The 54159-nt window shown below is 62.7% G+C and carries 53 protein-coding genes, 3 tRNA genes and 1 pseudogene (1 of these 57 cut by a window edge); 39 read left to right on the top strand and 18 right to left on the bottom strand.

What is annotated here, in order from left to right; genetic code table 11:
- The first annotated feature begins 32 nt into the window (after positions 1 to 32).
- On the top strand, positions 33 to 491 hold the full coding sequence (locus tag BI343_RS00555; protein ID WP_043620557.1) for a SixA phosphatase family protein: 459 nt from the start codon (positions 33 to 35) through the stop codon (positions 489 to 491).
- Positions 492 to 555: 64 nt separating this feature from the next.
- On the opposite strand, the gene metE is transcribed toward BI343_RS00555, so the two are convergent.
- Positions 556 to 2838 carry a 5-methyltetrahydropteroyltriglutamate--homocysteine S-methyltransferase gene (metE, locus tag BI343_RS00550; RefSeq protein WP_071108227.1) on the bottom strand — a complete coding sequence of 761 codons (2283 nt, stop codon included), beginning with the start codon at positions 2836 to 2838 and terminating at the stop codon, positions 556 to 558.
- Positions 2839 to 2932: 94 nt separating this feature from the next.
- Here metE and BI343_RS00545 point away from each other — a divergent pair, with 94 nt between their 5' ends.
- Both BI343_RS00545 and BI343_RS00540 read left to right on the top strand, forming a co-directional pair.
- Complete coding sequence (locus BI343_RS00545) at positions 2933 to 3862, top strand: LysR family transcriptional regulator (protein WP_071108226.1); 930 nt, start codon at positions 2933 to 2935, stop codon at positions 3860 to 3862.
- A gap of 61 nt (positions 3863 to 3923) precedes the next feature.
- A complete protein-coding gene (locus BI343_RS00540; RefSeq protein WP_071108225.1) occupies positions 3924 to 4424 on the top strand; it encodes a VOC family protein in 501 nt (166 codons plus the stop codon).
- Between the two features lie 3 nt (positions 4425 to 4427).
- Here the strand turns inward: BI343_RS00540 and BI343_RS00535 are convergent, their stop codons facing one another.
- From BI343_RS00535 to BI343_RS19495, 6 genes are all read right to left on the bottom strand, one after another.
- Positions 4428 to 5180 carry a substrate-binding periplasmic protein gene (locus BI343_RS00535; RefSeq protein WP_071108224.1) on the bottom strand — a complete coding sequence of 251 codons (753 nt, stop codon included), beginning with the start codon at positions 5178 to 5180 and terminating at the stop codon, positions 4428 to 4430.
- An 88-nt stretch (positions 5181 to 5268) separates the two neighbouring features.
- On the bottom strand, positions 5269 to 6681 hold the full coding sequence (gene ntrC, locus BI343_RS00530) for a nitrogen regulation protein NR(I) (RefSeq protein WP_071108223.1): 1413 nt from the start codon (positions 6679 to 6681) through the stop codon (positions 5269 to 5271).
- Between the two features lie 34 nt (positions 6682 to 6715).
- Positions 6716 to 7777 carry a nitrogen regulation protein NR(II) gene (gene glnL / locus BI343_RS00525; RefSeq protein WP_071108222.1) on the bottom strand — a complete coding sequence of 354 codons (1062 nt, stop codon included), beginning with the start codon at positions 7775 to 7777 and terminating at the stop codon, positions 6716 to 6718.
- Between the two features lie 151 nt (positions 7778 to 7928).
- The gene (locus BI343_RS00520; RefSeq protein ID WP_043620536.1) at positions 7929 to 8390 is read right to left on the bottom strand and encodes a DUF4124 domain-containing protein; all 462 of its coding nucleotides are present in this window, start codon (positions 8388 to 8390) and stop codon (positions 7929 to 7931) included.
- A gap of 127 nt (positions 8391 to 8517) precedes the next feature.
- A complete protein-coding gene (gene glnA, locus BI343_RS00515) occupies positions 8518 to 9936 on the bottom strand; it encodes a type I glutamate--ammonia ligase (protein ID WP_043620533.1) in 1419 nt (472 codons plus the stop codon).
- Positions 9937 to 10021: 85 nt separating this feature from the next.
- The gene (locus tag BI343_RS19495) at positions 10022 to 10318 is read right to left on the bottom strand and encodes a hypothetical protein (RefSeq protein WP_139165597.1); all 297 of its coding nucleotides are present in this window, start codon (positions 10316 to 10318) and stop codon (positions 10022 to 10024) included.
- Between BI343_RS19495 and BI343_RS00510 the strand changes: the two genes are divergently transcribed.
- The 6 genes from BI343_RS00510 (at position 10308) to BI343_RS00485 (ending at position 15679) form a co-directional block, all read left to right on the top strand.
- Positions 10308 to 10760 (top strand): rhodanese-like domain-containing protein, encoded by a 453-nt coding sequence (locus tag BI343_RS00510; protein ID WP_071108221.1) that lies wholly within the window; start codon positions 10308 to 10310, stop codon positions 10758 to 10760. The genes BI343_RS19495 and BI343_RS00510 overlap by 11 nt on opposite strands.
- 101 nt (positions 10761 to 10861) lie before the next feature.
- Positions 10862 to 11683: a shikimate dehydrogenase gene (gene aroE, locus BI343_RS00505; protein WP_043620526.1), complete on the top strand. Its 822-nt coding sequence runs from the start codon at positions 10862 to 10864 to the stop codon at positions 11681 to 11683.
- Positions 11684 to 11685: 2 nt separating this feature from the next.
- The gene (gene mtgA / locus BI343_RS00500) at positions 11686 to 12372 is read left to right on the top strand and encodes a monofunctional biosynthetic peptidoglycan transglycosylase (protein ID WP_043620522.1); all 687 of its coding nucleotides are present in this window, start codon (positions 11686 to 11688) and stop codon (positions 12370 to 12372) included.
- A 295-nt stretch (positions 12373 to 12667) separates the two neighbouring features.
- Positions 12668 to 14104, top strand: coding sequence for a magnesium transporter (gene mgtE / locus BI343_RS00495; protein ID WP_071108220.1), 1437 nt, complete (start codon positions 12668 to 12670; stop codon positions 14102 to 14104).
- A gap of 6 nt (positions 14105 to 14110) precedes the next feature.
- Complete coding sequence (gene prmC, locus BI343_RS00490; protein ID WP_071108250.1) at positions 14111 to 14929, top strand: peptide chain release factor N(5)-glutamine methyltransferase; 819 nt, start codon at positions 14111 to 14113, stop codon at positions 14927 to 14929.
- 12 nt (positions 14930 to 14941) lie between these two features.
- Entirely contained in the window at positions 14942 to 15679 is a 738-nt protein-coding gene (locus tag BI343_RS00485) for a phosphatase PAP2 family protein (RefSeq protein WP_244886545.1), read from the top strand.
- Positions 15680 to 15746: 67 nt separating this feature from the next.
- On the opposite strand, the gene BI343_RS00480 is transcribed toward BI343_RS00485, so the two are convergent.
- The gene (locus BI343_RS00480; RefSeq protein WP_071108218.1) at positions 15747 to 16226 is read right to left on the bottom strand and encodes an FKBP-type peptidyl-prolyl cis-trans isomerase; all 480 of its coding nucleotides are present in this window, start codon (positions 16224 to 16226) and stop codon (positions 15747 to 15749) included.
- A gap of 139 nt (positions 16227 to 16365) precedes the next feature.
- Between BI343_RS00480 and BI343_RS00475 the strand changes: the two genes are divergently transcribed.
- Positions 16366 to 17499 carry a ribosomal protein uL16 3-hydroxylase gene (locus BI343_RS00475; protein ID WP_071108217.1) on the top strand — a complete coding sequence of 378 codons (1134 nt, stop codon included), beginning with the start codon at positions 16366 to 16368 and terminating at the stop codon, positions 17497 to 17499.
- A gap of 740 nt (positions 17500 to 18239) precedes the next feature.
- Here BI343_RS00475 and bamC read toward each other — a convergent pair.
- Complete coding sequence (gene bamC, locus BI343_RS00470; protein ID WP_071108249.1) at positions 18240 to 19355, bottom strand: outer membrane protein assembly factor BamC; 1116 nt, start codon at positions 19353 to 19355, stop codon at positions 18240 to 18242.
- 26 nt (positions 19356 to 19381) lie between these two features.
- Positions 19382 to 20257 (bottom strand): 4-hydroxy-tetrahydrodipicolinate synthase, encoded by an 876-nt coding sequence (gene dapA / locus BI343_RS00465; protein WP_071108216.1) that lies wholly within the window; start codon positions 20255 to 20257, stop codon positions 19382 to 19384.
- A 173-nt stretch (positions 20258 to 20430) separates the two neighbouring features.
- Here dapA and BI343_RS00460 point away from each other — a divergent pair, with 173 nt between their 5' ends.
- Positions 20431 to 22062 carry an ABC-F family ATPase gene (locus BI343_RS00460; RefSeq protein WP_043620506.1) on the top strand — a complete coding sequence of 544 codons (1632 nt, stop codon included), beginning with the start codon at positions 20431 to 20433 and terminating at the stop codon, positions 22060 to 22062.
- A gap of 215 nt (positions 22063 to 22277) precedes the next feature.
- Entirely contained in the window at positions 22278 to 23018 is a 741-nt protein-coding gene (gene fabG / locus BI343_RS00455) for a 3-oxoacyl-ACP reductase FabG (protein WP_071108215.1), read from the top strand.
- A 410-nt stretch (positions 23019 to 23428) separates the two neighbouring features.
- Here fabG and cysB read toward each other — a convergent pair whose 3' ends face one another.
- On the bottom strand, positions 23429 to 24373 hold the full coding sequence (gene cysB, locus BI343_RS00450; RefSeq protein WP_071108214.1) for an HTH-type transcriptional regulator CysB: 945 nt from the start codon (positions 24371 to 24373) through the stop codon (positions 23429 to 23431).
- 112 nt (positions 24374 to 24485) lie between these two features.
- Here cysB and BI343_RS00445 point away from each other — a divergent pair, with 112 nt between their 5' ends.
- From BI343_RS00445 to ispH, 8 genes are all read left to right on the top strand, one after another.
- Positions 24486 to 25190, top strand: coding sequence for a phosphoadenylyl-sulfate reductase (locus BI343_RS00445; RefSeq protein ID WP_071108213.1), 705 nt, complete (start codon positions 24486 to 24488; stop codon positions 25188 to 25190).
- 42 nt (positions 25191 to 25232) lie between these two features.
- On the top strand, positions 25233 to 26891 hold the full coding sequence (locus BI343_RS00440) for a nitrite/sulfite reductase (protein WP_071108212.1): 1659 nt from the start codon (positions 25233 to 25235) through the stop codon (positions 26889 to 26891).
- Entirely contained in the window at positions 26875 to 27384 is a 510-nt protein-coding gene (locus BI343_RS00435) for a DUF934 domain-containing protein (RefSeq protein ID WP_043625180.1), read from the top strand. The genes BI343_RS00440 and BI343_RS00435 overlap by 17 nt, the downstream gene beginning before the upstream one ends.
- 239 nt (positions 27385 to 27623) lie before the next feature.
- Entirely contained in the window at positions 27624 to 28310 is a 687-nt protein-coding gene (locus tag BI343_RS00430) for an OmpA family protein (protein WP_043625183.1), read from the top strand.
- A gap of 133 nt (positions 28311 to 28443) precedes the next feature.
- On the top strand, positions 28444 to 29379 hold the full coding sequence (locus tag BI343_RS00425) for a bifunctional riboflavin kinase/FAD synthetase (protein ID WP_071108211.1): 936 nt from the start codon (positions 28444 to 28446) through the stop codon (positions 29377 to 29379).
- Positions 29376 to 32153 carry an isoleucine--tRNA ligase gene (gene ileS, locus BI343_RS00420; protein ID WP_071108210.1) on the top strand — a complete coding sequence of 926 codons (2778 nt, stop codon included), beginning with the start codon at positions 29376 to 29378 and terminating at the stop codon, positions 32151 to 32153. Before BI343_RS00425 ends, ileS begins: the two co-directional genes overlap by 4 nt.
- A gap of 72 nt (positions 32154 to 32225) precedes the next feature.
- On the top strand, positions 32226 to 32708 hold the full coding sequence (gene lspA / locus BI343_RS00415; RefSeq protein WP_233163848.1) for a signal peptidase II: 483 nt from the start codon (positions 32226 to 32228) through the stop codon (positions 32706 to 32708).
- Between the two features lie 92 nt (positions 32709 to 32800).
- Positions 32801 to 33733 (top strand): 4-hydroxy-3-methylbut-2-enyl diphosphate reductase, encoded by a 933-nt coding sequence (gene ispH, locus BI343_RS00410; RefSeq protein WP_071108208.1) that lies wholly within the window; start codon positions 32801 to 32803, stop codon positions 33731 to 33733.
- Between the two features lie 463 nt (positions 33734 to 34196).
- Here the strand turns inward: ispH and xseA are convergent, their stop codons facing one another.
- Positions 34197 to 35498: an exodeoxyribonuclease VII large subunit gene (xseA, locus tag BI343_RS00405; protein WP_071108207.1), complete on the bottom strand. Its 1302-nt coding sequence runs from the start codon at positions 35496 to 35498 to the stop codon at positions 34197 to 34199.
- A 478-nt stretch (positions 35499 to 35976) separates the two neighbouring features.
- Here xseA and BI343_RS00400 point away from each other — a divergent pair, with 478 nt between their 5' ends.
- Positions 35977 to 36486, top strand: a complete 510-nt coding sequence (locus BI343_RS00400; RefSeq protein ID WP_211269357.1) for an O-acetyl-ADP-ribose deacetylase — start codon at positions 35977 to 35979, stop codon at positions 36484 to 36486.
- Here BI343_RS00400 and BI343_RS00395 read toward each other — a convergent pair.
- Positions 36479 to 37351 (bottom strand): ion transporter, encoded by an 873-nt coding sequence (locus tag BI343_RS00395; protein ID WP_071108206.1) that lies wholly within the window; start codon positions 37349 to 37351, stop codon positions 36479 to 36481. The genes BI343_RS00400 and BI343_RS00395 overlap by 8 nt on opposite strands.
- Before the next feature lie 166 nt (positions 37352 to 37517).
- On the opposite strand from BI343_RS00395, the gene cysK reads away from it, so the two are divergent.
- The 6 genes from cysK to BI343_RS00365 all read left to right on the top strand — a co-directional run bounded on the left by cysK (position 37518) and on the right by BI343_RS00365 (position 41353).
- On the top strand, positions 37518 to 38450 hold the full coding sequence (gene cysK / locus BI343_RS00390) for a cysteine synthase A (protein WP_071108205.1): 933 nt from the start codon (positions 37518 to 37520) through the stop codon (positions 38448 to 38450).
- Between the two features lie 120 nt (positions 38451 to 38570).
- Positions 38571 to 39035 carry a hypothetical protein gene (locus BI343_RS00385; RefSeq protein WP_071108247.1) on the top strand — a complete coding sequence of 155 codons (465 nt, stop codon included), beginning with the start codon at positions 38571 to 38573 and terminating at the stop codon, positions 39033 to 39035.
- Entirely contained in the window at positions 39036 to 39443 is a 408-nt protein-coding gene (locus BI343_RS00380) for a YchJ family protein (RefSeq protein WP_071108204.1), read from the top strand. It begins immediately after the preceding gene.
- 95 nt (positions 39444 to 39538) lie between these two features.
- The gene (locus BI343_RS00375; protein ID WP_071108203.1) at positions 39539 to 40570 is read left to right on the top strand and encodes a histone deacetylase family protein; all 1032 of its coding nucleotides are present in this window, start codon (positions 39539 to 39541) and stop codon (positions 40568 to 40570) included.
- 86 nt (positions 40571 to 40656) lie between these two features.
- A complete protein-coding gene (locus tag BI343_RS00370; protein ID WP_071108202.1) occupies positions 40657 to 40956 on the top strand; it encodes a hypothetical protein in 300 nt (99 codons plus the stop codon).
- A 118-nt stretch (positions 40957 to 41074) separates the two neighbouring features.
- Positions 41075 to 41353 carry a hypothetical protein gene (locus tag BI343_RS00365; protein ID WP_233196416.1) on the top strand — a complete coding sequence of 93 codons (279 nt, stop codon included), beginning with the start codon at positions 41075 to 41077 and terminating at the stop codon, positions 41351 to 41353.
- A gap of 65 nt (positions 41354 to 41418) precedes the next feature.
- Here the strand turns inward: BI343_RS00365 and BI343_RS00360 are convergent, their stop codons facing one another.
- Both BI343_RS00360 and dcd read right to left on the bottom strand, forming a co-directional pair.
- The gene (locus BI343_RS00360) at positions 41419 to 41895 is read right to left on the bottom strand and encodes a glutathione peroxidase (RefSeq protein WP_071108200.1); all 477 of its coding nucleotides are present in this window, start codon (positions 41893 to 41895) and stop codon (positions 41419 to 41421) included.
- A 277-nt stretch (positions 41896 to 42172) separates the two neighbouring features.
- Complete coding sequence (dcd, locus tag BI343_RS00355) at positions 42173 to 42745, bottom strand: dCTP deaminase (protein ID WP_071108199.1); 573 nt, start codon at positions 42743 to 42745, stop codon at positions 42173 to 42175.
- Between the two features lie 215 nt (positions 42746 to 42960).
- On the opposite strand from dcd, the pseudogene BI343_RS20210 reads away from it, so the two are divergent.
- The 4 genes and pseudogenes from BI343_RS20210 to BI343_RS00335 all read left to right on the top strand — a co-directional run bounded on the left by BI343_RS20210 (position 42961) and on the right by BI343_RS00335 (position 46615).
- Positions 42961 to 43190: pseudogene (locus BI343_RS20210) on the top strand (FeoA family protein).
- Complete coding sequence (gene feoB / locus BI343_RS00345; protein ID WP_071108197.1) at positions 43187 to 44956, top strand: ferrous iron transport protein B; 1770 nt, start codon at positions 43187 to 43189, stop codon at positions 44954 to 44956. Before BI343_RS20210 ends, feoB begins: the two are co-directional and overlap by 4 nt.
- Positions 44957 to 45003: 47 nt before the next feature.
- Entirely contained in the window at positions 45004 to 45471 is a 468-nt protein-coding gene (bfr, locus tag BI343_RS00340) for a bacterioferritin (RefSeq protein WP_071108196.1), read from the top strand.
- A gap of 193 nt (positions 45472 to 45664) precedes the next feature.
- The gene (locus tag BI343_RS00335; RefSeq protein ID WP_083340717.1) at positions 45665 to 46615 is read left to right on the top strand and encodes a dihydroorotate oxidase; all 951 of its coding nucleotides are present in this window, start codon (positions 45665 to 45667) and stop codon (positions 46613 to 46615) included.
- Here BI343_RS00335 and BI343_RS00330 read toward each other — a convergent pair.
- A complete protein-coding gene (locus BI343_RS00330; RefSeq protein WP_071108195.1) occupies positions 46612 to 47391 on the bottom strand; it encodes a DODA-type extradiol aromatic ring-opening family dioxygenase in 780 nt (259 codons plus the stop codon). The two genes, BI343_RS00335 and BI343_RS00330, sit on opposite strands and share 4 nt — an antisense overlap.
- Before the next feature lie 365 nt (positions 47392 to 47756).
- Entirely contained in the window at positions 47757 to 48740 is a 984-nt protein-coding gene (locus BI343_RS00325; protein WP_043625231.1) for a recombination-associated protein RdgC, read from the bottom strand.
- A gap of 96 nt (positions 48741 to 48836) precedes the next feature.
- Here BI343_RS00325 and BI343_RS00320 point away from each other — a divergent pair.
- The 3 genes from BI343_RS00320 (at position 48837) to BI343_RS00310 (ending at position 49208) form a co-directional block, all read left to right on the top strand.
- Positions 48837 to 48913 (top strand) — tRNA-Pro (locus BI343_RS00320).
- An 80-nt stretch (positions 48914 to 48993) separates the two neighbouring features.
- Positions 48994 to 49070: transfer RNA gene (locus tag BI343_RS00315), tRNA-Pro, on the top strand.
- Positions 49071 to 49132: 62 nt separating this feature from the next.
- A tRNA-Thr gene (locus BI343_RS00310) sits at positions 49133 to 49208 on the top strand.
- Positions 49209 to 49564: 356 nt separating this feature from the next.
- Here the strand turns inward: BI343_RS00310 and BI343_RS19490 are convergent.
- Positions 49565 to 50404 carry an SPOR domain-containing protein gene (locus BI343_RS19490; RefSeq protein WP_071108194.1) on the bottom strand — a complete coding sequence of 280 codons (840 nt, stop codon included), beginning with the start codon at positions 50402 to 50404 and terminating at the stop codon, positions 49565 to 49567.
- Positions 50405 to 50536: 132 nt separating this feature from the next.
- Here BI343_RS19490 and ndk point away from each other — a divergent pair, with 132 nt between their 5' ends.
- The 5 genes from ndk to ispG all read left to right on the top strand — a co-directional run.
- Complete coding sequence (ndk, locus tag BI343_RS00295) at positions 50537 to 50962, top strand: nucleoside-diphosphate kinase (RefSeq protein ID WP_071108193.1); 426 nt, start codon at positions 50537 to 50539, stop codon at positions 50960 to 50962.
- 70 nt (positions 50963 to 51032) lie between these two features.
- Positions 51033 to 52127 carry a dual-specificity RNA methyltransferase RlmN gene (rlmN, locus tag BI343_RS00290; RefSeq protein ID WP_071108192.1) on the top strand — a complete coding sequence of 365 codons (1095 nt, stop codon included), beginning with the start codon at positions 51033 to 51035 and terminating at the stop codon, positions 52125 to 52127.
- A gap of 32 nt (positions 52128 to 52159) precedes the next feature.
- Positions 52160 to 52867 (top strand): type IV pilus biogenesis/stability protein PilW, encoded by a 708-nt coding sequence (pilW, locus tag BI343_RS00285; protein ID WP_083340725.1) that lies wholly within the window; start codon positions 52160 to 52162, stop codon positions 52865 to 52867.
- Positions 52868 to 52869: 2 nt separating this feature from the next.
- Positions 52870 to 53850 carry a helix-turn-helix domain-containing protein gene (locus BI343_RS00280; RefSeq protein WP_071108190.1) on the top strand — a complete coding sequence of 327 codons (981 nt, stop codon included), beginning with the start codon at positions 52870 to 52872 and terminating at the stop codon, positions 53848 to 53850.
- 13 nt (positions 53851 to 53863) lie between these two features.
- A protein-coding gene (gene ispG / locus BI343_RS00275; protein WP_071108189.1) for a flavodoxin-dependent (E)-4-hydroxy-3-methylbut-2-enyl-diphosphate synthase crosses the window boundary here: on the top strand, positions 53864 to 54159 show its beginning. 988 nt of this gene lie beyond the right edge of the window; only the first 296 of its 1284 coding nucleotides appear in the window; it begins with the start codon at positions 53864 to 53866; the stop codon falls past the right edge of the window.

Genomic DNA, 54159 nt, shown 5'->3' with positions numbered 1-54159 from the left:
TGGCCAGTTAGGCGGATAACAAGGAGAATGATATGGATTTGATTTTATGGCGCCACGCCGAGGCCGAGGAAGGCGTTGACGATTTGGCGCGCGCGCTGACCCGGCGCGGGCAACAGCAGGCCAGCCGCATGGCGTCCTGGCTGCGCAACCGTTTGCCGGAGCATTACGTGTTGCTGGCTTCGGAAGCGGTGCGTTCGCAGCAGACGGCGGCCTATCTGGCCAAGAGCTATACCGTGTTGCCGGAGCTGAATCCGGGCGCGGAGGTGGACGATGTGCTGCGCGCGGTAGGTTGGCCGGAGGCCGGCGGCACCGTGGTGGTGGCGGGGCATCAGCCTTACATCGGCTGGCTGGCGGCCAGGCTGTTGGCGGAGCAGCAGCAGATGTGGAGCGTCAAGAAGGGCTCGGTGTGGTGGTTGAATCACCGCGAGCGCCATGGCATCGAACAGGTCAGGCTGAAGCTGATGCTGACGCCGGGGATGCTTGACCCGTGAACCCCGAACCCGCCCCTTATCCCAGTCCGACGCCCCGCCTTGCCGGGGCGTCTTCATTTTCGGCTCAAGCGCTTTGCGCCAGTTGCTCGCGCAGCTCTCGTCCCACCTTCACCATCGCGCTCAAGGCGGCCTCCGCCTCCGGCCAGCCGCGCGTCTTCAGGCCGCAATCGGGATTGATCCAAAGCCGTTCGGCCGGGATGACCCGCAGCGCCTGCTGGAGCCGCGCGCGGATTTCGTCCGCGCCGGGCACGCGCGGACTGTGGATGTCGTAGACGCCGGGGCCGATGGCATTGCGGTAAGGGAAGCGGCCCAAGTCGGCCAGCAGCGCCATGTCCGAGCGGGCGGTTTCGACTGTCAGCACATCCGCGTCCAGGTCGGCGATGGCCGGCAGGATGTCGCCGAATGTCGAGTAGCACATATGCGTGTGGATCTGCGTCGCGTCGTCCACGCCACGGCAGGACAGGCGGAATGCCTCGCCGGCCCAAGCCAGATAGCCGTCGCGCTCGGCGCGTTTCAGCGGCAGGCCTTCGCGCAGGGCCGGCTCGTCGATCTGGATCACGCGGATGCCTGCGGCTTCCAGGTCGCGCACCTCGTCGTTCAGCGCCAGCGCGATCTGGCGGCAGACTTCGCTGCGCGGCAAGTCGTCGCGCACAAAACTCCATTGCAGCAGGGTGATCGGACCGGTCAGCATGCCTTTTACCGGCTTGGCCGTCAGGCTTTGCGCATAGCGCGCCCAGTCCACGGTCATCGGTCCTGGCCGGCTGACGTCGCCGCAGAGGATGGGAGGCTTCACGCAGCGGCTGCCGTAGCTCTGCACCCAGCCGCCGGCGGTGAAGGCGAAGCCGGCCAGCTGTTCGCCGAAGTATTCCACCATATCGTTGCGCTCGGCCTCGCCGTGCACCAGCACGTCCAGCCCCAGCGCTTCCTGGCGGCGGATCGCCAGCTCGATTTCCTTCTCCATCGCTTGCCGGTAGTCGTCGGCGGACAGCTCGCCCTGCTTGAACGCGGCGCGGCTGGCGCGGATGGCCTGCGTCTGCGGAAAGGAGCCTATGGTGGTGGCGGGCAGCGGCGGCAGCTTGAGCCAGGCCTGTTGCCGCGCCGCGCGCACCGGGTAGGGACTGGCGCGGCGATAGCCGCCGGCCGGCAGCGCGGCCAGCCGCTGGGCGACGGCGGAATGATGGATGCGCGGACTGCCGCGTCGCTGCGCCCGGGCGAAGTCGCTGCCGGCCAGCTCATCGGCGATGGCGGCGCGCCCCTGTTCCAGGCCGCGTTTCATCGTTTTCAGCTCGTTCAGCTTTTGCACGGAGAAGGCCAGCCAGTTTTTCAGTTCGGAGTCCAATGCGGTTTCCGCCGCGGCGTCGAAAGGGCAGTGCAGCAGCGAGCAGCTGGGGCCCAGCCACAGCCGCTCGCCCAGGCGCTCGGCCAGCGGCGCCAATTGGTCCAGCCGCGGGGAAAGATCGGCGCGCCAGATATTGCGGCCATCGATGACGCCTGCGGACAACACCTTGTCGGCCGGGTAGTCGTCGATGAAGGCGTCGATCTGTTCCGGCGCGCGCGCCAGGTCAAGATGAAGGCCGGCCACCGGCAGCGTCTTCAACAGCGCCGCATGTTCGGCCACGCTGCCGAAGTAGCTGGCCAGCAGCAGTTTGGGGGCGTCTTGGCTCAGTTGCTCGTAGGCCGGCCGCAGCGCGTCCAGCCAGGCAGGCTCCAAATCCAGCGCCAGAATCGGTTCGTCGATCTGCGCCCAGGCGGCGCCCGCAGCGCGCAAGGATGACAGCAGTTGGCGGTAGGCGGCGACCAGGCCGGGCAGCAGCGACAGCTTGTCGAAGGGCTCGCCCTTGGCCTTGCCCAGCCACAACAGGCTCAAGGGTCCCAACAGCACCGGCTTGGCGGCCACCCCCAGCGCCCGGGCTTCGCGCAGCTGGGACAGCAGGCGGTCGGGCTGGGCGCGGAATGCCGTATCCGCCTGCCATTCCGGCACCAGATAGTGGTAGTTGGTATCGAACCATTTGTTCATTTCCAAGGGGGGCTGGCCCTGAGCGCCGCGCGCGAGCTGGAAGTACTGCGCCGTGGTCAGCGCGGCGGGATCGAAGCCGAAGCGCGGCGGCGCGGCGCCGACCAGCAGCTGGGCATCCAGCACATGGTCGTACAGGGAGAAGTCGCCTACCGGGCTGAGCGCGACGCCGGCGCCCTTTTGCAGCAGCCAGTGTTTTTGCCGCAGCTCTTTCGCGCCTTGCAGCAGGCCGGTTTCGTCAATTTCGCCTTGCCAGTGCTTTTCCAACAGCGTTTTTAGTTCGCGTTTGGCGCCAATGCGGGGAAAACCGAGGAGATGGGTGGTGATGCGCATGCTGTTGCTTCCTGCTATCTGGATCAATCCAGCATCCGTCATTGTGTTGTATGATTCAAACTCATTATTTTGCAGTTCAACATGAATGTAATCGATGATGAGCGTGCTGGAGCTAAGGCATCTGAAAAGCCTGACGGCGCTGGCTGAAAGCGGCAGCGTGTCGCAGGCGGCGCAACGGCTGTATTTGACGCAGTCGGCCCTGTCGCACCAGTTGAAGCAGCTGGAGGCGGCCTACGGTTTGACGTTGTTCGAACGCAAAACCCAGCCCCTGCGCTTTACGCCGGCCGGCGAGCGGCTATTGCTGCTGGCGCGCGAGCTGCTGGCCAAGGTGGCGGCGGCAGAGCGCGATCTGGCGCGCATCCGCCAGGGAGAGGCCGGCGAAGTCAGGGTGGCGGTGGAATGCCACACTTGCTTCGACTGGCTGATGCCGGCGATGGACCAGTTTCGCCAGCATTGGCCGGCGGTGGAGCTGGACATTGTGTCCGGCTTTCATGCCGATCCCGTCGGCCTGCTGCTCAGCGACCGCGCCGATCTCGCCATCGTGTCGGAGGCGGAGCCGCAGACGGGCATCTCTCATCTGCCGCTGTTTTCCTATGAGATGGTGGGCATCGCCGCGCGCGAGCACCCATTGGCGGCGAAAGCGGTGTGGCAGGCGGAGGACTTCGTTGGCGAGACGCTGATTCATTACCCGGTGGCGGACGAGATGCTGGATCTGCTGCGCAAAGTGCTGGCGCCGGCCGGCGTCAATCCGGCTCGGCGCACCGCCGAGCTGACCATCGCCATCATTCAGCTGGTGGCCAGCCGCCGCGGCGTGGCGGCGCTGCCGTACTGGGCGGTGCAGCCGTATCTGGAGCGCGGCTACGTGGTGGCGCGCCGGGTGGGCGAGCATGGCCTTTACAGCCAGCTGTACGCGGCGTTGCGCGAGGCGGACGCCGAGCGGGCATACATGCAGGACTTTGTGCAGACGGTGCGCGATTCCAGCTTCGCTACCTTGCCCGGCCTGTCGCTATTGCATGACAAATAATTGGCTGGCGCGGCGGCGGTTTTCCCTTTAGGCTGACGCGTTTGCTTGCGGAGACATCAAGATGGGCATCAAACGATTGAACCACGCCGTGCTTTACGTCAGCGATGTGGCCGACAGCGCGGCGTTTTATCGCGATGTGCTGGGCTTTCGCCCCAAGGGCGACGCCGCTTCCAGCCGCGCGGTGTTCGCGCAGGCCGCGCATTCAGACAATGATCACGATCTGGCGCTGTTCAGCGTCAATTTGGGCCAGCAGCGTTCCGGCCCGTTCAGCCCGCGCGGCGAGACGCCGGATCCGCGTCAGCCCAGGGCCGGCCTGTACCACCTGGCCTGGGAGGTGGACACCATTCAGGAATTGAAGCGCATACGCGACCATTTGGCCGAGATCGGTCAGCTGGGCATGGAAGAGGACCATGGCGTGCACAAGAGCGTGTATGGCCATGATCCGGACGGCTTGCTGTTCGAGGTGTGCTGGTTTGTGCCGGAGGATGCGCCGCAGCGGGGCGATGTGGCCCCGACCGATGGCCGGCTGGATTGGGAGCGTGAGTTGGCGCGCTTTGGCTGAGGCTCAGCGCGCGCCTTCCGGCAGGTAGCGCGGGCGCAGCTGCGGCATCTGCCGCCATAGGCATTCCACTTGCCGGGCATGTTCGCGGGCGTAGCCGCGGCTGAATACCCAGTAATACGGTTTGCTGCGCAGCGGCGGCGACATGCGGTGTATCTTCAATTCCGGATGGTGGCGCAGGTAGAGGTCGCCTGCCAGTTGGTGCAGCACGTAGGCGTCGGTGCGGCCCGCCTGCAGCTTGGCGAAATTGTCTTCTATGCCCACGCTTTCCTCGACGTCGATGCCGCGCGCCATCAGTTCGCGGCCTATCGACCAACCCTGGTTGACCCCTACGGTTCCGTTGATGCCGTAGAGCCCGCTGCCGTCCCAATGCAGCGGACTGCCGTTGCGGACGTAGAAGGCATAGCTCAGGGTGGTCATCCGTCGTTCTGGATCGGGTTGGCCGCCGCGCAGCGGAAACGCGATCAGTCGGCTGCGCTCATCGGTGAAGGACAACAGCAGCGCGCCATCCAGCCGGCCCAATTGCAGGTTCTGCACAATGCGTTCCCCAGGCTGACGGCTGATGCGGCCCTGCAGGCCGCAGTTTCGCAACGCGGCCTGCGCCAGTTCGATGGCGCGGCCCCGCAGGGGATTGGCCGGCGACGGGTCTTCAATGACGTAGGGACTGGTCAGGGCCGAGCTGACCGCCAGCTGCAAGGGCGCGGCGGCGCGCAGCGTGAGCGGGCACAGCGCAGCCAGCGCGAGGTACGAGCGCAACATCGATTAAATCGGGCTAGAGGACTGGCTCGATTCTATCAGTATTTATTGAAAATAATGCGGTTGTAATTGCTTGTTTGATTAATAGTTATCAACCGGCATCGTGGACTTCCAGACCGAGTTCCTGGATTTTGCGCGTCAGCGTGTTGCGGCCCCAGCCCAGCAGCTGCGCCGCCTCCACCTTGCGGCCGCCGGTATGGGCAAGGCCGGCGCGGATGCAGGCGGTTTCGAAACGGCGGGTCAGTTCGTCGACGATGCCGCTCTCTCCGGCCTGCAGGCGCTGTCGGATCTCGTCCGTCAATTGCGCTTCCCATGCCGCGGCATCGCGCGCGGCCAGCGCCGGGGTGGCCGGCTCGCGCAGCTCCGGCGGCAGGTCGGCGATTTCCACGGTCTGGCCCGGCGCCATCACGCATATCCACTGGCACAGGTTTTCCAGCTCGCGCACGTTGCCGGTGAAGGCGCTGCGCTGGATCAGCGCCATCGCAGCCTCGGACAGGCGCTTGGGTTCGACGCCCAGTTGCGAGGCGCTCTTGGCCAGGAAGTGGCGGGCCAGGAGCGGGATGTCCTCGCGCCGTTCGCGCAGCGGCGGCAGGCGCAGCCGGATCACGTTGAGGCGGTGGTACAGGTCTTCGCGGAACAGCCCGTCGCGCACCCGTTGCTCGAGGTTCTGGTGGGTGGCGGCGATGACCCGCACATTGGCCTTGATCGGCGTATGGCCGCCGACGCGGTAGAAATGGCCGTCGGACAGCACGCGCAGCAGGCGGGTCTGCAGCTCGGTGGGCATGTCGCCGATTTCGTCCAGAAACAGCGTGCCGCCTTCGGCTTCCTCGAAACGGCCGCGCCGCGTGGCCAGCGCGCCGGTGAACGCGCCTTTCTCGTGGCCGAACAGTTCCGACTCCAGCAAATCCTTGGGGATGGCGGCGGTGTTCAGCGCGATGAAAGGCTTGGCGGCGCGCACTGAATGCCGGTGCAGCGCCTCCGCCACCCGTTCCTTGCCGGTGCCGGATTCGCCGGTGATCAGCACCGTGACGTGCGATTGCGCCAGACGGCCGATGGCGCGGAATACATCCTGCATGGCCGGCGCCTGGCCCAAGAGCACCGGCAGCGCCTCCGGGCTGTCCGCGTCGCCGCTCTGGGCCTGGCTTTCCGCCAGCGCGCGCTCGATCAGCAGCACGGCCTGGTCGATGTCGAACGGTTTGGGCAGGTATTCGAAGGCGCCGCCCTGGAACGCCGACACCGCGGAGTCCAGGTCGGAGTGGGCGGTCATGATGATCACCGGCAGCTGCGGATGCTCCGCCTTGACCTTGGCCAGGAATTTCAGGCCGTCGGTGCCGGGCATGCGGATATCGGAAATGATGGCCCGCGGCGTGGCGTCGTACAGCGCGTTCAGCGCGTCGTCGGCGCTGGCGTAACTGTCAAAGCCGATGCCGGCGCGGGTCAGCGCCTTTTCCAGCACCCAGCGTATCGCTTTGTCGTCGTCGATGATCCAGACCGGTTGGGCCATGGGGTTTCTCCTCGTATTCTTGTCGGTATCGTTGTCAGCCGGCGGCGTCGGCGCCGAACGGCAGCATCACGGTGAAGCAGGTCTGGCCGGGGCGGGAGTCGAACTCTATGCTGCCGCCGTGCTGGTGGACGAAGGCCTGGGCAAGCGTCAGCCCCAGGCCGGTGCCTTCTGCGCGGCCGGTGACCAGCGGATAGAAGATGTGATCGCGGATGTCCTCGGGAATGCCGGGGCCATCGTCGACGATCTGCAATTTCAGCGCCAGCTGGTGGCGTTTGCGCGCCAGCGTGATCTGCCGCGCCACCCGCGTGCGCAGCTCGATGCGGCCCTGGCCGCGCATGGCCTGTACCGCGTTGTTGACGATGTTCAGCACCACCTGGATCAGCTGTTCCTTGTCGGCGGACAGCAGCGGCAGGCTGGTGTCGTAGTCGCGCGCCACCGCCAGGCCTTGCGGATGCTGGGCCAGCGCGATGCTGCGCACCCGTTCCAGCACCTCGTGGATATTGACCTGGCTGCGGCTGTGGCTGCGGTGCGGCGCCAGCAGGCGGTCCACCAGCGTTTGCAAGCGCAGCGCTTCCTCGGTGATGACCTCGGTGTATTCCTTCAGCTCCGGCCGGTCGGCCAGTTCGTGTTCCAGCAATTGCGCCGCGCCGCGGATGCCGCCCAGCGGGTTTTTGATCTCGTGAGCCAGATTGCGGATCAGCTCGCGGTTGGCCTGATGCTGCAGCAGCAGCCTTTCCTCGTTGGCGATTTTCAGCTGCTGGTCCAGCGGACGCAGCTCGATCAGCGCCAGCAGGCCGTCGCCGTCTATCGGCGTGATCGACAGCGTGACATGCAGGATGGCCTCATTGTGCTGCGGCCGCAGTTCCAGGTCGTGCTCGATATAGCTGGCGCCCTGGCGCAGCGCGGTATGCAGCGCCTGGCGCAGCGCCGGGCTGGGATGAAACAAGCCGGTCAGGCCGTGGCGCAGCAGTTCGCGGCTGCCCAGCGCCAGCAGGTTCTCGCAGGCGGGATTGACGAAGCGCAGCGCGCCGGCGGCGTCGCAGATCAGCACCGGCGTGTCTAGCAGTTCCAGTCCGGCGAAGCTGGGTGTCGGCATGAGGTTTCGCTTTTCAGGAGTGAAGGTGCGCGGAATGAAGCCGCGTCCTTGATCAGCAATAAGCGCGCCAGCTTGGAGGCGTCGAAACGCGGCCCTTGCGGCGCGGGCGCGGCATTTTGAGGCTCAGAATGCACCATGTTGGTGCGAATGGCTAGGGCAGCCCCAGTTCCTTCTTCAGCGCGGCGACATTCTTCTCGCGGTCGGTGACTTCGTTTTGCAGCTTCTGCACTCGGTCCAGGTATTTCTGGTAGTTGCGGGTTTCGTCGCCGTTGCGCACGGCCTTGCCGTCGGCCAGGGCTTTCTTGGCCGCATCCAGCGCCTTGACCTCGTTGGCCAGCTCCTGTTCCAGAATCTTCTTGCGCCCGCTGTCGCGCTGCTTCTGGGTATCGGCATCGACATTCGGATAGCCGCCGGATGCCGGCGCTTTGTCGGCATTGCCGCCGCTGGGCTTGCGGCCGTGGTAGGTGGATAGCGGGTTCAGCGTGATCGGTTGGGCGCCGCGCAGCGGCACATTGGTGTAGGTGACGTTGCCGTTGGCGTCGACGTATTTGTAGATGGTGGCGGCCTGGGCGCAGCCGCAGGCCAGCAGCAGGCTTAAAGCGAATATTTTCATCGTCTGAGACTGGTATGGGTGCCCCTGCATGATAAGCAAATCGCGCCCGGTCGTCATCGGTTTGCGCGCGGCGCCATGAAAAACGGCAGCCTGTCGGCTGCCGTTGTTGAGCGAATCGTCGCGTATTTTAAAGCGAGTAGTACATTGCGAATTCCACCGGGTGGGTGGTCATGCGGGTCAGGTTCACTTCCTGCATCTTCAGCTCGATGTAGGCATCGATCCATTCGTTGGAGAACACGCCGCCGCGGGTCAGGAACTCGCGGTCCTTGTCCAATGCGGCCAGGGCTTCATCCAGCGAGGCGCACACGGTCGGGATCAGCTTGTCTTCTTCCGGCGGCAGGTCGTACAGGTTCTTGTCCGCGGCGTCGCCCGGGTGGATCTTGTTCTGGATGCCGTCCAGGCCGGCCATCAGCAGGGCGGAGAAGCACAGGTAGGGGTTGGCCAGCGGATCCGGGAAACGGGTTTCGATGCGGCGCGCCTTCGGGCTGGCTACGTGCGGGATGCGCACGGAGGCGGAGCGGTTCTTGGCGGAGTAAGCCAGCTTCACCGGCGCTTCGTAGTGCGGCACCAGGCGCTTGTAGGAGTTGGTGCCCGGGTTGGTGATGGCGTTCAGCGCCTTGGCGTGCTTGATGATGCCGCCGATGTAGTACAGGGCGGTATCGGACAGGCCGGCGTAGCCTTCGCCCGCGAACAGGTTCTGGCCGTCTTTCCAGATGGACTGGTGCACGTGCATGCCGGAGCCGTTGTCGCCGACGATGGGCTTGGGCATGAAGGTGGCGGTCTTGCCGTAGCTGTGGGCCACGTTGTGCACCACGTACTTCAGGATCTGGGTCCAGTCGGCGCGCTGGGTCAGCGTGCTGAACTTGGTGCCGATTTCGTTCTGGCCGGCGGTGGCCACTTCGTGGTGGTGCACTTCCACCGGGATGCCCAGTTCTTCCAGCAGCAATACCATGGCGGAGCGGATGTCTTGCGAGGAATCGACCGGCGGCACCGGGAAGTAGCCGCCCTTGATGCCCGGACGGTGGCCCATATTGCCGCCTTCGAACTCTTCCGCCGAAGCCCAGGCCGCTTCTTCGGCCTTGATCTTGACGAAGCAGCCGGACATGTCGGCGCCCCAGGTGATGCTGTCGAAGATGAAGAATTCCGGTTCCGGGCCGAAGTAGGCGGTGTCGCCGATGCCGGAGGCCTTCAGGTAGGCTTCGGCGCGCTTGGCGATGGAGCGCGGGTCGCGGTCATAGCCCTTGCCGTCGGCCGGGTCGATCACGTCGCAGTGCATGAATACGGTCGGCTCGTCGAAGAACGGGTCGATGCGGGCGGTAGCCGGGTCGGCCATCAGCAGCATGTCGGAGGCCTGGATGCCTTTCCAGCCGGCGATGGAGGAGCCGTCGAAGGCGTGGCCGCGCTCGAACCAGGCGTCGGCGTCTTCCAGCAGCACATGGGCCGGGATGGAGACGTGCTGCTCCTTGCCGCGGGTGTCGGTGAAGCGCAGATCGACAAATTTGACGTCGTTTTCTTGGATCAGTTTGACTACGTCGGCTACTGCCATGGTTTATCTCCTGAAAGGCAACGTGCACCCAAGGGCAAGTGCGTGAAAATTGGTACGCCCGGCATTAAGCAGGAAGCGTGCCAGCTTAAAAATCGCTGCTGCTGCATTGTGTCATAGGCGAATGGCCTTCGCCAGCGATCCGGAATGGACAAATTTGACCCATGCTGGTGCCGTAAATTTTTGTAATGCACCAAGTTGGTGCCATTTGCCAGTCATGTTGTTCGGGCAGATAATCGCCAATATGAGAGGCGCTGGCAAAAAACTGCATAGAGCTTGAATCAAGGCGCGTCGATGTGGAAAAAGGCGCAAACAGGCTCTGGTGTTCTGTCAGCGACGCTACCCCATGCATGTTGCAAACGGAGGGATACATCATGAGTCGCATGAACCAGATACTGCAGGCCGCCCACGAGCGGGCGGAGCAGATGGGCCTGCCCTATAGCGGCGCCGTTTTGCCGGACGAAGCCTATGAGCTGATGCAGTCGCTGCCCAAAGCGGTGCTGCTGGACGTGCGCAGCCATGCCGAATGGCAGTTCGTCGGCACGGTGCCGCAGTCGGTCAAGATCGAGTGGCGCAGCTTTCCCGGCATGGCGCCGAACCCCAATTTCCTCGCCCAGCTGACGCATCAGGTGGACCCGGAATCGGTGCTGCTGGTGCTGTGCCGCTCCGGCGCCCGCTCTGACGAGGTGGCGAGGCTGGCTGCGGCCAATGGCTACAGCGAGGTGTACAACGTGCTGGAAGGTTTTGAAGGGGAGAAGGATGAAATGGGCCACCGCAACTCGGTGGGCGGCTGGCGGCAGCGTGGTCTGCCGTGGGAGCAGAATTGAGCGAATGGTTTGGGCGGGTTGAAGTTTATGTCATTAAACGGCAAAGTGTGGCCTGAATCCGCTGCCGCGCGCAGCGCCAACTTAATATTGGAAAGCCGACCATGACCGATCGTTACGCCGTTATCGGCAACCCGATTTCCCATAGCCAGTCGCCGTTCATCCACCAGGAATTCGCCCAGGCTACTGGCCAGGATATCTCCTATGAGAAGCTGTTTGCCGATCTGGGACGATTCAAGGACGTTGTAGACGAGTTTGTCGCCCATGGCGGCAAGGGCCTCAACATCACCCTGCCGTTCAAGAGCGACGCCTACCGCTACGCCCAGGAGCTGACCGAGCGCGCGCGCGCGGCCGAGGCGGTGAACACGCTGACGTTCCGCGACGGCAAGGTCTACGGCGACAACACCGACGGCGTGGGGCTGGTGCGCGACATTGTGGAAAACCTCGATTACCCGATCCAGGGCCAGCGCGTGCTGATTCTGGGCGCCGGCGGCGCGGTGCGGGGCGTGCTGGAACCGATTCTGGAGCAAAAGCCGGCCAGCTTGACCATCGCCAACCGCACCGTGATCAAGGCCGAAGCGCTGGCGCATCACTTCGCCCGTTATGGAAAAGTGGAGGCCGTCGGCTACGACGCGCTGCAAGGCCGCAGCTTCGACATCATCATCAACGCCACGTCCACCAGCCTGAACAACGAAATGCCGCCGCTGCCGCGCGGCGTGTTCACCGCCCGCACGCTGGCCTACGACATGGTGTACAGCTCCGGCCTGACGCCGTTCCTGCAACGCGCCCAGGGCGAAAATGCCGGCATGCTGGCCGACGGCCTGGGCATGCTGGTGGAGCAGGCGGCGGAATCGTTCGCCATCTGGCGCGGGGTGCAGCCGGAAACGCGCAAGGTGACCAACATGCTCAGGGAAGTGTTGGCCTGAGCATGACGCGCTGGATTCTGAAAATTCTGGCGGCCCTGGTGGCCGCCTTTGTGCTGTATAACCTGTGGATCTTCGGCCATATCCTGTACTGGCGCAGCCATAATCCCGATGCCAGCTCCTTCATGAACGAGCAGTTGGCGAAGCTGCAACAGGATGATCCCGAAGCCGAACTGAGCCATAAATGGGTGCCGTACGAACGGATATCGCCCAATCTGAAGCGGGCGCTGATCGCGGCGGAGGACGCCAAGTTCGTCGACCACGAAGGTTTCGACTGGGACGGCATCGAGGCGGCGTTCGAGAAGAACTTGAAGAAGGGGCGGATTGTCGCCGGCGGCTCCACCATCAGCCAGCAGCTGGCCAAGAACCTGTTCCTGTCCAGCGGCAAGACGCCGTGGCGCAAGCTGGAAGAAGCGCTGATCACGGTGATGCTGGAGAAGGCCATGGACAAGCGCCGCATCTTCGAAATCTATCTGAATGTGATCGAGTGGGGCAACGGCGTGTTCGGCGCGGAGGCGGCCTCGCGTCATTATTTCCGCGCCAGCGCATCCAAGCTGTCCGCCGGCCAGGCGGCCAAACTGGCGGCCATGGTGCCGAATCCGCGCTATTACGATGATCATCGCAATGCGCCGGGCTTGGCCAAAAAGACCCGCATCATCCAGCGTAGAATGGCCTATGCCGATCTGCCGTGAGGCAGGGACGGCCCGCTCATGCGGCGGACGGCGGCCGCCGTCCGTTTTCTTTTGCCACGCGGGGCCGGTTTTGGCCATATTGCGGCGCAATGGATAGCGTAGCCGCCGGCTTGGAGCGATTTGTTGTGGCGTGTTACAATCCGCACCGTTATTTTTGTTGCCGCGCGCCCTGGCGCGGCGAAACCGCATGGACTTGCCCTGTTACCCCGCGATTCCACCCCGCTCTACCCCTAACGAATAAATCCCGTCTCAGATAGTCAGCCCGTCTGCGCCCTCTGGGCGGAAGGAGACGTGCATGACGGTTGCCTTCAAGCAACAATCCGCCGATCGTCTGCAAGAAAGCCTCGGTCTGGTGCAGCGCCTGATCGAGCGTCAACGCGAGCTGGAGTCAGCTGCCGCGCGCCAGGATGGCGAAGACGCGGCCGATGCCCTGGCGCCGCGGCATAACCTCGCTGAACTGAAGCAGAAGCTGGCGCAACTGCATCCGGCCGACATCGCCCACGTGCTGGAAGCGCTGCCGCTGGAAGATCGCCTGCTGGCCTGGGATCAGACCGACCCCGCCCGCGACGGCGCCATTTTGCTGGAAGTGTCCGACGCGGTGCGAGAGTCTCTGATCGAGGTCATGGACCCGGATCAGCTGGTGGCCGCGCTGGCGGAGCTGGACACCGACGATCTGGCCGAGCTGGCGCCGGACCTGCCGCGCCAGGTGGTGTATGAGGCGATGGCGCGGCTGGATGAAGAGGCGCGCGGCCAGCTGCAGGAAGTGTTGTCCTATGGCGAAGACCGTGTCGGCGCGCTGATGGATTTCGAGCTGGTGAAGATCCGCGCCGATGTCAGCTGCGAAGTGGTGTTGCGTTACCTGCGGCGCTTCGACGAGCTGCCGAACCAGACCGACAAGATTTTCGTCACCGACGAGGCCGGGCGGCTGAAGGGTGTGCTGGCCATCCGCAAGCTGCTGGTGTCCGATCCCGAGTCCGAGGTGGCAGACGTGATGGCTACCGAGGTGGTGAGTTTTCATCCGGACGAGCCGGCGCTGGACGCCGCCCAGGCTTTCGAGCGTTATGATCTGGTGACGGCGCCGGTGGTGGACGAGCGCGGCATGCTGCTGGGCCGCTTGACCGTGGATGCCATGGTGGACGTGATCCGCGAGGAGGGCGACAGCGAAGTGCTGAACCTGGCCGGCCTGAAGGAAGAGGAAGACCTGTTCGCGCCGGTGATAGACTCGGTGAAGAACCGCTGGTCCTGGCTGGCGATCAATCTGTGCACGGCTTTTTTCGCCTCGCGGGTGATCGGCGCCTTCGAGCATTCCATCGCCCAGCTGGTGGCCTTGGCGGCCTTGATGCCCATCGTCGCCGGCATAGGCGGAAACTCTGGCAACCAGACCATCACCATGATCGTGCGCGCGCTGGCCATGGGCCAGATGCGGACCGGGCAGGCCAGCCGCTTGTGGCGCAAAGAGATCGGCGTCAGCATCATCAACGGCATGATCTGGGGCTCCGTCATCGGCGTGATCGCCTGGCTGTTGTACGGCAGCGCGTCGCTGGGCTTGGTGATGCTGGCGGCGATGACGCTGAACCTGATGCTGGCCGCCACCATGGGCGTGTTGATTCCGACTTTGATGCAGAAACTGGGCAAAGACCCGGCGCTGGGGTCCAGCGTGCTGATCACCGCCTGCACCGATTCGGGCGGTTTCCTGATTTTTCTCGGCCTTGCCACCGTATTCCTACTGTAAATGATGCTGACTATCGAACAGGCGCTGCGCCGCCATTCCCTGCCCAGGCTGGAGAGCCGCATGCTGCTGATGCATGCCTGGCCGGAACTGACCCACGCCGCCATCATCGGCTATCCGGAGCACGAGCTGCCGCAAGACGCCGAGGCGGCATTCGACGCGCTGGCCGCGAGGCGTCTGGCCGGCGAGCCGATGGCGTATCTGCTGGGCGCGCGCGAATTCTACGGCCGCGATTTCAAAGTGAGCCCGGCGGTGCTGATTCCGCGGCCGGAAACCGAGCATCTGATCGAACTGGCGCTGGCAAAAGTGGACAAGAGCGCCCCGGCGCGGGTGGTCGACCTGGGCACCGGCAGCGGCGTCATCGCCGTGACGCTGGCGCTGGAGGCGCCCGCCTGGACGGTCGGCGCGGTGGATGTCTCGGCCGAGGCGCTGGCCGTGGCGCGCGGCAATGCCGAGGCGCTCCGCGCCGGCGTCGATTTCCGGCTGGGCAGCTGGTATGCGCCGCTGGAGTCGTCGGCTCGCTTCGATCTGATCGTCTCCAATCCGCCGTATATCGAGCGTGATGACCATCATCTGGCCGAGGGCGATCTGCGTTTCGAGCCGCGCGGAGCGCTGACCGACGAAGCCGACGGGCTGGCCTGCCTGCGCGAGATCGCCGCCGGCGCGCCGGCTCGGCTGGCAGCGGGCGGTTGGCTGATGGTGGAGCATGGCTACGACCAGGGCGCGGCGGTGCGCGGTCTGTTTGCCGCCGCCGGCCTGTCAGCGGTGGAAACCATCCGCGACCTGGCCGGTCAGGACCGTATCACCATCGGACGGAAGGCGGACTGAGCTATGTCTTGCTTGAAGCGATTCTGGCCCGCCTGCGTCCTGGCTCTGCTCGGCGCCGGCATGCTGATCTGGCCGCAAGCGAATCAGCAAGGCTTTCTTGCGCTGAATGGGATGTTGAATGCGCTGCCGGCCCCTGCGTGGCGCTTTCTCAGCATCTTTGGCGACTGGCCTACCGCGCTGGCCTTGATGCTGGCCTGGAGTTGGCGCGATCCCAAACGCTTGCCGGCGCTGATTGTCGCCGGCGTCGTCGGGATCGCCCTGTCCATCGGTTTGAAGGCGGGGTTCAATGTGCCGCGGCCGCCATTGGTATTGCCGCCCGGAACGGTGGAGTTGCTGGACCGGCTGCCCGGCAACGGCTCATTCCCGTCCGGCCACGCCCTGGCCTCGGCGGCGTTGGCTGCCTTTGTCTGCCAAGGCATGGGCAGAACGGGGCGATGGGCGTGTTATGGCGTGGCCGCGCTGGTGGCGCTGTCGCGCATCGCCATCGGCGTGCATTGGCCGCTGGACCTGCTGGCCGGGGCCTTGCTGGGCTGGGGAACGATGCGGCTGGCGTTGGCGCGGTGCTGGCCTGGCGGGTGGCCAAGGGATGTCGAGCGCACCGCCGAAATGATTCTGCTGGTGTTGTTGAGCGGCGCCCTGGCATGGTTGTTGGGCCAGCGCGCGATGTATGCCGATTACTGGCTGCGAGTGGCCATCGCGGGCGCGGTGGCGCTGCTTGGCTTCATTCGGCTGGCCCGGCGCGGGCACTGAGCGCGGCTTGCGGGCAAAACAAAGGCGGACCCGAGGGGCCGCCTGCGTCATCGCTGGCCTGAGGCTATCAGTGATGGTGGCCGTGTTCGCCGTGGGCGTGGCCGTGGCTGATTTCGTCGGCGCTGGCGGCGCGCACTTCCACAACCTTGGCGGCGAAGCGGATGTTCATGCCGGCCAGCGGGTGGTTGGCGTCGACCACGGCTTTGCCGTCGGCGATGTGGGTGACGCGGAACAGCAGCAGTTCGCCGGTTTCCGGATCATCGGCTTCGAATACCATGCCGACTTCCACGTCAGCCGGGAACACTTCCAGGTCTTCCACGCGGATCAGCTCTTCTTCCGGATCGCCGAAAGCGTCGTCGGCGGTCAGCTTGACATCAACGGCGTCGCCGACGTTTTTGCCTTCCAGCGCCTCTTCCACCAACGGGAAAATGCCATCGTAGCCGCCGTGCAGGTAGCTGATCGGCTCTTCGGTCTTGTCGAGCAGGTTGTTTTCGGCGTCGAACATCTCGTAGTGGAGCGTGACGATGGTGTTTTTGGCGATTTGCATGAGTCGATTATCCGTGAGGATGGTAAAAAAACTTGACAGCGGTGGGCACCAGGGTGTTCCTTCCTCCGCAAGATAGGGCGTCTGGGCGCCTGGCCGTATTGTAAACCATAGACGGGTGAATAAGCCCGTGAAAAAACCGATGAATACTGTAAACCTGCTGGGCGGCATGTCGCCCGAACACTTTCTGGCCGAATACTGGCACAAGAAGCCGCTGCTGATCCGCGGCGCCTTGACCGATGTCGGGCCGCACGTTGATTTTTCCGTGTTGTCGCAATTGGCGCAGCGCGACGACGCCGAATCGCGGCTGATCGAATACAAGAACGAAAAGTGGCATCTGGAGCGCGGTCCGTTCCGCGCCTCTCGTTTCCGCCGGCTGGGCGAAACCGACTGGACGCTGCTGGTGCAGGGTGTCAACCATCACCTACCGCATATCGATGACATCCTCTGGCGCTTCAATTTCATCCCCTATGCCAGGCTGGACGATCTGATGATCAGCTACGCGCCGCCCGGCGGCACGGTCGGCCCGCATTTCGACGCCTATGACGTGTTCCTGCTGCAGGTGGGCGGCAAGAAGCGCTGGCAGATATCTTCGCAGCACGACGACGACTTCATCGAAGACGCGCCTATCCGCGTGCTGAAGGATTTCCGCATGGAGCAGGAATTCGTGCTGGAGCACGGCGACATGCTGTATCTGCCGCCGCATTGCGCGCACTACGGCGTGGCGTTGGAGCCGGGCATGACGTATTCGATCGGCTTCCGCGCGCCGCCGGCGCAGGAGCTGGCGACGCAGTTCCTGGTGTATCTGCAGGACCGCATGTGCTTGGACGGCGTGTATGCCGATCCGAATCTGAAGCTGCAGGCCGAGCCGGCCCGCATCGGCGACGAGATGATAGAACAGGTGGCCGGTTTGCTGTCGAAAATACGTTGGGACAAGGACACGGTGTGCGATTTCCTCGGCCATTACCTGACGGAGCCTAAGGCGCATGTGTTCTATGACGCGCCGGAAGATGAACTCGATGAAGAAGAGTTTGCCCTGGCGGTGGCGGCGCGGGGCTTGGCGCTGGATCGCAAGAGCCAGATATTGTTCTGCGACGCCTGCGTCTATTGCAATGGCGAAAAGGTGGAGGCAGCGGATGCAGATCTGGATGCCTGGCGGCGTTTTGGCAATCTGCGTCGCCTGCCGGCGGGAAGCTATTCCGATGAAATGCTGGCCGCGCTGTTCGATGGTTATCTGTCGGGGTACTGGCATTTATCAGACGTTGTTGTAGAATGACCACAAATTCTTGGCTTGTATCGAATTGGCAACGCTCGGAACGTGAATATTTCGCGTGCAAACGCCCGTTTTTGCGTCTGTGCGGCCTAATGGCCGGCTTAGGTCGGCTATGTGGTTTTTTTAGATTTTTGCCCTCTATACAGCCATTTTTTTCGTGATACAATTTGCTCACTGATGGATTTTCAGTCGCGCGGCTTTTCGTCGAGACCGTGCGATAACTGACGTCTTGTTCAACTTATCCTCAAAGGTAAAGAAAAAATGAAACAGTCGCTCCTCGTTGCTGCCCTGCTGGCCGTAGCCCTGTCCGCTTGCGGTAAGAAAGAAGCCCCGGCTGAAGCTTCCGCTCCGGCTGCCGAAGCTTCCGCTCCGGCCGCTTCCGCTCCGGCTGCTGAGGCTTCCGCTCCGGCCGCTTCCGCTCCGGCCGCTTCCGCTCCGGCTGCTGAGGCTTCCGCTCCGGCCGCTTCCGCTGCTAAGTAATTCGCGGAAAGCAACAACAAAAAAACCGGCTTCGGCCGGTTTTTTTGCGTTCTTATGCCGGGGCGCATGTTTGTCTATCGGCTGATTTGATGCAAAAACCACAGAATCGCTGGCAAAATACAAAGCGTTACATACTGGCGATTTGCGCTTGAGAGGGCTTGCCCAATGGGCTGGTCATTCATCAAGCCGGTCAATCAGATGAGCTATGCATAAAAACAGCCCGCATTGCGCGGGCTGTTGCGTTTGTGCCGATGGCTGTTGTTTTATTGCAATTCGGTCTGCAATTTGCCCAGCGCGGCTTTGACGAATTCGTCGGACAGCGGCTTGCCTTGCTTGTCCTGGATTTGCAGCGAAGTGGCACCGTTGCTCAGCTCCTGCAGCTTGATCCGGTATTCCTGCTCGCTCGGTTTGACTGTCTTGCCATCGCTGCTCTTCCAGAAGGCCAGGCTGGACCAGAAGCCGCCGCTTTCTTCCTTGTCGGTTTCGCTCTTGGCCGGCTTCACATAGTACAGGCCTTGCGAGCGGTCGCGGTCGGTGACGACCAGTCCGACGCGGTCCAGCGCCAGGCCGACGCGGCGCCAGGCGCGGTCGAAGCCGTCGGACAGCTGCAGTTGGCCGTCGATGATCGGGTCTTGCGGTTTGACCGGCTTGGCCAGCGTCTGCTGAACCTGGGCTTTCGCCTTGTCCTCGGTCAGGCCCAGACGGATCATGAAGCGGCCGAGCAGCTCGGCCTCCAGGTTCGGATCCGCCGGGCGCGCCTGCCAGATGGTGTTGGTCTTGCTGTTGTCGGCGTAGACCTCTTCCATGCCGCGGTGCGAGAAGTACACCTCGGTGCCTTGTGGCGTGTTTTCCAGGCGGATGCGGAACTTGTCGCGCTCGCCGGTGGAGTAGACGCTGCCGAGGCCCACGGTTTCCAGCAGCTTGCGCAGGCCGTCGTTGGGAAGCTTGGCGCGGTTTTCCGCCCAGTCCGTCTCCATGATGCCCAGGCTCGGGTCTTCGGTCTTGATCACGAAGCCGTTTTCCTGCCAGAACGCTTTCAGCACCGGCCACAGTTCGGCGGCCTTCTTGTTGCCGACCAGCAGCCAGCGTTGGGTGCCGGCGCGCTCCATCTTGATGTTGTCCAGCTGGTTCACTGCGACCGGGGAAGATACGGCCGGCGCGGTGGCGTCGTCAGTGGCGGAGACCACGCCGTTCGGCAGATTGTATTTGTTCTGGACTTGCGGCGCGGTCAGGTCCGGCGGCACTTCCAGGCTGTTGCCGGTGGTTTTCGGCGCATCGGACTTGTAGTCCAGATTCTTGCTCAGGGGTTGTTGAGTGCTGCTGCACGCGGCCAACAGGCCGGTTGCCAGCAGGATCGCGACGGACGCGCTGCGTTTCATGCGGACTCCCATCAAGCAGGGGATGATCAAATGACTTCGGCTTGTTTCATGGCCGCTTCGACCACCGCTTCAGCGGAGGCGCTCAGCGGCGTCAGCGGCAGGCGAATGCCGGCGGGGATGCGTTGCATCCGCGTCAGCGCCCACTTGGCCGGAATCGGGTTCGGTTCGACAAACAGCTGTTTGTGCAGGCCTTGCAGCTTGTCGTTGATGGCGCGCGCCTTGGCGGTGTTGCCGGAGGTGGCGGCCACGCACAGCTCGCTCATCAGTTTGGGGGCGATATTGGCGGTGACCGAGATCACGCCATGGCCGCCGCACAGCATGAAGGCCATGCCGGTGGCGTCGTCGCCGGAATACAGCGCGAAACCTTCCGGCGCGCGCAGCGCCAGGTCGCAGGCGCGCCCGATGTCGCCGGTGGCATCCTTCAGGCCGACGATGTTCGGGTGCGCAGCCAGGCGCAGCGCGGTGTCGTTGCTCATGTCGGCCACGGTGCGGCCCGGCACATTATAAAGAATGACCGGCAGCGGGCTGTGGTCGGCGATAGCCTTGAAATGTTGATAGATGCCTTCCTGGGTCGGCTTGTTGTAGTACGGGACCACGGACAGCACCATGTCGGCGCCGGCTTCGGCAGACAGGCGGCCCAACTCGATAGCCTCGCTGGTGGCGTTGCCGCCGGCGCCTGCGATCACCTTGATCCGGCCTGCGGCGTATTTGACCACCGCTTTGACCACTTCGATGTGCTCTTCCACCGACAGGGTGGCCGATTCGCCAGTCGTGCCGACGGCGACGATGCCGGATGTGCCGTTTTCGATGTGGAACTCAACCAATCGTTGCAGCGCCGCAAAATCCACCTCGCCGTCGTTAGACATCGGGGTCACGAGCGCTACCAAGCTGCCGGTAAGCATAGTTCTGCCTATCTGGAATAAGGATTTACAAGGTTTACGATTGTAGCGGAATTCGTCTGGCTGGCAAAAGTTCATGGCGAACAACGGCGGCAGGCTTCGGGAATTCATGGCGCTTGTGCTAGAATCCTACGTTTTTCCGATACTTACGGCTTACGGCTGAAGGATCCTCAAGCGTGATTACCACAAGCAATATTACGATGCAGTTTGGCGTGAAACCTTTGTTCGAGAAGGTTTCCGTCAAATTCGGCGAAGGCAACCGTTACGGCCTGATCGGTGCCAACGGTTCCGGCAAATCCACTTTCATGAAGATTCTGGGTGGCGACCTGGAGCAAACCGCTGGCGAAGTCGCCATCGAGAACGGCTTGCGCCTGGGTAAGCTGCGTCAGGACCAGTTTGGCTACGAAGATCAGCGCGTGATCGACGTGGTGATGATGGGCCACACCGAGATGTGGGCGGCGATGAGCGAACGCGACGCCATCTACGCCAACCTGGAAGCCACCGAAGAAGATTACATGCACGCGGCCGAACTGGAAGCCAAGTTCGCCGAATACGACGGCTATACCGCCGAGGCGCGCGCCGGCGAGCTATTGATGGGCGTCGGCATTCCGGTGGAGCAGCACTTCGGCCCGATGAGCGAAGTGGCGCCGGGCTGGAAGCTGCGCGTGCTGCTGGCGCAGGCGCTGTTCTCCAATCCGGACATCCTGTTGCTGGACGAACCGACCAACAACCTGGACATCAACACCATCCGCTGGCTGGAGAACGTGCTCAACGAGCGCAACTCCACCATGATCATCATCTCGCACGACCGCCACTTCCTGAATTCGGTCTGCACGCACATGGCGGATCTGGACTACAACACCATCCGCATCTACCCGGGCAACTACGACGACTACATGATCGCCTCGGCCCAGGCCCGCGAACGCCAGCTGAGCTCCAACAGCAAGGCCAAGGAGCGCATTCAGGAACTGCAGGAGTTCGTGGCCCGCTTCTCCGCCAACAAGTCCAAGGCGCGCCAGGCGACTTCCCGCCTGAAGCAGGTGGACAAGCTGAAGTCCGAGATGGTGGAAGTGAAGCCGTCCAGCCGCCAGAACCCGTTCATCCGCTTCGAGATGGACGACAAGTTCAAGCTGCACCGCCAGGCGGTGGAAGTGGAAAACCTCAGCAAGGCCTACGACAACAAGGTCTTGTTCAAGGACTTGAACCTGATTCTGGAAGCCGGCGCCCGTCTGGCCATCATCGGCCCCAACGGCGCGGGCAAGACCACGCTGGTCAAGCTGCTTGCCGGCGCTTTCGATCCCAAGTTCGCCGAAGGCCTGGCCGCCGACTACGGCGCCATCAAGTGGGCGGAAAAGGCGCAAATCGGCTACTTCGCCCAGGACCATGAAGCGGAGTTCGACAGCGACGCCACGCTGACCGAGTGGATGCGCGAGTGGGGCCAGGAAGGCGACGACGAGCAAGTGATCCGCGGCACGCTGGGCCGCCTGCTGTTCGGCGGCGACGAGGTGGGCAAGCCGGTGCGCGTCTTGTCCGGCGGCGAGAAGGGCCGCATGCTGTACGGCAAGCTGATCCTGCAGAAGCCGAACGTCATGATCATGGACGAGCCGACCAACCACATGGACATGGAGTCGATCGAGTCCCTGAACATGGCGCTGGAAAAGTACAAGGGCACGCTGATTTTCGTTTCGCACGACCGTCAATTCGTGAGCTCTTTGGCCACCCACGTGCTGGAGCTGGACGGCAAGGGCGGTTACGACTACTACACCGGCAACTATGAAGATTACCTGGCCAGCAAGGGCCTGGAGTAATTTGGTTACGAGCTGTCGCGGCTCGTAACTTTACCGGCGGGAGGGTGTGCGCTATATTGCAGTGCACAAACTCCCGCCTTTTTCATGCGTCCCACTCAGGCGCGATAACAATAATCAGGGACCCGGCCAGGGAGGTCGATGCCGGAGACATCTGGTCCTCATCCGCCCTCGGGCGACCTGATGAGATCTGCAAAGCAGTGAGAGAAGGAAACAACATGCGCTTAAAAGGGAAAGTCACCATCATCACCGGCTCCGCCAGCGGCATCGGCAAGGCAACCGCGGAGAAATTCGTCAAGGAAGGCGCCATCGTCGCGGTGTGCGACCTGAACCCGGAGGCAGTCAACGCCGTGGTCGGCGAGCTGAAAGCGCTGGGCGGCGAAGCCTATGGCTACAAGGTGGATGTGACCAACAAGGGGCAGATCGCCGAGATGGTGGCGGATCTGAAAAACCGCTGCGGCCGCATCGACGTGCTGGTCAACAACGCCGGCATCGTCCAGGATGCCCAGCTGATCAAGATGAGCGAAGACCAGTTCGACAAGGTCATAGACATCAACCTGAAGGGCGTCTACAACTGTGCCCGCGCCGTGGTGGACACCATGGTAGAGCAGGGCGGCGGCGTGATTCTCAACGCTTCGTCGGTGGTGGGCGTTTACGGCAATTTCGGCCAGACCAACTACGCGGCGGCCAAGTTCGGCGTCATCGGCTTCGTCAAGACCTGGGCCAAGGAATTGGGCAAGAAGGGCATCCGCGCCAACGCGGTGTGTCCGGGCTTCGTCGCCACCCCCATCCTGAAGGCCATGCCGGAAAAAGTGCTGCAGGCGATGGAAGACAAGGTGCCGATGCGCCGCATGGCCGATCCGGCCGAGATCGCCAACGTCTACGCCTTCCTGGCGTCGGACGAGGCCAGCTACATCAACGGCGCCGCCATCGAGGTGACCGGCGGCCTGACGCTGTAAGCGCCGCGCCGGCATCATGTAGAACGCCCCGCTTGCCGGGGCGTTGTCGTTTTGGCCTGATGCGATGGCGCATGCTAGGGCTGTTGACGTTTGGTGAGCGGTCGCGCCGGGCGCCTTTCGCGCCGACTCTTCGTTGTTCCGCGCTGGCAGAGAATGACTATGCGGCGCGCGAAACGCCTCGATTCGTCGCAAAACGCATCCCGGCACGACCGCTCACCAAACGTCAACAGCCCCTAGGCATTTCAGTTGAGCCACGAAATCCAAGAAAAACACGAACCATCAAGGGGTGAGCCTGCCGGGTATTCGGTTTGACGATGTGGGCCGGCGGCTTACCGCTTTCGTGTCATTTCGCGGGGTTCGTGGCAATAAACTGTTTGCGCTTGTCGCTGCGGCCCGGCTGGCTGGAGAAGCTATTCATCCAGATCCACATCATGCGCCAGCAGCGCCGAATCCACTTCGCGGCGGTGCAGATGCGGCGCGAACAGCTCGATGAAGGTGTAGGCGAAGCCGCGCAGATAGGCGTCCTTGCGGATGCCTATCTTGGTGGTGGACGGTTCGAACAGATGACTGGCGTCTATCGCCACCAGATGGCGGTCGCGCTCCGGCTCGAAGGCCATGCTGGCGATGATGCCCAGGCCCAGCCCCAGCGAGACATAGGTCTTGATCACATCGGTGTCGATGGCGGTCAGCACCACGTTGGCGTTCAAACCCAGATCGGCGAAGGCCTTGTTGATCTTGGAGCGGCCGGCAAAGGCGAAATCGTAGGTGACGATGGGGTACTGGGCGATGTCGGCCAGCGAGATCGGGTGCTTCAGCTCCGCCAGCGGATGGCCTGACGGCACCACCACCGAGCGATTCCACTCGTAGCAGGGCAGCATGGCCAGCTCCTTGTACAAGGAGATGCCCTCGGTCGCGATGGCCAGATCGGCTTCGCCGGAGACCACCATTTCGCAGATCTGCGTCGGGCTGCCCTGTTTCAGCGACAGCCGCACCTTGGGGTAGCGGCGCACGAATTCGGCGATGGCCTGCGGCAGCGCGTAGCGCGCCTGGGTATGAGTGGTGGCGATGGTCAGCGCGCCTTCCGATTCGCGCGAGAACTCCTCGCCGACGCGCTTGAGATTCTGCGCCTCGCGCAGGATGCGTTCGGAGATGCGCAGCACTTCCTTGCCTGGTTCGGAGACCGATACCACGCGTTTGCCGTTGCGGATGAACACCTGGATGCCCAGCTCATCCTCCAGCAGGCGGATCTGTTTGGAGATGCCCGGTTGCGAAGTGTGCAGTTTCTCGGCCGCTTCCGAGACGTTCAATCCCTGCTTGGCCACTTCCACCAGATAGCGCAGTTGTTGTAGCTTCATGTTGACGGCCTGTCCTCTATAAAACCTGTAGTCATTAAATACTAACACAATATTCTTTTAGGTTTATAAGCCCTTTGGTTAGGATGAGCTCGAACCTCTCCCGGAGCGCTTGATGAGCTTGGAATCCAAACTGGCCGCCACCGCGGCGCTGCTGCAAACCATTGCCGCCGAGCATCCCGATGCCTTGCTGGCCAACAGCTACGGCGCTGAAGACATGGTGCTGACCGATCTGATCGCCCGCCTGAATCTGCCATTGCGCAGCTTCAGCCTCGATACCGGCCGCCTGCCGGCGGAAACCTATGATCTGATGCAAAAAGTAGCCGAGCGCTACCCTAGCCATCCGGTTGCGATGTATTTCCCGGATACCGCCGCCACCGAGCAATACGTCAATCTGCACGGCATCAACGGCTTTTACCAGAGCGTGGCCCTGCGCCAGTCCTGTTGCGCGGTGCGCAAGCTGGAGCCGCTCAAGCGCGCGCTGGCGGGCCGCTCCGCCTGGATCACCGGCTTGCGCCGCCAACAGTCGCCGACGCGGCAGGATCTGGCGGACAAGCAATACGACGCCGACAACAAGCTGTGGAAGTTCAGCCCCTTGCTGGAGTGGAGCGAAGCCGAGGTGTGGCAGTACTTGAAGGAAAACCAGGTGCCGTACAACGCGCTGCACGATCGCCACTATCCCTCGATAGGCTGCGCCCCCTGTACCCGCGCCATCAGCGTGGGCGAGGATGTCCGCGCCGGCCGCTGGTGGTGGGAAAACCCGGAAACCAAGGAGTGCGGGCTGCATGCGAAGGCTAGCCCGCTGCAAAGCCCCGTCTGACCCGCCGGCCGTCGCCGTCGGCATTCCCGCTGGAATCCAACCATGTATCGATACGATGAAGTAGACCATCGCCTGGTGCGCGAGCGCGTCGACCAGTTCCGCGACCAGACGCGCCGCTTCCTCGCCGGGGAGTTGTCGGAAGAGGAGTTCCGTCCGCTGCGGCTGATGAACGGCCTGTACATCCAGCGCCACGCGCCCATGCTGCGGGTGGCCATCCCGTACGGCCATTTGCGCAGCGAGCAGCTGCGCAAGCTGGCTGACATCGCCCGCCGCTACGACAAGGGCTACGGACATTTCACCACCCGTCAGAACATCCAGTTCAACTGGCCGGCGCTGGAAGCCGTGCCGGATATTCTGGAGGAGCTGGCCGCCGTCGAAATGCACGCGATCCAGACCTCCGGCAATTGCGTCCGCAACACCACCACCGATGCCTTCGCCGGCGTCTCCGCCGATCAATTGTTCGATCCGCGGCCGTATTGCGAAATCATCCGCCAGTGGAGCACGCTGCACCCGGAATTCGCCTTCCTGCCGCGCAAGTTCAAGATCGCCGTTTCCGGCAGCGTGGAGGACCGCGCCGCCACCATGGTCCACGACATCGGCCTGCACGTCAGCCGCAACGAGGCCGGCGAGGCGGGCTTCAAGATCATCGTCGGCGGCGGCTTGGGCCGCACGCCCATGGTGGGCGAGGTGATCCGCGAATTCCTGCCCAGGCAGCACCTGCTGACCTATCTGGACGCGGTGCTGCGCGTGTACAACCGCTTTGGACGCCGCGACAACAAGTACAAGGCGCGGGTCAAGATTCTGGTCAGGGCGATGACGCCGCAGGGCTTCGCCGCCAAGGTGGAGGACGAATGGCTGCATTTGAAAGATGGACCGGCCACGCTGCGCGACGAGGATGTCGCCCATTACGCCAGCTTCTTCGCCGATCCCGACTATCCGCCGCTGCCGGACAACCCGGCAGAACTGGCCGGCCCCTTGGCCGAAGACAAGGCGTTTGCCCGCTGGTATGAGCGCAACACCCGCCCTCATCGCCAGCCTGGCTACCGCTCCGTGGTGCTGTCGCTGAAGGAAACCGGCGCGCCGCCGGGCGACATCACCGCAGAACAGATGGAGGCGGCGGCCGACTGGGCAGACCGTTTCGGCTTTGGCGAGCTGCGCGTGGCGCATGAGCAGAACCTGGTGCTGCCGGATGTGGCGCAGAAAGACCTGCATGCCTTGTGGCAGGAGGCTCGCCGGCACCGAATGGCCACGCCTAACATCGGCCTGTTGACCGACATCATCAGTTGCCCGGGCGGGGATTTCTGCTCGCTGGCCAATGCACGGTCGATTCCCGTCGCCAATGCGATCCAGCAGACTTTCGACGACCTGGACTACCTGTACGATCTGGGCGACATCGCCTGTAACTTCTCCGGCTGCATGAACGCCTGCGGCCATCATCATATCGGCAACATCGGCATCCTGGGCGTCGACAAGAACGGCGAGGAGTGGTACCAGATCACGCTGGGCGGCAGCCAGGGCAGCGACACCACGATCGGCAAGGTGATAGGCCCGTCCTTCGCCCAGGCCGACGTGCCGGTGGCCTTCGGCAAGATCATGCAGGTTTATCTGGAGCGGCGGCTGGATGGCGAGCGCTTCATCGACACCCTGCGCCGCGTCGGCGTGGAACCATTCAAGGAGAGGGTCTATGCCCCGGTACATTAAGAATGGCAAGGCGCAGATCGATGCCTGGACGCTGCTGCGCGCGGACGAGTCAGGCGCGCTGCCCGCCGCGCCGGCCGACGCGGATGTGATCGTGCCGCTCGCCGCCTGGCTGGCCGATCCGGCAGGCTGGCAGGCCCGGCCGGGGCGCACAGGGGTGTGGCTGGCGCCAGATGACGAGCCGGCGCGGCTGGCGCCGTATCTGGCCAGCCTGGCCGTGATAGCCGTTGACTTTCCAGTTTTTACCGATGGACGCGGTTATAGTCTCGCCAGACTGCTGCGGGAGCGTTATGATTTCGCCGGCGAGCTGCGGGCCGTCGGCGACGTATGGCAGGATTTGATCCATCCCTTGTGGCAGGTGGGTTTTGACGCCTTCCTGATCAAGGACGGCAAGGCGCTGAATGAGAAGGATTGTTACAATACCTTCAGCGATGGCTATCAAGTGACATATCGTCAGCCGCAGCCACTGTTTCGCCGGCGCGTCACACTATCGTAATGTGTCGCGTGTGAGAGACAGGTCTTCACGATAATTAGCGAAATGTGATGCATTTGTGCAACGTTTGGCAGGCTTGCCGGCCGGCCGCGTGTTGACATGGTGTTGCTGGATTCCTATAGTGCGGGTTAACTGCATCAACACAGCATGTAGCCATCTCTGATGTTTGCAGTCAACTTGTTCGCGTGGTCTTTGCGTCAGCCCGCATTGCTACCCATTTTATAGATTAAAGAGGGAATAACATGACTAAACAGCTGAAACTGAGCGCACTGGTTGCCGCCCTGTTGGTTTCTGCTAGCGCTTTTGCTGCTAAACCGGGTTATGCCGTTGACCAGTCCACCGACTCCGTGGTCCGCAACAACTATGGCGAATGCTGGCACACCGGCACTTTCGACAAGGCCGCCAATGGTCTGGTCGAGTGCGGCGACCGCGAAGCGGCCAAGCCGGCCCCGGCTCCGGTAGCTCAGAAGCCGGCCCTGGTTCCGATGAAGGAAAAAGTGACCCTGTCCGCCAAGGTCCTGTTTGACTTCAACAAGTCCGTTCTGCGCGCTGACGCCAAGAACGAACTGGATCCGCTGGTTGCCAAGCTGAAGGCTCACGCCGGCAAGGGTTACCTGAACGGCGTGGAAGTTGACGGTTACACCGACTTCCTGGGCTCCGACAAGCTGAACAACGCTCTGTCCCAGAAGCGTGCCGACGCAGTCAAGGCCTACTTCGTGAACGAAGGCGTGCCGGCTGACAAGGTTACCTCCGTAGGCAAGGGCAAGGCCGAAGCCAAGATGACCGAAGAGTGCAAGGCCAAGTTCCCGAAATACGCGAAGAACAAGAAGCAAAATGCCGAAATCAAGGCTTGCATCGAGTCTGATCGTCGCGTTGAAGTTGTGATCGACGCCGTGAAGGAAACCATGGTTGAGCAACCGGCCAAGTAAGCCAAACGCTCCGATTGGAAAAGCCCCGCTCCATGCGGGGCTTTTTGTTTGCGCGTCAGATGGATGATGGCTGGACGCTATTGACCGCAGGCGGCTACAATCGACGGTTTCAGGACGTGTACAAAGACCGCAAATGCAGGTATTTCTGGGGGATCCGCGTCGTTTCGCCCTGCCGGGCTGCGCGTTGACCATAGGCAATTTCGATGGCGTGCACCAGGGGCACCGCCGCATGCTGGAGAAGCTGCGCCAGGAGGCGCAAGCGCGGGCATTGCCGACGGCGCTGCTGACGTTCGAGCCGCACCCGCGCGAATTCTTCAGCCGAACCAAGCCGCCGGCCCGTTTGTCCACGCTGCGGGACAAATTCGTCTTGCTGCGGGAGCTGGGTCTGGTGGACTATGTGTTTGTCTACCGTTTCAATCACAGCTTCGCCAACATGACGGCGGCGGATTTTGTCGACCAGGTGCTGGTTGAGCAATTGCAAACGCGCTATCTGCTGATCGGCGATGATTTCCAGTTTGGCGCCGGCCGCCAGGGAAATTTCCGGTTGTTGGCCGATTGCCGGCATTTCGCCACCGAGGCGATGCCGTCGGTGCTGGTACAGGGTGAGCGGGCTTCCAGCACGCTGGTGCGGGAGAAGCTCGCCGCAGGCGATCTGCCCGCGGCAAACGCGCTGCTGGGCGACATCTACCGGATTTCTGGCAAAGTCATGCATGGCAAGAAGCTGGGCCGCACCATTGGTTTCCCCACGGCCAACATCCACTTGCCGCATTTGAAGCCGGCGCTGCAGGGCGTGTTCGTGGTTGAGGCGGATACGCCGCACGGGCGGCTGGGCGGCGTGGCCAGCCTGGGTTTGAACCCGACGGTCAGCGACACGCCGGACTACAAGCTGGAAGTGCATCTGTTCGATTTCGCCGGCGACCTCTACGGCCAGCGGCTGACAGTGCGTTTCCTGAAAAAACTGCGCGACGAAGCGCGCTATGATGATCTGGCCACCCTGGTGGCGCAGATCGAGCGCGACGCGGCCAGCGCCAAGACCTATTTGACAAGTTTGCAGCGAGAGCAGGCATGAGCATTGATTATCGTAAAACCGTAAACCTGCTGGATACACCCTTCGCCATGCGCGGGGATCTGGCCAAACGCGAACCGGCCTGGGTCAAGCGCTGGCAGGAAGAGAAGCGCTACGACAAGCTGCGCAAGCTGTCCGCCGGCCGGCCCAAGTTCATCCTGCATGACGGTCCGCCGTACGCCAATGGCGACATTCACATCGGCCACGCCGTCAACAAGGTGCTGAAGGACATCATCGTCCGCTCCAAGACGCTGGCCGGCTTCGACGCCCCGTATGTGCCGGGCTGGGACTGCCACGGCCTGCCGATCGAGCTGATGGTGGAAAAGCTGCACGGCAAGGACATTCCGGCCGCCAAGTTCCGCGAGCTGTGCCGCGAATACGCCAAGGAGCAGATCGCCCGCCAGAAGAAGGACTTCATCCGTCTGGGCGTGCTGGGCGATTGGGACAATCCCTACCTGACCATGGATTTCAAGACCGAGGCCGACATTGTCCGCACTCTCGGCAAGATTTATGAAAATGGCTACCTGAGCAAGGGCGAGAAGCCGGTGCACTGGTGCATCGAGTGCGGTTCCTCGCTGGCCGAGGCCGAAGTCGAGTACGAAGACAAGGTGTCGCCGGCGATCGACGTCGGCTTCAAGGTGGTCGACGCCGACAAGGCTTCCGCCGCTTTCGGAGCCGATGCAGCCGGCGCGATGGCTGTGATCTGGACCACCACGCCGTGGACCTTGCCGGCCAACCAGGCTGTCGCCGTCGGCGCCAACCTCGATTATCAGCTGATCGACACGCCCAAGGGCAAGCTGATTCTGGGCAAGGACCTGGTCGAATCGGCGATGAAGCGCTACGGCGTCGAAGCATTCAGCGTGCTGGGCGAGGCCAAGGGCCAGGCGCTGGAGCTGATCGCGCTGCAGCATCCGTTCTATGCCCGCCAAGTGCCGGTGATTCTGGGCGACCATGTCACCACCGACGCCGGCACCGGCCTGGTGCATACCGCGCCGGCGCATGGTCTGGAAGACTTCCAGGCCGGCCTGCAGTACAAGCTGCCGGTGGATAACCCGGTGGCCGACAACGGCCGCTACAAGAGCACGACGGAAATTTTCGCCGGCATGCTGGTATGGGATGCCAATGCCCGCGTGATCGAAACGCTGGAAGCCAACGGCGCGCTGGTGCGCCAGGCCAAGCTGGAGCATAGCTATCCGCATTGCTGGCGCCACAAGACGCCGATCATCTTCCGCGCCACGCCGCAATGGTTTGTCAGCATGGACAAGGCCGGCCATGGCGGCGAGGCGCTGCGCCAGATCAGCCAGCGCGCGGTGGACGCCACCGAGTTCTTCCCGTCCTGGGGGCGCGCCCGCCTGGACGCGATGATCAAGAACAGCCCCGACTGGTGCGTGTCGCGCCAGCGCAACTGGGGCGTGCCGATGACCTTCTTCATCCACATGGAAACGGGCGAGCTGCATCCGCGCTCGGCGCAATTGCTGGAAGAAGTGGCGCTGCGCATCGAGCAGCAAGGCATCGAAGCCTGGTTCAGCCTGGACGCCAAGGAGCTGTTGGGCGACGAGGCCGAACACTACCGCAAGCTCAGCGACACCTTGGACGTCTGGTTCGATTCCGGCTCCACTCACTTCGCAGTGCTGAAGCAGCGCCCGGAGCTGGCCTGGCCGGCCGATCTGTACCTGGAAGGCTCCGACCAGCACCGCGGCTGGTTCCAATCGTCCTTGAAGACCGGTTGCGCCACCATCGGCCGCGCCCCTTACAAGCAGCTGTTGACCCATGGTTTTGTGGTGGACGGCAAGGGCATGAAGATGTCCAAGTCCAAGGGCAATGTCGTATCGCCGCAAAAGGTCAATGATAGCCTCGGCGCCGATATTCTGCGTTTGTGGGTGGCATCCACCGATTACTCCGGCGAGCTGGCGATTTCCGACGAAATCCTGAAGCGCGTCACCGAAAGCTATCGCCGTCTGCGCAACACCATCCGCTTCTTGCTGGCCAATCTGTCTGATTTCGATCCGATCGAGCACGCCGTGCCGCTGGCCAATATGGTGGAGCTGGATCAGTACGCGCTGCTGCGCGCGCGCCAGGTGCAGGAAAAAGTGGTGGGCGAGCTGTACTCCCGCTACGCCTTCCACCACGTGGTGCAGGAAGTGGTCGGCTATTGTTCCGAAGACCTGGGCGCCTTCTATCTGGACGTGATCAAGGACCGTCTGTATACCACTCAGGCCTACAGCCATGCCCGCCGCAGCGCGCAGACCGCGCTGTACCACATCACCCGCAGCCTGCTGCTGATGGTGGCGCCGATTCTGTGCTTCACCGCCGACGAGGCGTGGAACGTGCTGGTCGACAGCGAGGAAGAGTCCACGCTGTACCACATCTGGCATGAGTTCCCGGCGCAAGCCGTGGAGCGGGAGGAGGCGCTGGCCGGCAAGTGGCAAGCCATCCGCGATCTGCGCGCCGTGGTCAACAAGGAAATCGAGGAACAGCGCAGCGCCGACAAGCTGGGTTCCTCGCTGCAGGCCGAGGTGGAGATCGATGCGCCGGCCGACTTGGCCCGCCAACTGCTGAGCCTGGGCGAAGAGCTGAAGTTTGTGTTGATCGTGTCCAAGGCGACGGTGCGCGAGGCGGCCGAGCTGGCCATCCGCGTATCGCCTGCCGCGCATGAGAAGTGCGAGCGCTGCTGGCATTACCGCGCCGATGTGGGCAGCCATGCCGGCCACGGCGCCGTTTGCGGCCGCTGCGTGGACAACCTGGACGGCCAGGGCGAGCAGCGTCTGCACGCCTGATCCGTCGGTAACGGGGCCGCGCGGGCGGCCCCGTCAGTAATGGGAAACCCATAAATGGATTCTGCAATGACTATGCCTGGCGCAAGCCGCTGGTCCAAGTGGTTCGTGCTGGCGGCGCTGGTTGTTGTGCTGGACCAGATCAGCAAGCTGTATTTCAACGGCAACTTCCAGTACGGCGAAGTGCGTCAGGTGATAGCCGGCTTTTTCAGCTTCACCCTGATTTACAATCCGGGCGCGGCGTTCAGTTTTTTGCATGATGCCGGCGGTTGGCAGAAATATCTGTTCACCATCCTGGCTTTCGCGGTGTCGGGCTGGCTGGGTTGGAGCATCGTCAAGGGCCGCTTCAGCGGCGTGATGAATCTGGCGGCCGCCTTCATCATCGGCGGCGCGCTGGGCAATGTGATAGACCGCTTGGCTTATGGCCACGTGATCGACTTCATCCTGGTTCACTACTACAACCAGTGGTACTACCCGGCGTTCAATCTGGCCGATTCCTTCATCTGCGTCGGCGCGGCGCTGATGGTGCTGGACAGTTTCAAAAAGCCATCGCGTTGAGCGGGCGAGGATTGGATTCAAAGCAATGGCCCGCGGTGCGGGCCATTGGCGCATGCGCCGGGTAAAACCCTGGCTTGAATAAGGAAATACGGATGTCGAAGACCATCATGCTTGCCAACCCGCGCGGCTTCTGCGCCGGCGTGGATCGGGCCATCGCCATCGTCGAGCGCGCCATCGAACTGTATGGCGCGCCCATCTATGTGCGCCACGAAGTGGTGCACAACCGTTTTGTGGTCGATGATCTGCGCGCCAAGGGCGCCGTGTTCATCGAGGAGTTGAAGGACGTGCCGCCTGGCTGCACCTTGATTTACTCCGCCCATGGCGTGCCGCTGTCTGTGCGCGCCGAAGCTGAGGCCTTGGGCCTCTCGGTGTACGACGCCACCTGTCCGCTGGTGACCAAGGTACATATCGAGGTCAAGCGCATGCGGCAGGCGGGCATGGAGATCGTCATGATCGGCCACGCCGGGCATCCGGAAGTGGAGGGCACCATGGGCCAGGCCGATTCCGGCATGTATCTGGTGGAGAGCGAGGCTGATGTGGCCAAGCTGCAGGTGAGCAATCCAGAACAGCTGTCCTATGTCAGCCAGACGACGCTGTCGGTGGACGAGACGCGCGACATCATCGCCGCCTTGAAGGCACGCTTCCCGGCCATCCATAGCCCCAAGAAGGATGATATTTGCTACGCCACGCAGAATCGCCAGGATGCGGTGAAATTGCTGGCCGAGCAGTGCGACATGGTCGTCGTGGTGGGTTCGCCCAACAGCTCGAACTCCAACCGCCTGCGCGAAGTGGCTGCGCTGAAGGGCGTGGACGCTTACATGGTGGACAATACCGATCTGCTGGAGCCGGAGTGGTTTGTCGGCAAGAGCCGAGTCGGCGTGACTGCCGGCGCCAGCGCGCCGGAGGTGCTGGTGCAGGCGGTGATAGACCGTATCAAGTCTTTCGACATCAGCCAGGTGACAGAGCTGCCTGGCGTGGAGGAGACGACGGTGTTTGCGCTGCCGCCCGCGCTGCGGCCGGCTTGATTTATCCAGTTTGGCCGCGAAAAGGCCGCCCGATTGGGGCGGCCTTTTTGTTTATTCCAACAGAGGGGTTTTTTAGTCGAGAGAAGAAAAGAATGTATACGTTAATTTACAGATTAGCACTATTTGAATAGGATGTTGGAATAAAATCTATATCGATGCGCCGACGCCAACTGATAACTTTTTTGCCGGATGAACATCTCTATGAAATCTATTAAGGCTCTCTTGCTGTTGTCAGTCCTGCTACTGTCTGCTTGTGCTGCAACACCCTCCAGCATTAAGGAAAGCGAGGATGATCAAAGCTGGAACGCCCCAGATTATTCAGTAGGTAGTAATATTCCACATCATGCCAATAGTCGGACGGAAACTTTGTCTGACCAAGCGCAGCAAGAGCTTGCCAATCAGATCTTGCATGGCAATCCTGCTAGGGTTAACAAATAAGTTGCCTGTACTTTCATTCTGAGAGCTAGAACGGCAGCTCCGGCTGCACGCCTTGCGGGTGTTCGATCCGCGCCTCGGTGCTGCCTTCGGCCAGCCGCAGGGTGACTTTTTCATGATCTTGCAGTTCGGCCGGGTTCTTGACAGCCTGGCCGTTCTGCTTTTGCACGATGGCGTAGCCGCGCGCCAACACCGCTTCTGGATTGAACGCGGTCAGCGTGGCGGAGAGTTGCGCCAGTTGCTGGCTGCGCCGCTCCAGCAGCCTATCCCGCGCGCGTTGCAGCCGGGCTTGCTGCTGCTGCAGGCGCTGGCTTTGCGCCGCCAGATCTGGTTGATGGCGAGCCAGACGGCTGGCGGCCAGCTGCAAGCGCCAGCGGCCTTGATCGAAAACCGCGTGCGTCCGTTGCCGCAGGCTCTGCGACAGCGCGCCCAGCTTGTCGCGCTGCGCCTGCAGCTTGGATCCGGGGTGGGTCAGTCGGCGTCCCAGGAAGTCCAGCTGCTGCGTCTTGTCGGTCAACAAGCGGCCCAGCGCCCGCTCCAGCGCGCGCTTGGTCTGTTCCAGCTGAATGGCCAGATGTTCGCGGTTCGGCGATACCAGTTCCGCCGCCGCGGTCGGCGTCGGGGCGCGGCGGTCGGCGACGAAGTCGCAGATGGTGAAGTCGGTTTCATGGCCGACGCCGCTGACGGTCGGGATCGGGCAGGCGGCCACGGCGCGGGCGACGATTTCCTCGTTGAATGACCACAGGTCTTCAATGCTGCCGCCGCCGCGGCAGATGATCAGCACGTCGGCTTCGCGCCGTTCGCCCGCCGTCTGGATGGCCTTGGCGATCTGCTGCGCCGATCCTTCCCCCTGCACCTGGGCGGGATACAGGATCAGCGGAATGCCCGGCATGCGGCGGCGCAGCGTGCTGACCACGTCGCGCAGCGCGGCGGCGGCGGGCGAGGTGACGATGCCGATGGCGGCCGGATGGGACGGCAGCTCGCGTTTGCGGCTGCTGTCGAACAGGCCCTCGGTTTGCAGCCGCGCTTTCAGGCGCTCGAACGCTTCATACAGGCGGCCGAGGCCGGCGGCGCGCATTTCGCCGACATTGATCTGAAATTCGCCGCGGGCCTCGTACAGCGTCACCTGGCCGCGCAACTCCACCTGCATCCCTTCCTGCGGGCGGAACGGCAGCAGGGCCAGTTTGTGGCGGAACATCACGCAGCGCACCTGGGCGCCGCCATCTTTCAGCGAGAAATAACCGTGGCCGGATGCGGCCAGGGTCAGGTTGGAGATTTCCCCGCCTATCCATACTGGCGGGATGCCCGCTTCCAGCAGGTCGCGCGCCATCCGGTTAAGGGAGGAGACGCTGATCACATCCTGGTTGCGATCAAGAAAATTAGGTCTTGTCAAGTGATCCACAATCGCTCGCTGGAGTAAATATTCAATCCTAGCCACGGAATAAGCGTTGGCGTAGCGTTTGATATCTGACTGAATAATCAATCAAATCAATGGTTTGGTAGAATTTGTCCCCGGGTGGGCAAAAGCAGTGCAAGTCAATGTCCACGGGCCTTTACCGCAGCTATGCACCGGCTTATCAACAAAGTTATCCACAGCCGGCGGCAGAATTCCGCAAGACCGCGGCTAAGCTTGGGCGGAGCGGACTTTATCGCCGCGCGTCGGCTTGGCATGATGGATAAAGGCTGAGTAAGCGCTTGCTATTTGCGTCTGGATGGCGACTGTCGCAGACGCAACAACAGGCACGCTGAGGCAGGGCTACATGATAGCAATGGCGTGGCCATCAGGTATATCAAACTGGAGGAGGAATATGGACGCACTGCTGCGCTGCATCCAGGCCGACATCACGCAGATGGATGTGGACGCAATCGTCAACGCCGCCAATAACAGCTTGTTGGGCGGCGGCGGCGTCGATGGCGCGATACACCGCGCGGCGGGGCCGGCGTTGCTGGATGCGTGCCGCGCCTTGGGCGGTTGCCCGACCGGGGAGGCAAAGCTCACGCCGGGCTTTAATCTGAAGGCGGCTTATGTGATCCATACCGTGGGGCCGGTATGGCAGGGCGGCGGCCATGGCGAAGCGGCGTTGCTGGCCGCCTGCTACCGCAACAGCCTGGAGCTGGCGCGCTTGCATGAGGCGCGGCGCATCGCCTTTCCGGCCATCAGCTGCGGCGTGTATGGCTATCCCTTGGCGGCGGCTTGCGAGCTGGCGGTCAGAACCTTGCGGTCCTGCCTGGAGGCGCGGCCGCACGCCGTGCGCGAAGTCTGGCTGGTGGCTTTCGATGCGCGCGCGCTTGATGCCTACCGGCGGGCGCTCAACTGACCTCGCCTTTGGCGGGCCGCGGCAATTGCCCGCCGCAATGCTTGCAGTATTGCGCGTCCCAGTCGTGGCCCTCGCTGAAGCAATGCGGGCACAGCCGGGTGGCCGAGCGGTTGTCGCTGCTGACGGGGTCGGGCGCGCTGCGGGCGATTTCGGCGCTGACGATGCCGGTGGGCACCGCGATGATGCCGTAGCCGGTGATCATCACCAGGCTGGCCAGCGCCTGGCCCAGCGGCGTTTTCGGCGTGATGTCGCCAAAGCCGACGGTGGTCAGTGTGACGATGGCCCAATAGATGCTGATCGGGATGCTGGTGAAGCCGTGCTCCGGGCCTTCTATCACGTACATCAGCGTGCCGAGCACGATCACCAGCAGGATGACCGTGACCAGAAAGACGGTGATCTTGCGCCGGCTGGCCAGCAGGGCCCGCCGCAATTGCGCGGCCTCGCCCAGGTGGCGGCTGAGCTTCAGTATGCGGAACATCCGCAGCAGCCGCAGAATGCGGATGTCGGCGAGGAAGCGGCTCTCCGGAATGAACAGCCCCAGATACAGCGGCAGGATGGACAGCAGGTCTATCACGCCGAAGAAGCTTTTGACGTAGCGCAGCGGCTTGTGGACGCATATCAGCCGCAAGGTGTACTCAATCGTGAACAGGATGGTGAAAGTCCAGTCCAGCACGGTCAGCAGCGTGCCGTACTGTTGCCGGATAGAGGAGACGCTTTCCAGCATCACGCAGGCGACGGACAGCAGGATGGCGATGATCAGCGCCATATCGAAAATACGCCCGGCGCGGGTATCGGCCTCGTAGATGATGATGTAGAGCTTGCGGCGCCAGCCGGATAGCGGAATCAGATTTTCCTGGGTGGGCATGGGAATCTTGCCTGTGTTGCATTGACTATAACAAAGCCGGTTAGAGAGTATGGCCGGCATTTGGTTTGCTGGATATAAGCAAAGAATATTAGGCTGCCTGTCTGGCATTGATTATGATGCTGGGGAATATCAGGACCGATATTTATGGCTGATGAGGAATAAGACGATGCGCATTGCCAATACCATCACCGACCTGATCGGCAACACGCCGCTGGTCAAGCTCAACCGCGTCACCGAAGGCGCCGGCGCCACCGTGGTGGCCAAGCTGGAATTCTTCAATCCGGCGCATAGCGTCAAGGACCGCATCGCGGTGGCGATGCTGGACACGGCGGAGAAGGCCGGCAAGATCAAGCCGGATACCGTCATCGTCGAGCCGACCTCCGGCAATACCGGCATCGGCCTGGCCATGGTGTGCGCGGCGCGCGGCTACAAGCTGGTCATCACCATGCCGGAAACCATGAGCAAGGAACGCCGCCAGTTGCTGAAGGCCTACGGCGCCGAGCTGATCCTGACGCCGGGGCCGGAAGGCATGGGCGGCGCCATCGCCAAGGCCAAGTCGCTGGTCGACGAATACCCGGACACCTATTTCATGCCGCAGCAGTTCGAGAATCCGGCCAATCCCGAAATCCACCGCAACACCACGGCGGAAGAGGTGTGGAACGATACCGACGGCAAGGTGGACATCTTCGTGGCCGGCGTGGGCACCGGCGGCACCATTACCGGCGTGGGCGAAGTGTTGAAGGCGCGCAAGCCGGGGGTGCAGATCGTGGCGGTGGAGCCGGATGCCTCGCCGGTGCTGTCCGGCGGCACTAAGGGGCCGCACCCGATCCAGGGCATAGGCGCGGGCTTTGTGCCGGGCATCCTGAACACGCAGATCTACGATGAGATCATCCGCGTCAAGAACGAAGACGCGCTGCAGACCGCGCGCGACGTGGCCACCAAGGAAGGCATCCTGGTGGGCATCTCTTCCGGCGCGGCAGTGTGGTCGGCGCTGCAACTGGCCAAGCGCCCCGAAAACGCCGGCAAGCTGATCGTGGTGGTGATTCCGTCGTTCGGCGAGCGTTATCTGTCGACGGTGCTGTTCGAGCACCTGGCGTAAACCGTTTCGCGGTTCGCGCTGAAGCCCGGCTGCCGCCGGGCTTTTTTGTCGCAATCCGTCATCGATTGTGAAATCCGCGCCATTGACGGCGCAAGGGCCTGACGGGCTACAATGGCCGCCATGAAAAGACTGATCATCGGTTTGACGGTGCTGGGCGGCCTGAGCGCCTGCGGCAGCCTGCAACAGATCGCGGCGCCGGTGCATCCTGGCGGCGGCGCGGCCTCCGCGCCAACGGCGCGTCCCGCCTCCAGCAAGGTGGACCAGCTGCTGGATGAGGCGAATCGGCTGGCCGATCGCGTCAAGTCTGGCGAGCTGACCCGCACCGCGGCGGCCGACCAGCTTGGCGCGGCGCGCTTGCGCATTGCCGGCGCCAATGCCGTCGACAACGACAATTTCGCCGTCTATCGCCAGCTGACGGTGGAGCGCGAAGCGGGACGCATCGATTCCGATGCCTTCCGCGCCAGGCTGGAGGCCCATCTGCGCGAATGGATGCGCCGCTGGCCCAAGTACACGCCGAAACCGGCCGATCCTGCTTTCAGCAATTTCCTGCTCAAGTTGTACGGCCTGCCGCCGCTGGGTTACTGAATGAAGTCGAAGAAACACGCCCATGTCGCCTGCCCCTGCGGAGGCGGCGATCTGGCGGCCTGCTGCGGCCGCTACCATCAGCCCGACGCGCCGCCGGCACCCACCGCGCAGGCGCTGATGCGTTCCCGCTACAGCGCCTATGCGCTGGGGCTGGAAGACTATCTGCTGGCCACCTGGCATGCGTCCACCCGGCCTGAACAATTGAATCTGGCCGAAGACGCCGGCGTGGTGAAATGGATAGGGTTGGAAATCCAGCGTTGCGAGGCTGGATTGGACGGCGATGAGGCAGGGCTGGTCGAGTTTGTCGCCCGTTACAAAGTGGGCGGCAAGGCCGAGCGCCTGCATGAGGTGAGCCGCTTCGTCCGCGAGGATGGACGCTGGTATTACCTGGCCGGCCAAGTATCCTGAGCCGCGCTTGCTCTGGCGCAAATGTGCCGCGAACAAGGTTTGACCCCTGGCATGCCATGGCGGGAGCATAGAGTTTTCCATTGCCGGAAAAGTCCATGCTTACCATCTATTCCGATTCCCACCGTCTGCAGCACGGCCGTTCCGAGTTGATAGACGGCACGCTGAAGCCCTGTTTCGAAACCCCTTCCCGCGCCGACATGGTGCTGGCCGCTGTTCGGCAGCGCGATCTGGGCGATGTGCTGCATCCGCGCCGGCATGGCCTGGAGCCGATTCTGCGCGTGCACGACGAGGGCTATGTCCGTTTTCTGGAAACCGCCTGGCAGCGTTGGAGCGAGATGGGGCGCGATTACGACGCCTTGCCCAAGATGTGGCAAATCCGCCGCTTGCGCGAGGCGGTGCCGGAGCATGTGGAAGGCCAGCTCTGTTACTACTCGATGGACTGCGGCACGCCGATCACCGCCGGTACCTGGCAGGCGGCCACCGCTTCCGTCGATGTCGCGCTGACCGCGGTGGACAGGCTGATCGGCGGCGAGCGCGCGGCATTCGCGCTGACCCGGCCGCCTGGCCATCATGCCGCGCGCGACTATTGCGGCGGCTATTGCTTCTTCAATAACGCCGCCATCGCGGCCCAGGCGCTGCGCGATCACGGCATGCATAGGGTGGCTGTGCTGGATGTGGATTATCACCACGGCAACGGCACCCAGGATATCTTCTATCACCGCTCCGACGTGCTGTTTTTGTCCATCCATGGCGATCCGCGCACCGAATATCCATTCTTTCTCGGCTTTGCTGACGAGAAGGGCGATGGCGAGGGGCTGGGGTACAACTTCAATTTTCCGCTGGCGGCCGGTTCCTGCGTTAGCACCTGGTTCTTCGCGCTGGACTGCGCGCTGGAGCAGATTGCCCGCTTTGGCGCCGAGGCGCTGGTGGTGTCGCTGGGCGTCGACACCTTCGAAGGTGACCCGATTTCCCGTTTCCAGCTGGGCACGCCGGACTTCGTCACGCTGGGCGCGCGCTTGGCGGCGCTGAAACTACCGACGCTGTTCTGCCTGGAGGGCGGCTACGCGGTGGGGCCGATAGGCGACAATGTGGTGAATGTGCTGGCTGGTTTCGAGGCGCGCAGCTAGCCCGGTTTTTTACCGCCGCTTGGCCTATGTTCAAAGAGTCTTCGCCGCGGATGGGGACGCCGCGCGGGGCATGAAACGGAGAGGCTATGGGGAAGAGTATCGACGGCTTGATCGATCGCTTGGGCACGCCGCGTCCGCCTTTGGGCGGCATATCCGCCGTGTCGCAACGTCGTGTCAGCGCGGCGCTGTCTGGCGATCTGGCTTTGGAGTTGATGGCCTTGGCGGCTGTGTTTGAAAACAGCAGCGAGGCCTTGGCTGGGGAATTGTTGGGCGCCGCCATCGCGGATGCCTGGGAGGCGCTGGATGATAGCCAGATGCTGCGCGCCACCCAGGCTTGCCGCGACATCTTGAGCGGCGCGGGGGACGGAGGCCTGCGCAGGCATTAAGTCGAAGTTTGGCGGAACGGGGCGAGGGGACGACGCAGCCGTTTTGCACGGCGGAATGCCGCAAGGCCAATACGCTTTTGCATCTGGCAACGCAAGGGAGGCAATGATGGGATTGGCCTTGAAAACCCTGCTGACCGCGCTGGAGAGCCAGCGCATCGGCAATGTCGATTCAGGAGCGGAGCTGGATATGCCGACGGTGCGCGTGCTGGAGGTGCCTTTGGATCTGACGGCCTGCCGCGAGCTGCGCGTGTTGGCGCATGTGTTCAATGGCGAGCAGTCGGCTTTGGCGGCGGCGGTGCTGCGCGCCGCCTTGCTGGATATGCAGGCGCATCTGGACGATGAGCTGGATCAGCTGGCGCATTTGGCGCGCAACTCGCTGGATGATTGCCAGTCCTGATGGCGGCAGCGCAATAACAGGCCGGACAGCGATGTCCGGCCTTTTGTTTGAGCGCGGCGGAAGATTTACAGCAGCTTTTCTATGGCCGTGGCCAGTTCGGCCGGCTCGGTCTGCGGCGCATGTCTGGCGACCACGCGTCCTTCGCGGTTCACCAGAAACTTGGTGAAGTTCCACTTGATCATTTCAATGCCCAGCAAGCCCGGTTGCTGATGCTTCAGATAGCGCCACAGCGGATGGGCGTCGTTGCCGTTGACCTGGATCTTGTCGGCCATCACGAAGTCCACGCCGTAATTCTTCTGGCAAAAGTCACCGATCTCGTCAGCCGTCCCCGGCTCCTGCGCGCCGAACTGATTGCAAGGGAAGCCTATCACCGTCAGCCCCTGGTCGGCGTAGTCGGCGTGCAGCTGTTGCAGCCCGGCGTATTGCGAGGTAAAACCGCAGCGGCTGGCGGTGTTGACCAGCAACAGCACGCGGCCGCGGTAGTCGGTCAGCGATTGTTCGGCGCCATTCAGGCGGCGGAAGGAGAAGTCGTAGATGTCCATCAGGTCCCTTAGTTTGCGTGAGCAGGCAAGCATGCGTGCGGACTTAGGGCCTGGCAAGGGGAGGAGCATAAAAAGGGGGCGTAGCGGCAAGGGGGAACCGCGACGCCCCAAGAAGAAACAGCTTGCTGTGCAAAGGGTCGGCACAACCGGGATGTCAGCTAACCCTTTGTTTAGCCTAGAACAGTTGGTGGAAATTGCGAGAGGGTTTTTTGCGGCTGCCGCAAATGCAACAGGATGGCCGGGGCCATCCTGTCTGGAGAGTCGTACGAAAGTACGGTCAGGGGCGGGGCAGGGTGACGCCCACCTGGCCCTGGTATTTGCCGGCGCGGTCCTTGTACGACACGTCGCAGACTTCGTCGGATTCGAAGAACAGCACCTGCGCCACGCCCTCGTTGGCGTAGATCTTGGCCGGCAGCGGGGTAGTGTTGGAAAACTCCAGCGTGACGTAGCCTTCCCATTCCGGTTCGAACGGGGTGACGTTGACGATGATGCCGCAGCGGGCATAGGTGGATTTGCCCAGGCAGACGGTCAGCACATTGCGCGGGATGCGGAAGTATTCTACGGTGCGCGCCAGCGCGAAGCTATTGGGCGGGATGATGCAGTAGCCCTTGCCGGAGACTTCCACGAAGGAGTTGGGGTCGAAGTTTTTCGGGTCGACGATGGTGCTGTTGATGTTGGTGAACACCTTGAACTCGTCGGCGCAGCGGATATCGTAGCCGTAGCTGGAGGTGCCGAAGGAGATCAGCTTCTGGCCGTCTTCGTCCATCTTCACCTGATTGGGCAGGAACGGCTCGATCATGCCCTGTTCCGCCGCCATCCGGCGAATCCACTTGTCCGATTTGATGCTCATAGTCGTTGGCCCGTGTGTCGTTTATTGCAATGGCTGCAATTTTAACCGTTTAGCGGCGCTTCCGGCTATGGAATTGACCGGCGGCGGCGTGAGCGTGAAGCGTTTGACCTCGGTCAAGCCGACTCGGGATTGCGACAAATTGTCGCAAGAGGCAAGGAGGCGATTCGATATACTAATGCAAATTATTCCCGTTATTATCAGGACAAAAAAACATCATGTCGTCCCTGGACATCTTTCCCGCCGGCGCCCACGGCATTGTCGAGCGGCTGAATCTGGCTGAAGAAGCCTTCCGCCGCGTGGCGGCTTTCGGCCTGGTGCCGGGCTGCCGTTTCCACTTGCGCAAGGCCGCGCCCTGGGGGGGCCCTTGCTGCTGGAAGTGGGCGCCACCCGCTTCCTGTTGCGCCGCAGCCTGGCGCGCCATATCGAAGTGAGGGCGGCGGCATGAAGCGGTTTGCCCTGATCGGCCTGCCCAATACCGGCAAGTCCACCTTATTCAACCGCTTGACTGGCATGTCGCAGCGCGTGGGCAATTGGCCCGGACTGACCGTGGAGCTGATCAGTTCGCGTTTGCTGTTGGGCGGCAAGATGGTGGAGCTGATCGACTTGCCCGGCGTCAACGATCTGACCGGCTATACCGATGACGAGGCGGTGGTGCGCGACGTGCTGCTGTCAACGCCGTTTGACGGCGCGGTGCTGGTGCTGAACGCCAGCCAACTGGACCGCCAGCTGCCGCTGGCCTTGCAAGTATTGGCCAGCGGCCTGCCCTGCCTGGTGGTGTTGAATATGGCGGACGAGGCCAAGCTGCTGGGCGTGACGGTGGATGCCGACGCGCTGGCCGAGCGCCTGCAGGCGCCGGTGGCGCTGGTGTCGGCCAAGCGCATGGAAGGCTGGCCCAAACTCAACGACGCCTTGAACAAGCTGGCCGCGCAGGATGGCCCCGCGGTGCGCGCGCAATTGGAGAAGGTGCCGGAGGCGCAGCGCGCCATCGACATGGCCCGCCGCAAACTGGAAGGCTGCTGGCGCTTGCCGCCGGTGCTGCCGGTGCTGCTGACTGAGAAAGTGGACCGCTGGCTGCTGCACCCGTGGCTCGGCCTGCCGCTGTTCTTCGCCTTCATGGCCTTGCTGTTCAATCTGACCTACCAGATCGGCACGCCGTTGCAGGACGCCGTGGGCGGCGCGCTGGACTGGGTCAAGGATCACGCGCTGGCGCCGGCTGTCGCTTCGCTGCCTGCCATCCTGCAGAGCTTGGTGCTGGACGGCGTGTGGCAGGGCGTGGCCACGGTGCTGACTTTCGCCCCCATTCTGTTCGTCTTCTTCGTGCTGATGGCCATGGTGGAGGATAGCGGCTATCTGGCGCGCGCGGCCTTCCTGACCGACGCGATGATGGCCAAGCTGGGGCTGGACGGCCGCGGCTTCGTGATGCAGCTGATGGGCTTCGGCTGCAATGTGCCGGCCATCCTCGGCACGCGGGTGATGCGCGAGCGCAAGCAGCGGCTGCTGACCATGCTGGTGATCCCGTTTTCGCTGTGTTCGGCGCGGCTGCAGGTGGTGGTGTTCTTCGCCGGCATTTTGTTCAGCAAGACGCAGGCGCCGTGGGTGGTGTCCGGCCTGTACCTGATGACCTTTGTCGCCGCCATCGTCACCGCCTGGGTATTCAAGCGCCGCTACCGCGGCGACGAGGCCTTCCTGCTGGAAGTGCCGCCGTATCGCCTGCCGGGCGCGCGCCACATGCTGACGCGGGCGGTGAGCGAGGTGAGCGCGTTTTTGCGGCTGGCGTCCACTTTCATCTTGGCCGGCGTGGTGATGGTCTGGTTGCTGACGCACATCCCGGCCGGCCACGACAAGACCCTGGCCTACGCGCTGGGCGAGGCCATGTCGCCGGTGCTGGACCCGATAGGCATCCGCGCGGAGCTGGCGGTGGCGCTGCTGTTCGGCTTCATCGCCAAGGAGATTCTGCTGGGCAGTCTGGCGGTGATTTACGGCGTGTCCGAGGCCGGCTTGGGCGGGGTGCTGGTGCAGCATCTGGATTGGGTGTCGGCGATGAGCTTCCTGATTTTCACGCTGGTGTATGTGCCCTGCCTGTCCACGGTGGCGGCGATGCACCGCGAGTCCAAGAGCTGGCGCTTCGCCGCGATGTCGGTCGCCTGGTCGGTGTTGCTGGCCTGGACGCTGTCCTTTGCTTTCTATCAGAGCGTGCATCTGCTGCGCTGAGCGCCTAAAATGATGGTTTGCATCAGCCGGAAAGACAGGACAAGAACATGAAGGGCGATCCCAAGACCATAGCGCTGCTCAACGATTTGCTGGCCGAAGAGCTGTCCGCCGCCGACCAGTATTTCATCCATGCCGAGATGTACAAGGACATGGGGCTGAACAAGCTGTTCGAGCGCATCGACCACGAGCGCGAGGACGAGCTGGAACACGCGCGCACGCTGATCGCCCGCACCCTGTTCCTGCAGGGCAAGCCCAATGTGGCGCGCCGGGTGCCTATCAAAGTGGGCGAGGACGTGCCGGCCATGCTGCAGGCGGACCTGGAGGTGGAATACCGCGTGGGCGCGCTGCTGAAGCAAGTGATCGCCCACTGTGAGAGCGTGCGCGACTACGTGACCCGCGACGCGCTGATGGTGCTGCTGGAAGAAACCGAAAACGATCACGCGCACTGGCTGGAGCAGCAATTGAAGCTGATCGAGCTGATGGGCGTGGAAAACTACCAGCAGGCGCAGATGTAAGCCGTTTGCTTGTGCGGATGCGCGCCCCATGCCCGGCCATGAGCCGGGCATTGTTTTTGGAGGGGTGGTTTTGCCAGGGCGGGAGCGGCGCCAGAGGCAAGGATGCCATCCGCCGCAACCTTGACACCGCTCAGCGCGGCGCGAAGCTATTTCCTTGATACTGCGACGGTTTCAATCCAAACCGGAGCCCGCCATGCCTGACCATTCCTCCATCGACCTGTCCGTCACCTGGCTCGGCCAGACCATGCCTGGCTGCCTGTACAACGCTTCCGGCGTGTGGTGCCGCGAGGAAGACGAGCTGGAAACGGTGCGCGCCTCCGCCGCCGCGGCGGTGATCAGCAAGAGCGCCACCTTGCACGCGCGCGAGGGCAATCCCGAGCCGCGCTACTGCCGCACGGCTTTGGGCAGCATCAATTCCATGGGGCTGCCGAATCGCGGATTCGCCTATTACCTGGACTATGCGCGCCGCTACGATTACGGCTGCGGCAAACCCTTGTTTCTTTCCCTGTCCGGCATGACGCTGGATGACAATCTGACCATGCTGCGCACGCTGGCCGCGGCCGGCCTGCCGGCGATTCCGGAGATCAATCTGTCCTGCCCCAATGTGCCGGGCAAGCCGCAACTCGGTTACGACTTCGTGGCGACGACGGAGGCGCTGAACGCCTTTGACCAGGCCTGGCCCGGCCGCTATGGCGTCAAGCTGCCGCCTTACTTCGATCCGGCGCACTTCGCCGCGATGGCGGAGATTCTCAATCGCCATCCGCGGCTGGCCTACGTCACCTGCATCAATTCCATAGGCAACGGCCTGGTGGTGGATGTGGACAGCGAAGCCGTGACGATCAAGCCCAAAGACGGCCTGGGCGGCCTGGGCGGCGATTATGTGCTGCCGACGGCGCTGGCCAATGTGCGTGAGTTCTACCGCCTGTTGCCGGGCAAAGACATAGTAGGTTGCGGCGGCGTGAAGAGCGGCCGCGAGGCCTTCATGCATATCCTGGCCGGCGCGCGCGCGGTGCAGGTGGGCACCTGCCTCTATCACGAGGGACCGGCGGCCTTCGCCCGCATCGCCGCCGAGCTGGCGGAGCTGATGCGGAGCAAGGGCTATCGCCGCTTGGACGATTTCCGCGGCAAGCTGCGGACGCTCTAGTCAAAACGCCAGCACGCCATGGACAGCGACCCCGCCCGCCAGTCGTCATGCAGCTTGCTGGGCGCGGCATCGTCGCTGGCGGCGCCAAGCGCCACCAAGAGCGGCTGGAAGTGTTCGTCGCTGGGGTGGTTCTCCCGCGCATGGGGGGCTCGCCGGCGCCAGTTCACGACATCGTCGCGCCGGTTTTCCGTCAGCGCTTGATCCATCCAGCCGGCGAAGTCTGTCGCCCACGACGCCGGCGCGCTGCCTTCCGGCTGCAATTCCCACAGATTATGGGTGTAGCTGCCGCTGCCCAGCACCAGCACGTTCTCATCGCGCAGGGGACGTAGCGCCCGGCCCAGCGCGTAGTGTTCGGCCGAGCCGGCCTGATGATGCAGCGAGATCATCACCAGGGGAATGTCCGCCTGCGGGAACATCAGCATCAGCGGCGTCCAGACGCCATGGTCCAGCGGACGTTGCTGGGTGGTGGCAACTGGCAAGCCGGATGCGGAGAGCAGGCCGACAATGCGCTCGGCCAGTTCAAGGTCGGTAGCCGCTGGGTAGCGCAGCGTGCGCAACACCGCAGGAAAGCCGCCGAAGTCGTACAGCATGTCCGGGCGCGCTTGCAGATTGACGGTCAGCGCGTGCGTTTCCCAGTGGGCGGAAACGATGACGATGGCGCGCGGGCGCGGCCAGCCGCGTCCCAGCGTTTCCAGAAAGCGGCGGGTGGGGCTGTCTTCAATGGGAAGCGTCGGCGCGCCGTGCGAGATGAACAGCGCGGGTTGTCGGGTATGCATGATGTGCTGCCTGCAATAAGGTATGGCGACAGCTTACGCCGCAGCAGCGGGTAAAAAAATCCCGGTTTGCTCACTGGATTGTTTCTTGCCATTCAATAGTCTTGCCAAGATGAGCGCTTCAAGGTCTTGCGCCATCATTGCAGCCAGGCAAAGCTGGCCCACATCTCTTGCAGAATCTTGCGCCAGTCTTGTGTCATCGTTCTCTCCCGGATACTGGATGCTTGCAGTATCCGCAATCCTCATAGTCTTGTTAAATTAATTGTTTGTAGCGAATAGTTAGGGTTTGGCTATGGCCCAGCGGCCAGCGCGCCGTTCGGGCGTAAAAAAACCCGGCCAGGCCGGGCGAGTGTCGCGTGAGCGCGTGCTTAATCCCAGGGCACATCCACGGCATCGTTCTTGCTTGGCGCCGGCGAGCTGGCCTGGGGCGCAGAGGCGAGCGGCTGCGCCTGGCTGTCTTCCAGTCCGCCCAGCGCGTCCACCAGCGCTTCCACCAGTTCGCCCAGCTCTTCGCTCATCAGGATGAAGGTGGCTTCGAACAGGCTTTCGCGGTCGTCCCCGGCCTGGCTGGCTTCGTCCTGCAGCACGTCCAGGAACTGGATGCGCTTCAGCTGCAGCGTGTCGGTCAGCTGGAAGCGGATCTTTTCATTCCAGATCAGGCCCAGCTTGGTGGCCTGTTTGCCGGTGGCGATGTGCTGGCGGATCTCGTCGCTGGTCAGGTCGATGCGGCTGCAGCGCACCACCGCGCCGTTTTCGCTGCCGTCTTTCAGCTCGCAGTCGGCATCCAGCTCGAAGCCGCCCGGCGCTTCGCCTGCGGCCAACCAGTCGGTCATGGCGGTATGCGGCGCGATCTTGGTGCGCGGCAACGCGGCCGGGAAGGGCGGCAGCGCCTCGCGGAGTTTGGAGATCAGCGCCTCGGCCTTGCTGGAGGAGCCGGAGTCCACCATCAGCCAGCCGCGGGCGATATCCAGATAGGCGCTGGTGCGGCTGCTGCGCACGAAGGCGCGCGGGAGCAGGTCGTCCGTCACTTGTTCCTTCAAGGCCAGCTTTTCCTTGCGGCCGACCTTGCGCAACTCCTTGTCTTCGATCTCCTGCACCTTCATTTCGACGAAGTCGCGGATCACCGAAGCCGGCAACACCTTGTCTTCGCGCCGCATGGAAACCATCAGGCTGCCGCGTGCGGCGTAGACCGGCGCTTCCAGGTGTCCGGCGGGCGGAACCCAGCCTTCGCTGAACCAATCCAGGCCCATGCAGGGTTGAAACGGACGTTTTTCCAATGCCTGCAACAGCTTATCGGCGTCCACCAGGCTTTCGCCGCTCAAACGATAAAAAGATAGTTGCCTAAACCACATATTTGTTCCATAATGCGCGTCCTCTGAAGCCGCTGATTGTACCGCAGCAAGCGATGCAGCAGCAGTTTTTCGGACAAGCAGTTTGTAAGCGGTCGTCGGAGTGTAGCTTAGCCTGGTAGAGCGCTACGTTCGGGACGTAGAGGCCGGAGGTTCGAATCCTCTCACTCCGACCAGTTAAACAAAAATCGCTTGTCAGAAAACAGTAAACGAGGTAAAGTAGCTTCCCTCGGCGCTAGCTGAGAAAGCAGTAAATCGGAGTGTAGCTTAGCCTGGTAGAGCGCTACGTTCGGGACGTAGAGGCCGGAGGTTCGAATCCTCTCACTCCGACCAGAATTCAAAAAAGCCTTGATTTTCAAATTCAGAGAATCAGGGCTTTTTTAACAGATTGGATTGCCGGTATAGCTCAGTTGGTAGAGCAGCGCATTCGTAATGCGAAGGTCGTAGGTTCGACTCCTATTACCGGCACCATAAAGAATCAGGCTCGTCAGTTTAATTTATCTGTCGGGTCTTTTCTTTCGCTAGTGTCTGTATATTTGCTGGTTGCTGCGGGTGAGTGGTTTATTAATTGCCTCGCGCAAAAGATAATATAAAGCGCTTGCAAGGGTTAATCAGTTAAGGTATAGTTCTTTTCTCTCGAGGCGCTGTGCGGTTCGGGATAGTGTTGGCAGTTAGCTCAGTTGGTAGAGCATCGGATTTTGATTCCGAGGGTCACAGGTTCGAGCCCTGTACTGCCTGCCAGAATTCAGAAAAAGCCCTGGAGTCAATCCGGGGCTTTTTTGCGTTTGTTCTCTGGATGTGAAAAAGCCCGCGCAAGCGGGCTTTGTTTATTGTTGCCCGCTGGGGGCGAGCAGCGGCGCGTAGCCTAGTTCGCGCAATTTCTTCATGGCTTCGTCGGCCTCGGCCCGGTTTTTAAACGGGCCGACCTGGACGCGGGTGACGGTGTGCGCCGCGATGCCGTGTTTCTGCAGTTCTTTCACCAGTTTTTGAGCGTTGCCCATGCTGGCGAATAGGCCTAGCTGCACTTGGTAGCCTACTGAGCTGCCAATCGGTTCGGCTTTGGCGGGCGGGCTTGGCAGGGTTGTTGCGGCGGGCGGCGCAACTTTTGCCGCGGCGACGCTGTCCATGCTGGGCGCTGCGGCTCCTTCGCTGCGCGCAGGCGTGCCTGGTTGGCGGGCGCTGGCCGATTTGCTTGGGGGCGGCTCCCGTTCCTGGCTTGTGCCTTTGCCGGCGGGTTGCGTCTGGCTTGGCGCTGTTGCGTGGGTGCCGGCCGGGTGTCTGCTAGCCGCTTGCTGGTTGGCGACGGAGGGCGTTTTGCTCAGGTCTGGCGTGGTCGGGGTGTTGACGGCAGGCGCAACAGGCGCTCCGCCGCCGGCTTCCGCTGCTGGGGCGCTGCTTTGCGCGGTCGGCGCGCTGGCGATTTTGGGCGGCGTGATGACGCCGGCTTCCGGGCTGGATGCCGGTTTGATGATCTTGCCGGAGCTGGGCGCGGGGGCGTCGGTGCTCATTTCCACTTTGGGTTTGGTCAGCGCGTCCATCAGTGGTATGGCGGCGACGGCGACGGCCACCAGTCCGCCGGCGATCCATAGCCGTTTTTTCAGCTTGCTGTTGAGGTCGGATTCGTCCGGGCCGATTTGCGGCGCTTGCTGCTGATTTTGTTCTCGCATGGTGCCTGTATGGAATGTGCAGCACGTGTTTGAAAACGCTGCTAAAATAGCGGGTTCGTCAGAATTGGGTAACCCGAGTGGCGTAATAATACTCAAGTTTAGCCACTTGTCTTGTCGTTAGGGAGAATTTATATGGCAATCGAACGTACCTTGTCCATCGTTAAGCCGGATGCCGTTGCGAAAAACGTAATCGGTAAAATCTACGACCGCTTCGAATCCGCCGGCCTGAAGGTTGTGGCCGCCAAGATGAAGCAACTGTCCCGCGCCGAAGCCGAAGGCTTCTACGCCGTGCACAAAGAGCGTCCTTTCTTCAAGGACCTGGTTGACTTCATGGTTTCCGGCCCGGTGATGATCCAGGCGCTGGAAGGCGAGAACGCCGTGCTGAAGAACCGCGAGCTGATGGGCGCCACCGATCCGAAGAAGGCTGAAGCCGGCACCATCCGCGCCGATTTCGCCGACTCGATCGACGCCAACGCCGTGCATGGTTCCGACAGCGTGGAAAACGCTGCCATCGAAGTGGCCTACTTCTTCGCCGCTTCCGAGATCTGCTCGCGCTAATCTCGAACTGTAGTTGATTGACCGGAGGCTGCCGCGCAAGCGGCGGCCTCTTTCCCCTCTCGAGGATTGCATGAAAACCAACCTGCTCGACTTCAATCTGGACCAGTTGACCCAGCACTTTGCCGAAATGGGCGAGAAGCCGTTCCGCGCCAAGCAAGTGATGCGCTGGATGCACCAGATGGCCGAAGACGATTTCGACGCGATGACCGATCTCGCCAAGAGCCTGCGCGCCAAGCTGCACGAGCGCGCCGAGGTGCGCGTGCCGTCGCTGATGACCGGGCAGGAGTCCAGTGATGGCACCCGCAAGTGGCTGCTCGACGTCGGCACCGGCAACGGTGTGGAAACCGTGTTCATTCCGGAAGACGACCGCGGCACTTTGTGCGTGTCATCCCAGGTGGGGTGCGCGCTGGAGTGCACGTTCTGCTCCACCGGCCGCCAGGGATTCAACCGCAACCTGGGCACTGCCGAGATCATCGGTCAGCTGTGGTGGGCCAACAAGGCCATGGGCGTGACGCCGAAGAACGAGCGCGTGGTGTCCAATGTGGTGATGATGGGCATGGGCGAGCCGCTGGCCAATTTCGACAACGTGGTCAGCGCGATGCAGATCATGCTGGACGATCATGGCTATGGTTTGAGCCGCCGCCGCGTCACGTTGTCCACCTCCGGCCTGGTGCCGCAGATGGACCGTTTGCGCGAGGAGTGCCCGGTGGCGCTGGCGGTGTCGCTGCATGCGCCAAACGACGCGATCCGCGACGTGATCGTGCCGATCAACAAGAAATATCCGCTGTCGGAGCTGATGGCCGCCTGCAGCCGCTATCTGGAAAAAGCGCCGCGCGATTTCATCACCTTTGAATATGTGATGCTTGACGGGGTCAACGATAGACCGGAACATGCTCGCCAGTTGATGGAGTTGGTGAGGGACGTGCCGTGCAAATTCAACCTGATCCCATTCAATCCTTTCCCCAACTCGGGTTATGATCGTTCCAGCAACAACGCGATCCGCATTTTCCGTGAACTTCTGCAAGAACAAGGCTATGTGGTGACCGTGCGCAAGACGCGCGGCGACGACATCGATGCAGCCTGTGGTCAATTGGCCGGCCAAGTGCAAGATAAAACCAGGCGCCAGGCCAAATGGATGCAAATAAGCGAGGATAAGAAACTATGAATAAATGGCGGGGATGGTTGGCTGGATGGCTGTTGGCATTTGGCGTCGCCACCTCCGCCATGGCGGCTAATTCCAGCGAGCTGGCGCAGATACGCAGCCAGCTTGCCGTGGAGTACGCCAGGATAGGCAATCTGAAGGCGGCGCTGGACAACGCCAATCAGGCGGTGCAGGCGGATGCGTCCTATGTGGCCGCGTATGTCGCCCGGGCCTATGTGCTGGGCTTGCTGCAGCAGAACGACCAGGCGGAACAGGATTTCCGCCGCGCCTTGCAGTTGGATCCGGCGAATTCGGCCGCCAACAACAATTACGGCCTGTTTTTGTGCGAAAACGGCCGGGTGCAGGATTCGCTGCCGCTGTTTCTGAAGGCGCTGGCCAATCCGCTGTATGATTCTCCCCAATCCGCCTATCTGAACCTGGGGCGTTGCAACCTCAAGCTTGGGCAGGCGGACAAGGCCAATGAGTATCTGCTGGACGCTTTGCGCGCGGCGCCCAATTATCCGCCGGCGCTGCGCGAACTGGCGGAGATGCATCTTGGCCAGGGTAATGCAAAACTAGCCGCTTTCTATTTCGGCAGGCTGCGCAGCGCCAGTCCCGAGGGTTTGGGCGCCGCCGACCTGTGGCTGGGAGCCAGAATCGCCCGCAAGACCGGCGACGGCACGTTGGAAAGCGAATGCGCCGGCGAGCTGAAGAACCGGTATCCGGACTCTAGAGAAACACAACTGCTGTTGAGTGGAAGCTGAGGATGGAAAGAACAAACGAACATCTAGACGCTCCGATGCCCAAAGGCATCGGCCCCAGTTTGAAAGCGGCGCGCGAGGCGGCCGGACTGGGCTTGGGGGAAGTGGCTGATCGGCTGAAGCTGTCGATGCGGCAGTTGGAAGCGATCGAGCGCGACGATTTCGACGCTTTGCCCGGAGCCACCTTTGTCCGTGGCTTCGTCCGCAATTACGCGCGCTTTCTGGGCGTGGATCCGGAGCCGCTGATGCAGGCCCTGGAGCAGCATTTCCCCTCGGCCGTCAATGATGTGGCCAATCTGGTAAAAGGCACCGCCGCGCGCGACTTGCCGCACGAGCCGGAGGAGGCGCCGGCGGAAAGCCGCGAAGGCTCGTCCATTGGCAAATGGCTGGCGCTGGCGGTGATTGTCGCAGGCATCGCGGGCGGCGGCTTCTGGTACGCCAATCGCGACGATGGCGGCGCCAAGGCGGAACAGCATGCGGACGACCAACTGGCCCCGATGCTGACCCAGCAGCATGATGCGTCTGCCGTGGCGGCATCCTCTCCGGCGGCAGCGACGCCGACGAACTCTCCCGCCTCCGCTGCGGTGGCGGCCGCCAAGCCGGCAGCCAGCAGCCCGGCCCAGCTGGCTGCTGCCAAGCCTGTTGCCAGCGCGCCAGCCAAGGTGATTGCCGCCAAGCCGGTGGCGAGCGCCCCGGTCAAGGCTGCTGCGGCCAAGCCGCTGGCCAGCGCGCCGGCAGCGGCGCCAGGCAACGACAAGGTCAGCGTCAACGTTAAGGACGCGGCCTGGATATCGGTGCAGGACGCCACCGGCCGCAAACTGATTTACAAAGTCATGCAGCCTGGCGATGCCACCGAGGTTTCCGGCACCGCGCCGTTCAAAGTGGTGGTGGGCAACGCCAGCCAGGTGGAGCTGAGCTACAACGGCAAGCCGGTGGACTTCAGCGACAAGATCCGCGGCACAACCGCCAAGATTCAACTCAAGTGATGCAGGGTAGCGAATGGATAGCGTGAATATCGCGCGCCGCCCCACTCGCCTAGTGCGGGTGGGGCATGTTTTGGTAGGCTCCGCCGCGCCAGTGGTGGTGCAGTCGATGACGAATACCGATACCGCCGACGCCGCCGCGACGGCGGAACAGGTGTATCAGCTGGCGCAGGCTGGTTCCGAAGTGGTGCGCATCACCGTCAACTCGCCGGAAGCGGCGGCGCGCGTGGCGGAAATCCGCCAGCGGCTGGATGATCAGGGTTGCAATGTGCCGCTGGTCGGCGACTTCCACTTCAACGGCGACCGTCTGCT

It is taken from the genome of Chromobacterium amazonense (assembly GCF_001855565.1).
In the GTDB taxonomy this organism is placed as follows: Bacteria; Pseudomonadota; Gammaproteobacteria; order Burkholderiales; family Chromobacteriaceae; genus Chromobacterium; species Chromobacterium amazonense.
Note: the sequence above shows the minus strand (reverse complement) of the source record. Positions and strands in the feature narration are given on the sequence as shown.

What these genes read in the sequence shown, in the direction of transcription:
- BI343_RS00335 (WP_083340717.1), top strand. Translation starts at nt 45,665, where the DNA reads ATGCCTGACCATTCCTCCATCGACCTGTCCGTCACCTGGCTCGGCCAG.
- mtgA (WP_043620522.1), top strand. Translation starts at nt 11,686, where the DNA reads ATGACGCGCTGGATTCTGAAAATTCTGGCGGCCCTGGTGGCCGCCTTT.
- BI343_RS00400 (WP_211269357.1), top strand. Translation starts at nt 35,977, where the DNA reads ATGGACGCACTGCTGCGCTGCATCCAGGCCGACATCACGCAGATGGAT.
- BI343_RS00325 (WP_043625231.1), bottom strand. Translation starts at nt 48,740, where the DNA reads ATGTGGTTTAGGCAACTATCTTTTTATCGTTTGAGCGGCGAAAGCCTG.
- BI343_RS00475 (WP_071108217.1), top strand. Translation starts at nt 16,366, where the DNA reads ATGAATACTGTAAACCTGCTGGGCGGCATGTCGCCCGAACACTTTCTG.
- BI343_RS19490 (WP_071108194.1), bottom strand. Translation starts at nt 50,404, where the DNA reads ATGCGAGAACAAAATCAGCAGCAAGCGCCGCAAATCGGCCCGGACGAA.
- BI343_RS00375 (WP_071108203.1), top strand. Translation starts at nt 39,539, where the DNA reads ATGCTTACCATCTATTCCGATTCCCACCGTCTGCAGCACGGCCGTTCC.
- BI343_RS00555 (WP_043620557.1), top strand. Translation starts at nt 33, where the DNA reads ATGGATTTGATTTTATGGCGCCACGCCGAGGCCGAGGAAGGCGTTGAC.
- metE (WP_071108227.1), bottom strand. Translation starts at nt 2,838, where the DNA reads ATGCGCATCACCACCCATCTCCTCGGTTTTCCCCGCATTGGCGCCAAA.
- ispH (WP_071108208.1), top strand. Translation starts at nt 32,801, where the DNA reads ATGTCGAAGACCATCATGCTTGCCAACCCGCGCGGCTTCTGCGCCGGC.
- ileS (WP_071108210.1), top strand. Translation starts at nt 29,376, where the DNA reads ATGAGCATTGATTATCGTAAAACCGTAAACCTGCTGGATACACCCTTC.
- BI343_RS00385 (WP_071108247.1), top strand. Translation starts at nt 38,571, where the DNA reads ATGAAAAGACTGATCATCGGTTTGACGGTGCTGGGCGGCCTGAGCGCC.
- BI343_RS00510 (WP_071108221.1), top strand. Translation starts at nt 10,308, where the DNA reads ATGAGTCGCATGAACCAGATACTGCAGGCCGCCCACGAGCGGGCGGAG.
- glnA (WP_043620533.1), bottom strand. Translation starts at nt 9,936, where the DNA reads ATGGCAGTAGCCGACGTAGTCAAACTGATCCAAGAAAACGACGTCAAA.
- ntrC (WP_071108223.1), bottom strand. Translation starts at nt 6,681, where the DNA reads ATGGCCCAACCGGTCTGGATCATCGACGACGACAAAGCGATACGCTGG.
- BI343_RS00445 (WP_071108213.1), top strand. Translation starts at nt 24,486, where the DNA reads ATGAGCTTGGAATCCAAACTGGCCGCCACCGCGGCGCTGCTGCAAACC.
- BI343_RS00370 (WP_071108202.1), top strand. Translation starts at nt 40,657, where the DNA reads ATGGGGAAGAGTATCGACGGCTTGATCGATCGCTTGGGCACGCCGCGT.
- BI343_RS00395 (WP_071108206.1), bottom strand. Translation starts at nt 37,351, where the DNA reads ATGCCCACCCAGGAAAATCTGATTCCGCTATCCGGCTGGCGCCGCAAG.
- BI343_RS00435 (WP_043625180.1), top strand. Translation starts at nt 26,875, where the DNA reads ATGCCCCGGTACATTAAGAATGGCAAGGCGCAGATCGATGCCTGGACG.
- ndk (WP_071108193.1), top strand. Translation starts at nt 50,537, where the DNA reads ATGGCAATCGAACGTACCTTGTCCATCGTTAAGCCGGATGCCGTTGCG.
- BI343_RS00540 (WP_071108225.1), top strand. Translation starts at nt 3,924, where the DNA reads ATGGGCATCAAACGATTGAACCACGCCGTGCTTTACGTCAGCGATGTG.
- fabG (WP_071108215.1), top strand. Translation starts at nt 22,278, where the DNA reads ATGCGCTTAAAAGGGAAAGTCACCATCATCACCGGCTCCGCCAGCGGC.
- rlmN (WP_071108192.1), top strand. Translation starts at nt 51,033, where the DNA reads ATGAAAACCAACCTGCTCGACTTCAATCTGGACCAGTTGACCCAGCAC.
- BI343_RS00440 (WP_071108212.1), top strand. Translation starts at nt 25,233, where the DNA reads ATGTATCGATACGATGAAGTAGACCATCGCCTGGTGCGCGAGCGCGTC.
- mgtE (WP_071108220.1), top strand. Translation starts at nt 12,668, where the DNA reads ATGACGGTTGCCTTCAAGCAACAATCCGCCGATCGTCTGCAAGAAAGC.
- BI343_RS00330 (WP_071108195.1), bottom strand. Translation starts at nt 47,391, where the DNA reads ATGCATACCCGACAACCCGCGCTGTTCATCTCGCACGGCGCGCCGACG.
- BI343_RS00380 (WP_071108204.1), top strand. Translation starts at nt 39,036, where the DNA reads ATGAAGTCGAAGAAACACGCCCATGTCGCCTGCCCCTGCGGAGGCGGC.
- dapA (WP_071108216.1), bottom strand. Translation starts at nt 20,257, where the DNA reads ATGCTTACCGGCAGCTTGGTAGCGCTCGTGACCCCGATGTCTAACGAC.
- BI343_RS00480 (WP_071108218.1), bottom strand. Translation starts at nt 16,226, where the DNA reads ATGCAAATCGCCAAAAACACCATCGTCACGCTCCACTACGAGATGTTC.
- BI343_RS00535 (WP_071108224.1), bottom strand. Translation starts at nt 5,180, where the DNA reads ATGTTGCGCTCGTACCTCGCGCTGGCTGCGCTGTGCCCGCTCACGCTG.
- bamC (WP_071108249.1), bottom strand. Translation starts at nt 19,355, where the DNA reads ATGAAACGCAGCGCGTCCGTCGCGATCCTGCTGGCAACCGGCCTGTTG.
- glnL (WP_071108222.1), bottom strand. Translation starts at nt 7,777, where the DNA reads ATGCCGACACCCAGCTTCGCCGGACTGGAACTGCTAGACACGCCGGTG.
- lspA (WP_233163848.1), top strand. Translation starts at nt 32,226, where the DNA reads ATGCCTGGCGCAAGCCGCTGGTCCAAGTGGTTCGTGCTGGCGGCGCTG.
- BI343_RS00430 (WP_043625183.1), top strand. Translation starts at nt 27,624, where the DNA reads ATGACTAAACAGCTGAAACTGAGCGCACTGGTTGCCGCCCTGTTGGTT.
- BI343_RS00520 (WP_043620536.1), bottom strand. Translation starts at nt 8,390, where the DNA reads ATGAAAATATTCGCTTTAAGCCTGCTGCTGGCCTGCGGCTGCGCCCAG.
- cysB (WP_071108214.1), bottom strand. Translation starts at nt 24,373, where the DNA reads ATGAAGCTACAACAACTGCGCTATCTGGTGGAAGTGGCCAAGCAGGGA.
- feoB (WP_071108197.1), top strand. Translation starts at nt 43,187, where the DNA reads ATGAAGCGGTTTGCCCTGATCGGCCTGCCCAATACCGGCAAGTCCACC.
- xseA (WP_071108207.1), bottom strand. Translation starts at nt 35,498, where the DNA reads ATGGCGCGCGACCTGCTGGAAGCGGGCATCCCGCCAGTATGGATAGGC.
- BI343_RS00545 (WP_071108226.1), top strand. Translation starts at nt 2,933, where the DNA reads ATGATGAGCGTGCTGGAGCTAAGGCATCTGAAAAGCCTGACGGCGCTG.
- BI343_RS00360 (WP_071108200.1), bottom strand. Translation starts at nt 41,895, where the DNA reads ATGGACATCTACGACTTCTCCTTCCGCCGCCTGAATGGCGCCGAACAA.
- BI343_RS00425 (WP_071108211.1), top strand. Translation starts at nt 28,444, where the DNA reads ATGCAGGTATTTCTGGGGGATCCGCGTCGTTTCGCCCTGCCGGGCTGC.
- dcd (WP_071108199.1), bottom strand. Translation starts at nt 42,745, where the DNA reads ATGAGCATCAAATCGGACAAGTGGATTCGCCGGATGGCGGCGGAACAG.
- aroE (WP_043620526.1), top strand. Translation starts at nt 10,862, where the DNA reads ATGACCGATCGTTACGCCGTTATCGGCAACCCGATTTCCCATAGCCAG.
- bfr (WP_071108196.1), top strand. Translation starts at nt 45,004, where the DNA reads ATGAAGGGCGATCCCAAGACCATAGCGCTGCTCAACGATTTGCTGGCC.
- cysK (WP_071108205.1), top strand. Translation starts at nt 37,518, where the DNA reads ATGCGCATTGCCAATACCATCACCGACCTGATCGGCAACACGCCGCTG.
- BI343_RS19495 (WP_139165597.1), bottom strand. Translation starts at nt 10,318, where the DNA reads ATGCGACTCATGATGTATCCCTCCGTTTGCAACATGCATGGGGTAGCG.
- BI343_RS00280 (WP_071108190.1), top strand. Translation starts at nt 52,870, where the DNA reads ATGGAAAGAACAAACGAACATCTAGACGCTCCGATGCCCAAAGGCATC.